The organism is Mycobacteroides sp. H003 (assembly GCF_001440135.1).
Taxonomy (GTDB): domain Bacteria; phylum Actinomycetota; class Actinomycetes; order Mycobacteriales; family Mycobacteriaceae; genus Mycobacterium; species Mycobacterium gwanakae.
This window is the reverse complement of record NZ_LJYL01000024.1, coordinates 57,672-115,342: the sequence shown is the minus strand read 5'-3', so window position 1 is coordinate 115,342 and position 57,671 is coordinate 57,672. Positions and strand designations below refer to the sequence as shown.

Sequence of the window (57,671 nt, the reverse complement as noted above, 5' to 3'; positions counted from 1 at the left end):
CTGGGCTCGTGGACGCGCTGCAGCAGATCGCCCCACTCGGTCCAATCGACGTCACGGAAGGGCAGGTTCAGTCGGCGCACCACATAGGCGTCGAGTTCCTCGCGATGCAGCACCTTCGGGATGTCGTAGATGGACGGGGCGTCCGGTGTGGAGATGACACCGTCGACGTCGACGTCGCACATGAGCGCGATTTTGTTCTTGAGCGGCTCGGGCACCTCCCGGTCGCAGCGCAGGATCAGCGCGTCGGGGGTGATGCCGATGCTGCGCAGCGCGGCAACCGAGTGCTGCGTGGGCTTGGTCTTGAGCTCGCCGGACGGCTTCAAGTACGGCACCAGGGAAACGTGCAGGAAGAAGACGTTGTCGCGGCCGACGTCGTGCCGGATCTGGCGCGCGGCCTCCAGGAACGGCTGCGACTCGATGTCGCCGACCGTGCCGCCGATCTCGGTGATAACGATGTCGGGCCGCTGTCCCTTTTCGTTGGGTTCGGCCATGGCCAGAATCCGGCTCTTGATCTCATCGGTGATGTGCGGGATCACCTGTACGGTGTCGCCGAGGTACTCACCACGTCGCTCTTTGGCGATGACGGACGAATAAACCTGCCCCGTAGTGACATTCGCCGACCCGGACAGGTCGCGGTCCAGGAAGCGCTCGTAGTGCCCGACATCGAGATCGGTCTCAGCACCATCCTCGGTCACGAAAACCTCGCCGTGCTGGAACGGGTTCATGGTGCCCGGATCCACGTTCAGGTACGGGTCGAGCTTCTGCATGGTCACTTGCAAACCACGTGACGTGAGAAGTTGCCCGAGGCTGGAGGCGGTCAGTCCCTTGCCCAGCGAGGAGGCCACACCGCCGCTGACGAAGAGGTGCCTGGTGGCGGATTGAGGATGCTTGCGTAGACCTGCCAACTTGGCTCCCGTGACGACTGCGCAGGGCAATTCTGACTAGCTCGGGGCCCTGCTGACCCACGGAACCTCACCCTAACAAACACGCCGACAACCCGCGCTGAACACGCCGCGCGGTGTGGGCTAGATCCCCTTTTCGGATCTTCTACGGCACCGTGATGGAGGTAGCTCCCGGCCCCAGTCCATACCGGCCCGAGCGGCCCTCGGACTGTTCCCGCAGCGCCAAGACGGTGGTGATACGGCCCGAGGCCATCTCGATGTCGTCGACGGTGCTCGCCGCGGAGGCCATGGAGCTGTCGGCCCGGGTCACGGCAATCGCCGCGATGCCGTCGGCCGACCCGCTGCGTCCGGCGAGCACGGCGCCGGAACCGCGCCGATCCAGCGCGGCGGCGAATCGCGCGACGGTGGAACCCTTGTTTCCGGCGTCGTTGGGCAGCGCTCCCCCGGTCACGATCACCGCGAGGTTCCCCGCCGACACCTGTCCGTCGGTATAGGTGATGAACCCGCTCTGACGCAGTGCCGACAGGGCGATGTCACGCTGCTCATCGGTCACCGGTGGTGCCGGATCTTTCGGGACCTGCAACACGATGCCCACCAGGTCACCCGCCTGCGAGCCCTGATCGACGACATCGGTACGCAGTGCGGTACCGGCGGGCAGGATCGACGAGTTCACGATGGTGCGCAGCCGTTCGCCCTGGTTGGCATCGGTGAATTGATCGGTCAACCCGATCCGGCCCGATACCGATCCGCCCGCGGTGGCGATCAGCTGCGCGATGCCGTCGACATCGGCGCGGTCGGCCTCCGGGGTGGTGATCAGCACGACCTTGCGATCACCCAGGGCGCCAGAGACCATCCGAGGCGCCATGGTGGCATCGAAGTTGCTTGCCGCGTTGAGTTTCTCTTTGAGGGCGTTCTTGTCCTGATTCAGGTCCTCAATCTGCCGCTGCTGGGTGCGCTTGTCGTCGCGCAGACCGGACAGCAGGGTGTCATTAAGCAGACCGGAACCGAGTATGACTCCCACCGCGAGTGCGAGGAAAACCGCAGCGAGGGATATTGCGTGCTGGCGCAGGGTAATCACGGGTAACTCAGCTGACTAGGTTCTGCACCCAGACGGTCAACCGGTTCCAATACGCGAGCAGCCATTCCGCGGCGCTGTCGCCCGCGCTGGTGACCCACAGCATGGTGATCACGGCAACCAGCACCGCGAGGATCAGCAAGGCGATGGCCCCACCGGAGAACCGGTTGCGGTACAGCGTCGCAACGGCTTTGGAGTCGACGAGCTTGGCGCCGACCTTGAGCCGGGTCAGGAATGTCGACGGATTGGATTGCTGCCGTTCGCGATCGAAGAACTCCTCGATGGATGCGGTGTGGCCCACGGTGACGATCAACGATGCTCCGTGATGGTCGGCCAGCAGCAGCGCCAGGTCCGCCGCCGAACCCGCGGCCGGGAAGGTGACCGCGCCGACTCCCAGGTCCTGGATGCGCTCGAGCCCGGCGGCGTGTCCGTCGGCGTCGGCGGGAAGCACCACCTGCGCACCGGATTTCAGGACATCGTTGCTCATCAACAACGGGTCGCCCACCACGATGAGCGGCCGGTACCCGGCCTTGCGCAGGATGTCCGCACCACCTCCGACTCCGATGAGAACCGGCTGGTATTCCTTGATGAAAGGCTTGAGGTTCTTCAGGTCATACACCGCACCCGCGCCGTCGGACACCACGATGACGTGCCGGTTGCGCAGGTCGACATCGACGTCCGGGATGCCGATGCCGTCGATCAACAACGGGCTCTCGCTGCGGATGAATTCGATGGTGTTGCCGGAGAAGGCCTCCAGGTGCGCGACCAATCCAGTCTTCGCCTCGGTCATGAGGTCGTGCACGTCCGCATCGGTGCGTGGAGTTCCCGCGATCAGACGGCGATCGCCGTTGTAGATACCGCCGTTGTGCACCCGAACCGTGGAGCCGTCCTTGACCTTTTTGAAGACCTCGGGTCCGATGCTGTCGATAAGGATGATGCCGTTGGCGACGAGCACCTCGGGTCCCAGATTCGGGTACCGGCCGGAGATCGACGGCGAAGCGTTGACGACGGCGCTCACCCGGGCGTCGACCAAAGCATCGGCCGTGATGCGATCCAGATCGAGGATGTCGATGACGGCGATATCACCCGGATTGAGGCGTTGCAGCAGCTTGTTGATGTCCCTGTCGGTACGCACTGTTCCGACGATGCCGGGCCTGGAGCTGCTGCTTCGCGTGAGCATCGTGGTCAAGTTCATGAAGGTGATCATGACGCGATGGGCCGTCGAGCCTGTGGAGGCGCGCCGTAACACCTGTCACATTAGTCACTCCAGTACCGCTGACTTTCCGCGGGTCGTGCTCTGTGATTGTTTGCGAAGGAGTCTCAGCCCCGCTCGGAGCGGGCCGCGTCGAGCAACTCGCGGGCATGCGCCCGGCCGGTGTCGGAGTCGCCGAGACCGGCGAGCATGCGGGCCAGTTCGGCGACCCGGTCCTCATCATCCAGACGGCGCACACCGCTGCCCTTGCTGTTCACCCGGTCAACCGTGAGGTGGATATCGGCGAAGGCCGCGACCTGCGGCAGGTGCGTCACCACGATCACCTGATGCGTGTGTGCCAGCTTGGCCAACCGTCGACCGATCTGCACGGCCGCACGGCCACCCACCCCAGCATCGACCTCGTCGAACACCATGGTGGTGCCGGCGGTCGAGGCGGCCAGCACCACTTCGAGGGCCAGCATCACGCGCGAGAGCTCACCCCCGGATGCGCTCTTGGCCAGCGGCAGTAGCGGGTTGTCACGATGGGCGGCGAATCCGAATTCGACGGCGTCGGTACCCGCTGATCCCGCGTGCACGGTCTGCCCGGACGGCAGCGCCAACGGCGCCGAGTCATCGGCCCGGGCCGCGATGGGCTCCACGGCGATGGTGAACACCGCACGGTCCATCGCCAGGCCGGCCAGCTCGGCGGTGACGGCCTTACCGAGCGCCTTCGCGGCCTTCGTGCGCGCCTTGCTCAGAGCCGTTGCCGCGACAGCCAGTTCACCGGCGAGCCGATCCACACGGGCAGCGATGGCGTTAAGCGTCTCCTCGGAGGTGTCGACCTCGGCCAGCCTGCCGCGCGCCTCCTGCGCCCAGGCGATCACCCCGCCCAGGTCGGCGGCGTACTTGCGGGTCAACGTACGCAGCAGCCCCTGGCGTGCCAGCTTCTCTTCGAGTGTGCTTGCATCGCTGGGTAATTCGTCGGTGAACGCGGTCAACTCGCGGGCGACATCACTGACCACCGCAAGCGCCTCGGCCAATTGTGGCGCCAGGGCTTGCAGGGCCGCGTCATCGGTGGCCTCCAGCAGAACTTTGGCCTTGGCGATGCGGTCGATCGCCGAATCCGAATCGTCATCGCCGCCATCCGAGTCCGTACCCGCCAACGCACCACGTGCCGAGCCGGCCGCATCGCGCAGCGCATCGAGTTCGGACAGGCGATGGATGTCGGCGGTGAGCTGGTCGTCCTCACCCGGCTTGGGATCGACGGTGTCGATCTCGTTGAGCGCGAACCCGAGTCGATCGGCCTCCTGCGCGAGCTCACGCGCCCGGTTGGTGCGGTCGATCAAGTCGCGCCGCGCGGTGAGCCACTCCTCACGCAGCGTGCGATAGGTGGTGAGCAGCGCCTCGATGCTGCCCGGCCCTTCCGAGGCGAACCTGTCCAGCGCGGCGAGCTGCTGCTCCGGGCGCATCAGCCGCAGCTGGTCGTTCTGCCCGTGCACCGTGAGCAGTCCCGCGGTGAAGCTGGCCAGCGATTTGGCGGGCACACTGCGTCCACCCAGATATGCGCGTGAACGCCCGTCGGAGGTCACCGAACGCGCGGCGATCACGCTACCGTCGTCATCCCGTTGCGCCCCTGAGGAATCCAGGATCTCGGTAACGTCGGCTGGTTCGGCGCCCAGCGGATCGGTTGTGAGAAACCGGCCCTCCACTACGGCGCGGTCGGCGCCCGCCCGCACCCGATTGGCGTCGGCGCGGGCGCCACCGAGCAGATGCAGACTCGTGACCACCATGGTCTTGCCGGCTCCGGTCTCACCGGTCAGCACGGTCAAACCACTGTCGAACTCCGCGGTCGCAGCGGGTATTGCGCCAAGGGACTCGATGCGAATCTCGGTGAGCACGACTACCTTCCCCGCCAGCCCTTGACGGGCAACTGGAACTTGCGGACGATCCGGTCCGCGAAAGGCTTGCTGTCCAGGCGTGCCCACAGCACCGGCTGATGACCGCGCACCACCTCGACGCGTCCTCCCGGTGGCACTCTGATCTCTCGACGTCCATCACAGAACAGGAGCGCGTCATGCCCATCGGCTTCGATCTCGACGGCGACGGTGGACGCAGGACTGATCACCATGGGCCGGGCGAACAAGGCATGAGCGTTGTTGGGCACCACGAGGATTGCGTCCAGATCCGGCCAGACGACCGGTCCGCCCGCCGAGAAGGCGTAAGCCGTTGATCCGGTCGGCGTCGAGACCAGCACTCCGTCGCATCCGAAGGCGGAGACCGGACGGGCATCCACCTCCAGCACCACGCCGAGCACACCCAGCCGGGGGCCCTTTTCGATACTGACCTCGTTAAGCGCCCAGCCACGCTCGACAACCTCGCCGCCAATGCGAACCAGGACGTCCAGCGTCATCCGGGTCTCGACGCGGTAGGTGCCCTCAACCACATGGGTGAGCACGGCATCGAGCGCCTCGGCCTCGACCTCGGCGAGAAACCCGATGCGGCCCAGGTTGACTCCGAGCACCGGCGCGGTCGCACTACGTGCCAGATCCGCGGCCCGCAGAAAAGTGCCGTCCCCGCCCAGTACCAGCACCAGTTCACACCCGGTGGCGGCATTCTCATCCGCGTCGACAACCTCGACATCGACACCGAGGGAGCGGAATTCGGCGGGGTCCAAATGCACGGGGCCACGATCGATGGCCTCAGCGGACAACACCCGCAAGGCGATACCGTTCTCGCCCAGCGTTTTCGCGACTCGCTGGGCAGTCTCGGTAACCTCGTCGCGCCCGGTGTGCGCGACGAGCAGAATCTTGCGTTCGCTCATTACTGGGGTCCCCTCGATACTGCATCGGCGACTGCTGTTTCGATATCCAGGCCGGAATCTGTGTTCCGCAGCCAGAGAAAGTATTCGACGTTTCCGGATGGTCCGGGCAGTGGGCTGGCCGTCACGCCAGCGGTATGCCAACCCTGCGTCCTGGCGCGGTGGGCGACAGAGACCACGGCATCGATGCGTAGTTGCGGGTCACGCACCACGCCTCCCGCGCCGACGAGTTCCTTACCCACCTCGAACTGGGGTTTGACCATGGGCACGATATCGGCATCGTCTGTGGCACAAGCGATCAGCGCATCGAGTACCAGTCCGAGCGATATGAAGGACAGGTCGGCCACGATCAGTTGTGCCGACCCGCCGATCAGTTCGGGTGTCAGGGTGCGCACATTGGTGCGGTCCAGCACGGTGACCCGGTCGTCGGACTGCAGGGCCCAGGCCAGTTGCCCATACCCGACGTCGGCGGCAACAACTTCACGAGCACCCGAGCGCAACAGCACCTCGGTGAAACCGCCCGTCGAGGCACCAGCATCCAGACAGCGCTTGCCCTCGACGGAAAGTCCCTGTGGGCCAAAGACGTCAAGCGCCCCGAGAAGTTTGTGGGCACCACGCGAGACCCACTTGTCCTCGGCCTCCCCCTGCACCACAAGCGAAGCCGTCGCAGGCACGGCTGTTGCGGCTTTCGCGGCGGGTATGCCGTCGATACGCACGCGTCCCGCGTCGATCAGCTCAGCCGCCTGCTGTCGCGACCGCGCGAGCCCGCGGCGCACCAACTCGGCGTCGACCCTGGCGTGCCGGGCCATGACTATCCCTGCTCCGCGGATTCCAGCGCTCGGACCAACACGTCATGTGCCTGTTCCAGGACCTGGGCTTGGGTTTCGAGATCCAGCTCGGCGTCGGTTTCGCCCAGGCCGGCAGGCTGGTCGAGCTGACCCAGCAGCGCCTGCACCTGGGACCTGACCTCATCAGGATCAGGTCCGGCAGCGTGACGGGCGACATCGTTCGGGGTGGTCATCGCGCTCAAGGCTAGTGGATCGCCCCCGAGCGGCAGGGGCGACGACACACTATCCGGCAGAAAGACCCTGCAAGGCCTGTTCCGCCAGGTCATCGGTGGACACGATGGGCCTGATCGCCGGGGCTGAGCCTGTTGCCCACACCGCGGCCGCCAGTGACTGTGCCAGCGACAGGGGTGTTCCGGCGTCGTCGACGGCGCCGACCGACACATGGCCGGTATCCACCGTTACCCGCCATGACGGCTTCGGCTCGATACGTACGTCGGTCTGAGGGAGGTGCAATGCACCCAGATCGGTCCCCAGGAAGGTGGGTCGGTGCGAGGTGTGCGCCCAGATCGCATCGACAGCACTGTTGACGCCGGTGAGCACCATGAGGCTGGGTAAGTCCGCGGCATTGGCTCCGGAGATATCGGTATCGAGACGGTCGCCGACGACAAGCGGCCGTGCGAAGCTTCCGCGTGCCAGTGCGTCCTCGATGAGTGCACGTCCCGGCTTGCCCGCCACGATCGGATCGGCGTCGGTGGCGGTGCGCAGCGCGGCGACCATGGACCCGTTTCCCGGCAGCAGACCACGTTCGGTCGGCAGCGTCGCGTCGACATTGGCCGCCACCCAATACGCGCCTGCCCGGATCGCGAGTGCCGCTTCGGCAAGGGTGGTCCAGCAGGTGTCCGGGGAGTGCCCCTGCACCACGGCACGTGGCGCCGCATCGAAGCTCCGCACCGGGGTGAGGCCAACGGCCGCAACCTCGGCGGCCAGCGCCTCGGTGCCGACCACGAGTACCGCATCGTCACGCTCAAGTGCCTCGGCGAGCAGTCTGGCCGCACTCTGGGCGCTGGTGACAACGTCGCCGGGGGTGGCCATGAAGCCCAGGGAGGTGAGGTGTTCGGCGACCTCGGGTGCGGACCGGCTGGCGTTGTTGGTGACGTATAGCTGCCGCGCATCGCCGGCGGCTGACAACGCGGCAATGGCGTTCGGAGTGGGTTCGGAACCCCGGAATACCGTGCCGTCGAGATCCAGCAGCAGGCAGTCGTGGGCGCCGGCAAGTGTGTCAGGCAAGTTCGGCTGCCCGATCCTCGGCGTCCGTGTGGCCTTCGACATCGGCGTTGGCCGCGTGCAGGAACCATTGCACTGCTTCGGGTTTGCGATCCAGGGCCAGGAGGATGTCGGCGTAGGCGTAGAACAGCCGCGCCGCGACCACACCGACACGCTTCGGATCGGGTGCGGGGGTCGACAGCACCGCCAACGCCTGATCAAGCTGTCCCATGTCGGCGCGCGCTCCGGCGGTCACAATGCGCAGTTCGTCGGCGGCATCGCCGGTGAGTGCCTTGGCCTCATCTCCGCGGGCAAGTTCGAGGGCACGTTCGGGCCGGCCCACTCCCCGTTCGCAATCGGCGATGAGGGCCAGCAGTGGCGAGCGGGTGCCCATGCGCTTGGCCGCGCGCAGTTCGGACAACGCCAGCGCCCAGTCCCCGCAGTGGTAGGCGGCGATACCGAGCGCTTCGCGGACGCCCGCAATGCGGGCCGCACGGCTCTTGGCGGCCTTGGCGTGCTCCAGCGCCGCTTCCGGGTCTTCGTCGAGCAGGTTGCCCGCCACGACCAGATGCCGGGCCACCGTGTCGGCGGTGTTCTTGTCGAGGCTGAGTAGCTCGGCGCGGACATCCGGCGCAAGCTGCTTGGCCTCGACCTCGTCAGGAATGTGTGGGCCGAAGTTTCGTGGCGCCTGGCGCTCATCCGTGCGCCGGGGCCCGGATCCCTGACTGCGCTGGGGGCGATCGCCGCTGCGCTCATCCGACCGGCGCGGACGCGCCGCACCGCCACCGCGGTCATCGCGCCGCGCGCCTGAATCGCGCGCGGGGCGACTCGGGCCTTGTTTTCTGGGCCCCTGCTGCCTGGGTCCTCGCTGGTCCACGGGCACCTCCTTTACAGCGCGAGTATGCCGGTAACAGGCCCTTCGCCGGAAATTCGGTGGCGATCCACGTGACCCATTACGCAGACTGAACGCCATGTCCGCTGGTCTGCGCGCAAGCGGCTCATCCATGGGCCACGTGCAGCTCGATGCCATCGGCTATCACCTCCCGGACGGCCGAGCGCTTCTCCACGATGTCAGCCTCCGGGTAGGCGAAGGCAGTAAAACCGCGCTGATCGGCCCCAATGGGACCGGCAAGACGACGTTGTTGCGCATCATCGCCGGCGACACCGATCCTCATGACGGGGCCGTCACCCGGGGCGGGCAGCTCGGGGTGATGCGGCAATTCATCGGTTCCGTTCGTGACGACTCGACCGTCCGCGATCTGCTGTTGTCGGTGGCGCCGGATCGCATCAGAGGGGCCGCCGAACGTTTGGACCGCGCCGAGCTGGCACTCATGGAACGTGACAGCGAACGAGATCAGCTCACGTACGCCCAGGCGCTGGCCGACTGGGCGGATGTGGGCGGGTATGAATTCGAGACCGAATGTGACGTACACACCACCGCTGCCTTAGGAATTCCGTTCGAACTGGCCAGATTTCGCGGGGTCAACACGCTGTCGGGCGGGCAGCAGAAACGCCTGGTGCTCGAATCGCTGCTGCGCGGTCCGCACCAGGTGCTGCTACTTGACGAGCCCGATAACTATCTGGATGTCCCGGCCAAGCGCTGGCTCGAGGACAGGCTCGTGGAGTCGTCTAAGACCGTGCTGTTTGTCAGTCACGATCGCGAGCTGATCAATCACGCGGCGAGTCAGGTCGCCACCTTGGAACCCACCCGGGCCGGGTCCACACTGTGGGTGCACCCGGGGTCGTTCGCCACGTACCATCAGGCGCGGGCGGACCGTAACGCCAAGCTCGCCGAGTTGCGTCGCCGCTGGGACGAACAGCGTTCGGCGCTACGCGATCTGGTGCTGATGTACCGGCAGAAGGCGGCGTACAACTCCGATATGGCCAGCCGGCTGCAAGCGGCCGAGACCCGGCTGCGCCGCTTCGATGAGGCAGGGCCACCCGAAGCGGTTCCACTGCGCCAGAACGTCCGCATGCGTCTTAGCGGCGGCCGCACCGCCAAGCGTGCCGTGATCGCGGAGAACCTCGAATTAAGCGGTCTGACAAAGCCATTCGACGCCGAATTGTGGTACGGCGATCGGGTCGCGGTCCTGGGCGGTAACGGCACCGGCAAGTCGCATTTCCTGCGCCTGCTGGCGTGCGGGGGCAGTGACCCCGAGCCGGATCAGTTGCCGGTGGGCGACATGATTCCCGAAGCCGTGCGCCACGCCGGACGACTACGGCTGGGCGCGCGGGTACGTCCGGGGTGGTTCGCGCAGACACACCATCACGCGGGCCTGATGGAACGCACGCTGCTCGACATCCTGCATCACGGGGACGAACGGCGGGCCGGTCACGGTCGCGAGCAGGCCTCGCGGATCCTGGACCGCTACGGGCTCGCGCCGTCGGCCGAGCAGACCTTCGGCTCGCTCTCGGGTGGACAACAGGGCCGGTTTCAGATCCTACTGCTGGAGTTAATGGGGTCGACACTGCTGCTGCTCGACGAGCCGACTGACAACCTGGACCTGCATTCGGCGGAGGCGCTCGAAGATGCGTTGGCAGCCTTCGACGGCACGGTCATCGCCGTCACCCACGATCGATGGTTCGCGCGGACCTTCACTCGCTTCCTTGTCTTCGGCGTGGACGGCAGGGTGAAGGAATCCGTTGAACCCCAATGGGTGTAGCGAAATCTACGACCCGCGTACCCGCTGCACCCCGGCGATGTTGCGCTTTCCGCGGCGAAGCACCAGCCACCCACCAGTGAGGTAGTCGCCGTCACTGGGCGTCCACTCTTCGGCGTCCACTCTGGTGTTGTTGACGTAGACGCCACCCTCCTTGATGGTGCGGCGTGCGGCACCCTTGCTTTCCGAGAGTCCGCTGCTCACCAGCAGGTCCACGATGGTGTCGGGTTCCCCGTCGGCGAGCCGCGCAGGCTCACCGTTACCGGCCTCGGTGAGCGCAGCGGTCAATGTGCCCTCGTCGAGCCGGTCCAACTCGCCCCGGCCGAACAATGCCCCACTGGCAAGTTCGACTGCCTGCGTGGCGCTTTCACCATGGACCAGGGTGGTCACCTCGGCGGCCAGACGACGCTGCGCGGCACGCTCATGTGCCCGCTCGTCCGTTGCGGTCTCCAGCTCGGAGACTTCGTCGGCGGTCAGGAAGGTGAACCAGCGCAGGTACCGCACCACGTCGGCATCGGCGGTGTTGATGAAGTACTGGTACCAGGCGTACGGACTCGTCATCTCCGGATCGAGCCAGAGGTTGCCGCCCCCGGTGGACTTACCGAACTTGGTGCCGTCGGCCGCCGTCACCAACGGAACGGTCAGCGCGTGCACGGAGGCACCGTCGAGCTGGCGGGCCAGCCGGACGCCGGCGACGATGTTGCCCCATTGGTCCGAGCCGCCGATCTGCAACGAGCAGCCGTACTTTCGGTACAGCTGCACGTAGTCATTGGCCTGCAACAGCATGTACGAGAATTCGGTGTAGGAGATGCCATCACCCTCCAGGCGCCGCCGGATGGTGTCCCGGTCGAGCATGACATTCACCGAGAAGTGCTTGCCCAGATCGCGCAGGAACTCCAGGGCGGAGAGCTGACCGGTCCAGTCCAGGTTGTTCGCGACGATGGCCCCGGTTGGGCTGTCATTGAACTCGACGAAACGCTCCAATTGCCCGCGAATCCGATCAGCCCACTGTGCCACGGTGTCCGCACCATGCAGGCTGCGCTCGGAGGTGTCGCGCGGGTCGCCGATGAGACCGGTCGCCCCACCGGCCAGCACGATGGGGCGATGCCCGGCCCGCTGGAATCGGCTTAGAGTCAGCAGCGGCACCAGATGCCCGGCGTGCAGACTTGCGGCGGTGGGGTCGAATCCCCCATAGACGCTGATCGGCCCCTTCGCGATATCGGCCGCGAGGGTGTCGCGGTCGGTCGTCTGCGCGATGAGACCGCGCCAGGTCAGCTCGTCGAGAATGTTGGAAACCACGGCAACGATCATCCCTTATCGGGTTCAGCGTGCCGGATACCGCTCATCCGATCGTGGTCCCGCAGGCCTGCGGAGGTCGTCGGCGACGGTCGCGATGACCTCCCGCAGTTCAAGCCGGTCCAGCCAATCCGGTGGCAGGCTCGGTGCGCCCCACATCGCACCGAGGAGGTTAACCGTGATGGACCCGGCGGAATCGGAGTCACCGGAATGGTTCACCGACAACCGGATTCCTTGAAATCATGCGCACCGGCAGCCGCCCAGATACCGATGGCAAGTGCCTCCTCCCCGACCCACCCGCCACCGAGCGCAGAGGCGATCCGTTCCGGAGTCGGCCGCTCGTGCGCGGCGAGTTCGAGACTTCTGCGCAAGGCGCCGGATGTCTCCTCGTGCCCGGAATGTGCGGCGAGCACATCGAGCGCCATGCGCACCGACTCCGCCAGAGTCGCTGCGGCCGCCACTCGGTTCCTCAGACGTCAATCGAGGCATATGGACCAGTATCCGGTTGCGGAGCGCGCGGACTGCGCCGGTACACGGATACCTCCGGATATCCGGGCAGCCAGAATCGCCATGGACGATCCGCCGCCGTGCTCACACCCACGCGCGGCCCCGACTGGGCCTTCTGCTTGCGCCTCAACACGACCCGCACCGGGCTGGAAGCGGAGAAAACGTCGACGCCGTTGTCTTCTGGGGTGATCCCCAGCGCGGCGCCCAAATTTCCGGGGCCGCGAGCCAGACCCGCGTCGTTACGGGCGGTCGGGCGGCGCTGCCAGCCCAGAGGTGTCCCATCCACAATCGCCGCCGCCCGCATCAACACTCCGCCGGCGACCCCGTCCGGACCACACACCACGTTGGCACACAGATGAATTCCGTGACTTCGGTACACGTAGAGGTGACCGGCGGGCCCGAACATCACCCGGTTGCGAGGCGTCGGCCCGCGGAACGAGTGTGAGGCGGGATCGGGCCACGGCCCATCAGGTACACCCCCGTAAGCCTCAACCTCGACGATCACCGCGAGGACCCCACGCGATTCGATGGTGGCGCCGAGCAGGCGCACCGCGGCCTTGGCGGGATGGGTCCTCAGAATCGCGGCACTCACCCCACGATTGTCCTTGACAGCCGTCGCAGACAAGCCCATATTCATCCCATGGTGAGTTCATCCGTCGGTGAGTTAGCTAACGCGGTGGCATCAGGTTGGGCCGCCGTCACGCTGCGCCGCCGGACATCGTGACTCCCAAACGGCCGGGCCGTCGGCCAGGAACGAGCAGCGCCCGCGACGATATTCTCGCGAGCGCGCGAAAGTTGTTCTCAGTTAATGGAATCGATAAGACATCCATGCGATCCATCGCCTCTGATGCCGGTGTCGATCCCGCATTGATCCACCACTACTTCGGCACGAAGCTGGATCTTTTCCGCGAGGTGGTCCAGCTGCCGGTCGATCCGCAGGTGGTGCTGCAACCGCTGTGGGACATTCCCGTCGAGGAACTCGGAATCGCGATTCCGCGGCTCATCATCCCGTTCTGGGACTCGGAATTGGGCGCAAACGTGCTGGCACTGTTCCGGTCGGCACTCAGCGGCGCAGATGACGGCCTGGTTCGAGTCTTCTTCCGCGAGGTCCTGGTCAACATCATCGCCGAACGCGTGGACAGCCCGGCCGGGAGCGGAGCACTACGCGCCGAGTTCGCGATCACGCAGATGGCCGGGATTCTGGTGGCGCGATACATCATGGAGGTTGAGCCGTTGGCCTCGCTGACGGCTGAGGAGATAGCCCTCACCGTGGGACCGAACATTCAGCGGTATCTGACCGGCGAGCTACCGGTCTTCACTCGGTGAAGCGCTGGTGCTCCTCGTCGGTCACCTCGCGGGCCTCGTCGGGCAGGAGCACCGGGATGGAGTTCTCGATCCGGTAGGCCTTGCGCAGACGGGGGTTATAGAGAAGGCCATCCGTCTCACCACCGATGAGCAGGAGTGCCCCGCGATCGATGGGGCAGACCAGGATGTCTAGAAGTGCAGCGTCAAGAGGCATGTCGGTGGTGTCAGCCCAGCGGGATGTTCTCGTTGAAGATCTGCTGGCCGCCGCCACCGCTGACGCCGATACCCGGTCCGGGACTGACGTTCGGCGGTCCACCGTTCGGATTGTTCGACCCGTTGGTGCCGCTGATGCCGATGTGAACGGGCTGCTGCGGCTTCTGCGCGGCCTTGAGGAACTGGGACTGTGTTGCGATGACCGACTTCAGGGTGTTGATCAGCGGCATCTGGCTAGGGCGTTTGTCCAGTGCAGCCTTGAGGGCGTCGTTCTGCGCCGAGCTGACCTGGGCGCCCCTGGCACGCAGCTGCAGTGAGGTGCGGACCAGGTTGGATACCTGCCCACCACTGGTTCCGGTGGAGTACTCGTGCGCGATGTCGTCCAATACGTCGGCGCTGGCCGTGCCAACACCGGGCCCGAACACCAGGGCCGCGGAGAGGCCAGCGGAGGCCAGAGCTGTGCCAGCAAGGGCACGTAGGCGTGTCGGCATGACGAGTTCCTTCCGGTATCGCGGACGTCAGCCTAACAACAACCCGTCATATGAGCAGCGGAAGGCGATGGGACCGGCGCTGGCGCGCCCTGTGCGGGCTACTGGGCGGCGTCCTGAAGCGCGTCGTACGTCGCGGCGGTTAACCGGTGGTACGCGCCGGATTCAGGGTCCAAGTACCAGGTCTGGCGTCCCGGTTTCGGCAACCCCGATTCGCGAAGGTGTGTGGTGGAGGGACGATAGGTCGCGCTGAAGGGCAGATTGGGTACCACCTTGACGATGTCCGGCCGTTCCGAGATCGGCACGGACACGAAGGCCTCCGCGAGATCCGCCGGCGATATCGCCTCGCCGGGGCGAAGCACCACAGCGGTCACCGCGACGCTGGCCTCGCCGGACTCCACGGGGTACGTCGCGACCAGGTCGATTGCACTCACCGAACCCAGTGCGTGACTGGTGGCTTCGGCGTACACAACACCGTGTGCGGTACGGATCGCGGTGTTTCGGCCGTCGAGCATCCAGAAATCGCCGTCCTCATCGCGACGGAAGAGAGATTCCGACGACACCCAGGTATCGCCAGGCGCGAACACGCCGCGCCGAATCGCAGCCGCGGGATCCACATCACCGGGTGGCTTCGCCAAGAGCAGACCGACCTCGCCGGGCTTGGCGATCTGCACGAACCCGTCCTCCCCCTCGATGATGACGTCGTCGACAGGGTCGTATGCGGCCAGCCGAACCTTGCCGCCGCCGGGCAGTGGCCGCCCCTTGCTGCCGATTTTGGTACCGGACACGTTGGCCAACACCGCTTCGCCGTCGGTCGTCGCGAAGAACTCGACGACATGGGCGGGTGCGAATCTCTCGGTGACGCGCCGCCATAGACCCGACGGCATGCCCGAACCGATGAACAACCGCACCGGGTGGTGCGCACCCAACGCCAGCGAAGGATCGTCGATGACCTCATGCATCATCGCCCAGGTGTAGGACACCACGGTCACGCCGTACTGGTGGATCTCCTGGACAAAACGATCCGGATTGAGCCCGCGCGACAGCGCAATTCGCGCGCCACCCGCCACCGCGCCGCCCAGGCTCACCAAGAGGCCGGACTGATGATGCAGTGGCGTGAGGCAGTACACGGTGTCATTGGACGTCAGCGCGGCGGCCGACGCGGTACCGAATGCCGACAACGCCCACCGGTGGTTGGTGATCTGCTTGGGAACCAGCCGGGATCCGTATCCGCTGAACATCACGAAAGCCAGATCGCGGGCCTGCCCGGGGTCTGGCCGGTACCAGCCGGGCAGCTCGACGGCATCGGGGTCGATCTGCTCCATATCGATGATCGAGCCGTCGTCCGGAATGGACAGATCGCGCGACTCACCACCGCCAAGTACCAAGATATGCACGGGAAGGCCCTGTGCGACAGGAAGGTTCGGCGGATCGGTGAGCAGTTCGGAAATCTCCCCCAGCTTCACCGCGACTTCCAGGTCCGCATCGGGCGGCAGCAGCACAGCCACGGCCCCCAGGCGGGACAGCGCGGCGATCGCCACCAGGGCGCTGGGCCGGGTCTCCATCAGGACACCTACCCGGACACCTTGGCGCACACCCACCTGGATGAGGCCCCGGACCACGTTGTTGATGCGGCGGTCCACCGCCTCATAGGTATGCACCCGGCCGTCGAACAAGAAGCTCTCACCATGAGGAGTGCGGCGCGCCTGTTCGGTCATCAACCGGCCCAGCGAGATTCGGGTGTGATCATGGATCTGGCCCAGTCGCGTCAACCGTGGCAGTGTACGAACCGCCTCGACGGCAATGGATTTCACCGACTTGTTGGCAGCCGCGGCAGCCGCTCCCGCGGTGCGGGCGGCGGCGATGGCGACCTCGGTGGTGGTGCTCAAACCGTGGGCGACCCGAGACGTGAGTGGCACACCGCCGCCGTCGAGCTGACCGCTTTCGTGCTCATACATGAGGTCGACCGCCGGGGGTTTGGACGCCTCGCCCTCACGCCATTGCACCCACTGGCTCACCGTCGGCCAGGTCTGCGCCACCGCGGTCGAGCCGACCACCAGACCGAAGTGGCCGGCGCGGATGAGGTATTCGTACACGTCGGCCTTCGGCGCGGCACGCAGGATGCCGCGCACCGAGGCCGGCTGTCCGATGTCGTCGACCTCGCCGACCACAGCCAGCACCGGGCAGGTGATGTCGCTGAGCGTGACCACGCGATCGTTGACGGTGAAGCCGCCGGTGGTCATCCGGTTGTGCACCACGAACTGGCGCAGCAGCTCCGCGATCGCGGGCCCGGACCAGGCGATCCAGCCCTCGTTGGCCAGGAACTTGCGCTGCTGCTCGCGCGGGAGCAGCGCATCGCGGTCGTGTAGCTGCCGTAAGAAGTCAAGACGGCCCTTCACCGTCTTGACCGGGTCCAGCATCTGGAACCCGATGCGCGCCGACCACGCCGGAATGGAGAACCGGCTGAATATGTGGTCGGCCATGAACTCGGCGATATCGGCCGACAGCCCCGCGGGCATGCCCATGGGCATGGCGGCGTTGGCGTCGACCGGCGAACCGAAGGTGATGATGCTCGCGATGGTGCGTGACTTGCGCAGTGCCGCAGTCTGATAGCAGAACATGCCGCCCTGTGAATATCCGGCCAGGTGTACCTGACGGCCGGTGATCCGGTGCACGGTTTCGATGGCGTCGCTGACGGCCACCACGTGATCGGACAAGGTGCGCTCCATGCCCCCGGCCATCCGGTCGGGGCTGCCGAAGTCGATGACCCACGGATCGATGCCCTCACGGTGCAGGATGCCTACGGCGCCACCGTCCTGGGTCACGTCCCACATGTCGGCGGCCATCATCATCGGGTGCACCATCAGGACCACGGGCCCGGCATCTTCGGCGCCGGAGGACCCCGGTGCGAAGTAGCGGCGCAACCGGTACATGGGGACGCTCTCGATGATCTGGTGCGAGGACGCGGTGCTGCCGGTCTCGAGTCCACCGAGACGCAGGACCTCCAGCCCGTTCTGCGCGGTGGCGGCCAGGCGGGCGACGGGCTTGGTCAAGGAGGAGAGATTGAAGGACACAGCTGCTCCTTAGATACCGATCATCCGCAATATTGCCCAGGTGAGGGCCTGCATATCCTGTCACAGCGGGCCCATCGGGCTGACCGAATCCCAGCCACCGGATCGGAAGCGACGCCGTGATACGAGGCTCTACGATGGCGCGGTGGGGAATCTGTTGCTGCGACCGCTGCGTCTCTGGGTGATGTACCTGCCTCAACTGGCCGCTTGCTATCTGCTGGGCCTGTTGGGGCGCAACATCGTCATCGAGCTGGCGGCCAAATATGCGTGGAACAACTATCTCGTGGTCGACCTACTGATGCCCTTCGCGGGTCTGGCCCGGCTGGGGTCGATCATCGCGATGTTCCTGGTCCTGCGCTCGGCGATTCCGGTGTTGGCGGCCATGCCCAGGATCTCCCTGCGCAATGTCGACATATTCGCCAATGTTGTACTGCCGTTCTTTGTTATCTACCTGGCGTGGAAGATGTTCCAGGACGACTGGCTGACCTACGAGCAGAAGGCGATGTGGCACCGCGTGGGCGCCCACATGACGACCGGCACCAAGGTGGTCAACTTGGGGGATGTTCCTGTGACGAATTACGTCTGGGTACTGATCGCCGGTGCATTTGCACTACGGCTCGTGTTGAACCTCAAATTCATCAAGAACAGGCTGCCCGGGTGGTTTGTTTTCATCAGGGTGTACCTGGATGCCTTGTGGGTCTTCCTGGTGTTGTCCTTCTCCGCCAGCAAGGGCGTGAACTTCTTCCTGAGCCCATCGGCCTGGTTCAAGGAACGCCGCATCGTGGTCTGGTTTGACGAAATGCGCAGCGAACTGTTCTCGCATTTTCGCCCTTTGGAGGTTCTCTGGGGCTTTGTTAGTGACGCGTGGCATATCGTCTGGGGAGCAGCGGCCGTACCCCTGATCTGGCTGGCTATCGCTGGCATCATTTATGGCTCGTCCAGTAACGCCAGCTGGCGGGGAGTGCTTCGGCGGCTGGCGGGTATTGACAGCCAGGTGGTGGCCGACAGACTCGCACCCACCCGGGATCAGGTCCAGCGTCGGGTGACTAGCAGGGTGTCCGAGCAGACCAGGGGTAAGGCCAAGGATTGGCTCCTATCGCAGTTCGGCAGCGCTAAACCTATTGTCGATTCGGCGCGCCTGGTGTTGCACGGAGGACTAGTCCTGCTGTCTGGCTATGTACTGGTGTATCTCTGCTTGGCATGGCTGGACATGTCCGACAGTTTCCTCACCACGCAAATGCAGGTTGGCGGATACCTGACCCGTGGTTTTGCCTGGATGTTGGGCCCACATCCGCTGTCGTTCTGGAATGGCGTCGCGCCTGTATTGACGGCGATTTCAGGTGTTCTTGTTTCCTCCCTGAGGGTATGCGTCATCGCATCTGTCTTCGCCCATTGCGTCGAAAAGGCAGAGGCGGAAGCGGCGGCGCTACATGACAACGAGGTTGTCGACTACCCAGCCGACTCGGAAGACGCTCTCTCGGCAAATCCCGTTGTCGCCGATCGGTAGAACTAAGACAGCTCAAATCTGACCAAGATTTGGGCACCGCCGCCTACGGGGTTCACCAGGTCGACAGCGGTCATGGTCACATCGTCGGGCACCAGGAAGCTGAACTGAAGGTTTCCCGGTTTGTCGCAGTGATCGACGACACCGTCTGGGGGCGTCACCGTATACAACAGGAACGGAGCCTCCGGCCACTGATGCTCACCGTCAGTGATTCTTCCGTCACAGAAGAAGTTCTGAGGAACGGGGCCAGAGCGTTCTATCGTGACCACCGCCAGTTCCGCCCCTTTCGGAATGACCCCATTGGCTCCGCGCGGGGCTTTGCCGAGGTGCTTCACTCCGGCGAGGCGCCACGTCTGTCCGTATGCTTCCCCGGACTGCCCGGTCGCAATCACATGGAGTGGGACCACACTCGCTCGATAGTCCCGCCACGAATCACGGAACGAGACAGCCCATACCCCGGAGAACACCGCGATGACAATCACTCCCGCGACGGCATTGCGAAACCACAGGCGCGAACGTAACGGCAGTTGGTCCGAGGCGTGCTCGCGTCGGTGCCGCGGGGCATCGGTGCTGGTTTGCATTTCGCTCATTGCTTGCCCACCACCGTTTTGGGAAGCGCGATAACGGACGCCCGGGGTGCATGCTCGTTGTCGAGCGGAATATCGATCACGAGCCGTGAATCCCATTTGTACTTTCCGGCGGCGTAGAAAATGTACAACTTCGCTGAGCGAGCATCTTCAAGCACACTTGAGCTGACCTCGAAAACAAAAACGCCAGTTTCGGGGATCAGCGGAGTCAGACGTGCACCCAGTAACGTGGATCCCTCAAGTCGGCTGTCAGGTGTGTAGCCCTTATCGCCGAGCGCCAGTATCGCGTCAGCCTGTGAGGCCTCCGTCATTGATGTGATGGTGAGTTTGACGACGACCCATTGACCGGCGGACTTGATGTTTCGCTGACGCGGAGAAAAGCCGGTGTGTTTGACGACTGGCCCGATCCCGACCTTGGTCACCGTAGCCGAGAACAACCGGCCGGTTACCGAACTTCCCATCGTGCCGTGAACATCAAAGGCATTTTGAGTCTCGGCGGCTGAAGGAAGGCGATTCCAGACGTAGACGGAGGCAGAAAGTAAAACAGCCACCACCGCAGCCGTCACGGATACGCGCAGAAGCGGCGAGGAGGCCCGGAAAGGCAAGAGTTTCTTCGGGAAGTTCACGAAGACACCTCCACAGGCACACTGGTTGTTGCGCTCTTGCCGTCATCAACCCAGCCCTCGCCATAGAGCACCAGGCCACGGCTAAATTTCCGGTATGGCACCTGAACCGACACCGTGGATCCGGGTGGTACGGCGGCAGAAGGGACGCTCCACACCACTGCCACCTTCTCGGTGATATCAGGTTGCAGCCCGACCAAAAAGCTGCCGTCTTCGATCCGGAGAGTCACGGCGCGCTGGCCCTGGAACTGAGAAATGTCTTGTACATCGGGCACATTCGGCAGGGAAAACTGGCTGCTGACCACGTCGACGCGATCGGAGTTGTTGGTGACCTCCGCAAGGACCGCAAGATACATGCGTCCCGGCTTCTCTTTTGCGATCACCGCTCCACCGCCGACGATTTCCGATCGCAGAACGGCCTTTTGCACAGTGATGGTGAACTCACCATTGTCGAAAGGCTTGCCAAGATCGAATGTCTGCGGAGTCTTGTCCACGGCGTCCAAGCCACCGAATCCGGCGGTCGTCACAATCGCGAGCACTGTGACCACATGCCACATCTGCACGAACTCAAGGTCGTTCCACCACGTACGGACCCAATCGATGGTCCGACCGATCACACCATGTGGTGCCGACCGCGTTGGGCTCTCCTCGATCGCGACGCCGGCCTGCGGCGGTTCAGTGCCCACCGGGCGGCGCCACGCCGCGTTCGGGTCGTCCGGTATATCTCCCCCCGGACCGGGGCCCGACCAAGTCGGGTCCGGCTCACCGTCCATGCCTGGATGTTAGCGGCTCTGACCGCGCAGCACGTTCAGACGGGCCAGCACCAGTTCGCGCTGCTCAGCAACGCGCTCCGGTGCGGTGCCCCCGCGCGCGTTGCGGGAACCGACCGATCCGGCGGTGGTCAGTACGGCACGCACCTCACCGGTCAACGCGGGGTGAATGGCGGCGAGTTCAGCGTCGGTGAGGTCCTCCAGACCGGCCCCGCGGGCCTCGGCGACACGAACCGCCTCCCCTGCCGCCTCATGCGCGACGCGGAACGGTACGCCCTGACGCACCATCCATTCGGCCAGGTCGGTGGCCAGGGTGAACCCCGCCGGGGCGAGGGCCGCCATGCGCTCGGTGCGGAACCGCAGTGTCGCGACCAGGCCGGCCATCGCGGGCAGCAGGAGTTCCAGCTGCGCCACCGAATCGAAGAGCGGTTCCTTGTCCTCCTGCAGATCACGGTTGTAGGCCAGCGGCTGGGCCTTCAAGGTGGCGAGGAGGCCGGTGAGGTTTCCGATCAGGCGCCCCGATTTACCGCGGGCCAGCTCGGCGATATCAGGATTCTTCTTCTGCGGCATGATTGAGCTACCGGTAGACCAGGAATCGTCGAGTTCGGCATAGCCGAATTCTGTTGTGCTCCAGAGAATGATGTCCTCGGAGAGGCGCGACAGATCGACGGCGATCATGGCGAAGACGAAGGCGGCCTCGGCCGCGAAATCGCGGGCCGATGTCGCATCGATCGAATTATCCGTGGCCGCAGTGAATCCCAGATCCAACGCGATGGTGTCCGGGTCCAGGCCTAGCGAGGATCCCGCCAGTGCGCCAGCCCCGTAGGGTGAGACGGCCGTACGCCGGTCCCAGTCGACGAGTCGGTCCACATCACGCAGCAGTGGCTGTGCGTGCGCGAGCAGATGGTGTGCCAGCAGCACCGGTTGCGCGGCCTGCAGATGAGTCTTGCCCGGCATGATCGCCTCGGGATGTGCACCGGCCTGATCGGCCAGGGCCTGCACCACGTCGAGCACGCCGTCGGACACCCGCCCGGCCGCATCGCGCAGCCACATCCGAAACAGCGTGGCCACCTGATCATTTCGGGAGCGACCGGCGCGCAGACGACCACCCACATCGGCTCCGACACGTTCGATGAGTCCGCGTTCGAGAGCGCCGTGCACATCCTCGTCGGTGTCGGCAGGCACGAACTGTCCCGAAGCGACGTCCCGGTCCAGCTGTTGCAGCCCGTCCACCAAGGCCGACAGTTGCTCATCGGTCAGCAGGTCGGCCTTGCGCAACACCCGGGCATGTGCGATCGATGCCCGAATGTCGTACGGCGCCAGCACCCAATCGAAATGAGTTGACTTGCTCAGTGCTGCCAGCGCGGGCGCGGGCCCGCCGGCGAACCGGCCACCCCACAGCGATCCCTCGTTGGTGCTCACTTGCCCGACAGGTCCCGCTGTGCGGAGATCTTCGACGACAGGCCGTGGATGTGCACGAATCCCTTGGCACTCGACTGATCGAAGCTGTCGCCCTCGTCGTAGGTGGCCAGGTTGAAGTCGTACAGAGACTCGGCGCTGCGGCGGCCGTTCACCGCGATGTTTCCACCATGGAGCACCAGTCGAATGTCACCGGAAACATGCTGCTGGGTGTCCGCGACAAATGCCTCCAGTGAGCGCTTCAGCGGCGAGTACCAGAGGCCGTCGTACACCAGCTCGGCCCATTTCTGGTCGGTGTGCCGCTTGTACCGGCCAAGCTCACGCTCCAGGGTGACGTGCTCGAGCTCCTCGTGCGCGGTGATGAGGACCATCGCGCCTGGCGCTTCGTAGATTTCACGGCTCTTGATGCCGACCAATCGATCCTCGACGACATCGAGACGGCCCACACCCTGCGCCCCGGCACGCCGGTTGAGCTCCACGATGGCTTCCAACACGGTGACCGGGTTGCCGTCGATCGCGGTGGGCACACCCTTGTCGAAGGTGATGATCAGCTCGTCGGGTGCGCCCCAGTTGAGGGTCGGGTCCTCGGTATAGTCGTACACGTCCTTGGTCGGGGCATTCCAAAGGTCTTCCAGGAAACCGGTTTCCACCGCACGGCCCCACACGTTCTGGTCGATGGAGAACGGCGACTTCTTCGTCACGTTGATCGGGATCTCGTTCTCGGCGGCGAACGCAATGGCCTTCTCGCGGGTCCAGGCATAGTCGCGGACCGGAGCGAGCACCTCCAGATCCGGTGCCAGCGAGGCAAATCCGACTTCGAAACGCACCTGATCGTTGCCCTTGCCGGTGCAGCCGTGCGCCACGATCCCGCCGCCATGCTCGCGGGCGGCGGCCACCAGATGCTTGACGATCAACGGACGGCTGATCGCCGACACCAGCGGATAACGATCCATGTACAGCGCGTTGGACTGCACGGTCGGCAAGCAGTACTCGTCGGCGAACTCATCGCGGGCATCGACGACAACCGCCTCGACGGCGCCACAGTCGAGGGCACGCTGACGCACCACCTCCATGTCCTCGCCGCCCTGGCCGAGGTCGATGGCAACCGCCACCACCTCGCGGCCGGTTTCCTTGCCGATCCAGCTGATCGCTACCGAGGTGTCGAGCCCGCCCGAGTAGGCCAGGATTACGCGGTCACTGCTAGTCATGTCTTCTCTCTCTTAAGCAAGCTGTTCGAATTGTGCGGCGAGCTGGGCTCCGGTCAAGGGTTCGCGGGCGATCACCGCAATGGTGTCATCCCCCGCGATGGTCCCGACAACGTCGGGCAATGCGGCGCGATCAATCGCGCTGGCGAGATAGTGCGCGGCACCCGGCGGCGTGCGCAGTACCGCGAGATTACCGCTGGCGTCGGTGGATACCAGCAGCTCCCCCAGCAACCGGGAGAGCCGGTCGGTGCCTCCGGACACTCCACGCACCGGACTGCCGTCCTCGGGCACCACGTACACCCCCACCCCGCCGTCGGCAGCGCGAAGTTTCACGGCGCCGAGCTCGTCGAGATCCCGGGACAAGGTGGCCTGCGTGGTTTCGATGCCCTCGGCCGCCAGCAGCGCGGCCAGCTCACCCTGGCTGCGCACCGACTGGGTCGACAGCAGCGCCACGATGCGCGCCTGCCGGCCCGCCCGGGTATCGGCGGCGTGTGAGGCTGTCATCGTCGCTGCTCCAGCAGCCACACCAGCAACGCCTTCTGGGCATGCAAACGGTTCTCGGCCTCATCCCATACGGCGCTACGGGGGCCGTCGATCACCTCATCGGTGATCTCCTCGCCGCGATGTGCGGGAAGGCAGTGCAGGACAATGGCTTCTGAATCCGCCAGCCCGAGCAGATCCTCGTTCACCTGGAACGACCGGAAAGGCCGCACCCTGTCGAGGCCGTCGTTCTCCTGTCCCATCGAGGTCCACGCATCGGTGACGAGGACGTCGGCACCGGTGGAAGCGGTTCGCGGGTCAGCGGTCACGGTGACGGACGCACCGGTGTGCGCGGCGATCCGCTCGGCTTCGGCGACGTACTTACCATGCGGTGCAAACCCATTGGGCGCCGCAATCGTCACGTGGATGCCTGCCGTGACGCCACCGACCATCAGTGAGTGCGCCATGTTGTTCGCGCCGTCACCCAGGTACGTCAGACGAAGCCCGGTCAGCGAGCCCTTGCGTTCGGCCAGCGTCTGCAGATCGGCGAGGACCTGGCACGGATGAAAATCATCCGACAGGGCGTTCACGATCGGCACTGTGGATCCGGAGGCCATGGCGGTGAGGCGTTCCTGCGCGTAGGTACGCCACACGATGGCTTCCACGTAGCGGGACAGCACCTGCCCGGTGTCTTCGAGGGTCTCCTCGCGCCCCAACTGAGTGGTGCGGCTGTCGACCACCACCGCGTGTCCACCCAGCTGTGCGATACCCATCTCGAAGGAGAAGCGCGTGCGGGTCGAGTTCTTCTCGAAGATTACGGCGACCCCGTGGGGGCCTTCAAGCGGTCGACGCGAGAACGGCGCCTTCTTGAGTTCGGCTGCCAGCGTGAGGACCTCGGCCTGCTCGGCGGGTGAGAGGTCGTCATCCCTCAGAAAGTGACGGATACTCATGCCTGCTCCTGTTCTGCGGCGGTGTCGAGGATTCCCGGTAATGAGGTGACAAACTCCTCGATCTGTTCGTCGGTGATGATCAGTGGTGGCGCCAGGCGTAGCACCTCGGGCGCGGCGGCGTTGAGCAGGAACCCGGCATCGCGTGCCGCCGCTTCCGCGGCCTTGGCACGCTGCTCGTTCAGGACGATGCCCAGGAGCAGACCGGCGCCGCGTACCCGCGCGACCAGCGGATGGTTCAACCCTTCGATGGCATGGCTCAACGACTTCCCGGCCGCGGCAGCGTGATCGACGAGGTTCTGCTCATCGAGAACCCGCAGGACCGCCAGGGCTGCCGCGGCACAGACCGGATTGCCTCCGAACGTGCTGCCGTGCAGTCCCGGAGTGAGCAGCTCTGCGGCAGCTCCGGTCGCGATACAGGCACCGATCGGCAGACCGCCGCCAAGCCCCTTGGCCAGGGTGACCACATCGGGGGTTATTCCCACCTGTTGGTGTGCGAAAAATGTTCCGGTGCGTCCGATTCCGGTTTGTACCTCATCGAGCACCAGCAGCGCGCCGTGGCGCGCGGTGATCTCACGCACCCCGGCGAGATAGCCCTCTGGTGGAACCACCACCCCACCTTCGCCCATGATCGGTTCCAGGAAGACGGCTGCGGTGTCACCGTCGACAACCGACTCGATGGCGGCGAGATCGCCGTACGGTACATGAACAACCCCCGCCGGCAACGGCTCAAACGGCGCCTGCTTGGCCGGCTGGCCGGTGAGCGCCAGCGATCCCATGGTGCGGCCGTGGAAGGCACCTTCGGCCGCTACGACCTTGGTGCGCCCGGTAAGCCGGGTCAGCTTGAACGCGGCCTCGTTGGCTTCGGTGCCGGAATTGCAGAGGAACACCCTGCCCGGAACTCCCAGCCGTGCGACGAGCGCCTCGGAGAGCTCGAGGCCGGGGCCCGTCGCATACAGATTCGAGGTGTGGCCGAGTGTCGAGAGTTGGTGCGTGACGGCATCGATGACGGCCTGGTTGCGGTGACCCAAGACGTTGACGGCGATGCCGCCCAACAGATCCAGGTACCGCTTGCCGTCCACATCGGTGACGACGGCCCCGTCTCCCTCGGCGAGGACGACCGGCGGTGTGCCGTAGTTGTTCATCATGACGTGTTCCCAGCGCTGCTGGGTCTCGCTGGTGTTGCTCATGATTGGCTCCTGACAAGTGTCCCGACGCCCTCGTCGGTGAATAGCTCGACCAATACGCAATGCTCGACGCGCCCGTCGATGATGTGGGCGCTGGGCACCCCGCCGTCCACCGCCCGCAGACATGCCTCGACCTTGGGAATCATGCCCGATTCCAGCCTGGGCAGGAGCCCGCGCAGATCCTCGGCGGCGATAGCGGTCACCAGCGATCCCCGATCCGGCCAGTCGGTGTAAAGGCCCTCGATATCGGTGAGCATCAGGAGACGCTCGGCGCCAAGGGCTTCGGCGAGTGCGCCGGCGGCGGTGTCGGCGTTGAGGTTGTGCACCACGCCATCCGCATCGGGGGCAAGGGTAGATACCACCGGGATACGTCCGGCATCGATCAGGTCAAGGATCGCTTCCGGGTTCACCTGTGCCACATCGCCGACCAACCCGATATCGGTCTCGACGCCATCTACGGTCGCGGTACGGCGCACGGCCGTGAACAGCTGCGCATCCTCGCCCGTGATCCCCACCGCGTACGGCCCGTGGCTGTTGATCAACCCGACAAGCTCACGGCCAACCTGACCGAAGAGCACCATTCGCGCGATGTCCAGCACTTCCGGTGTGGTGACCCGGAAGCCACCCTTGAACTCTCCGGAAACACCAAGCTTTTTCAGCATCGAGGTGATCTGCGGGCCGCCGCCGTGCACGACGACGGGGTGGATGCCGCAGTTGCGCAGGAACACCATGTCTTCGGCGAAGGCGTTCTTGAGCGCATCGTCAGTCATGGCGTTGCCGCCGTACTTGATCACGACGATGGCGCCATGCAGCTTCTTGAGCCATGGCAGCGCCTCGGCGAGCACGCGCGCCTTCTTGGGAGCCTTCATGAGCTGTACGCCGAATTCTCTTCGACGTAGGCATGCGAAAGATCGGTGGTCCGGATGGTCGCCCGCTGATCCCCCGCGCCGAGGTCGATGAGTACCTCGACGTCCGGCCCGGACAGATCGATATCACGAGCGCCCGGAGCGCCGGTGCAGTTGGCGCATACCAGGTTTCCGTTGAATGACACCGTGACGCGATCCGGGTCGAGGTCTATCGGGGCCATTCCGACCGCGGCGAGCACTCGGCCCCAGTTGGGGTCGGAGCCGAACAGCGCGGTCTTGACAAGGCTGTCGCGCGCCACCGTCCGGGCGGCGGCCACCGCGTCGTCCTCGGTGACCGCTCCGGTGACGGTGATCAGGATCCGTTTGGTGACACCCTCGGCATCGGACTGCAGCTGCGCGGCCAGGTCATCGCAGACCCGTGCTACCGCGGCAGCGAATTCCTCTGCGTCAGGAGTGATCTCGCTTGCCCCGGAGGCCAGCAGCAGCACGGTGTCGTTGGTGGAACAGCTGCCGTCGACGTCGAGCCGGTCGAAGGTGCGCGCGGTAGCCGCCCTCAACGCGGAATCCAACTGCGCGGCGGGCACTGCGGCGTCGGTCGTGATGACCACAAGCATGGTGGCCAGGGAGGGCGCCAACATGCCCGCGCCCTTGGCCATGCCGCCCACCGTCCAGCCGCCCTTATGATGCAGCGCAACCTCTTTCGGCACGGTGTCGGTGGTCATGATGGCGTGCGCGGCGTCGGTGCCACCGCCCAGGCCACCCGCCAGCTCGTGCACGATTTCCTGCACCCCGGCCAGCACCTTGTCCATGGGCAACCGGTCGCCGATGAGTCCGGTGGAGCACACAGCCACCTCGACGGCCCCGGTCTCGGTGCCCCAGTCGCTGAGCGTCTTGGCGACCTCCTCCGCGGTGGCGTGGCTGTCCTGGAATCCGACCGGCCCGGTGCATGCATTCGCTCCACCGGAGTTGAGAATGACGGCGCGCAGCCGTCCCGTGGTGAGAACCTGCTGCGACCAGAGCACGGGCGCGGCCTTGACCTTGTTGCGGGTGAACACCCCCGCCGCGGCGTAGTCGGGCCCCTCGTTGAAGACCAGGGCAAGATCCGGCTTGCCTGAGACCTTGATTCCGGCGGCGATTCCGGCCGCTTTGAAGCCGGCGGGCGCGGTGACGCCCTGCGTCCGAACTAACGGCGAGTTGTTCTCGGTCATGGTGCTACCCCCACGATGGATAGGCCGTCGCCCTCGGGCCAGCCGAGTGCGAGGTTCATGGATTGAATCGCGGCTCCTGCGGTGCCCTTCACCAGGTTGTCGATCGCCGCGATCGCCACCAGCACGCCCGCGTCGGGGTCGACGGCCAGCCCGATGTGCGCGGCGTTGCTCCCGGATACCGCCTTGGTGGTGGGCAACTGCCCCTCGGGAAGCACGTGGATGAACGGCTCATCGCGGTATGCCTCCTGATATGCGTCCCGGATCTCGGCCAGGGTCGCACTGGTTGGCGCCGTACACGTGGCGAGGATGCCGCGGGGCATGGGGATGAGTACGGGCGTGAAGGAGACGGTGACCGGCTTGCCCGACGGATGATTCAGCCCCTGAGCGATCTCCGGAGTGTGCCGATGCGCGCCGGCGATGTTGTAGGCGCGAGCCGATCCCATGACCTCGGAGGCCAGCAGGTCGGCCTTGGGGGCGCGTCCGGCGCCCGTGGTGCCACTCACCGCGACCACGGTGACCGTCGGATCCACGAGTCCTGCGGTGACCGCAGGAGATAACGCCAAAAGTGCTGCCGTCGGATAGCAGCCCGGAACCGCTACACGCTTGGTGCCGTGCAGGGCCGCACGTGCACCGGAAAGCTCTGGTAAGCCATACGGCCAGCTCCCCGCATGTTTCGAGCCGTAGTAACGCTGCCATGCGGCGGCATCGGTCAGCCGGAAGTCGGCGCCACAGTCGATGATGAGGGTCTGCGGCCCCAGCTCGTCGGCAATCTTGGCCGAAGACCCGTGCGGCAATGCCAGGAACACCACGTCATGCCCCCGCAACAGCTTGGGATCGGTGGGCTGTAGTTTGTGGTCAGCCAACGGCGTCAGATTCGGGTGATGCTCGATGAGGCTGCTGCCGGCGTTCGAACCAGCCGTCAGCACCCCGATGCGCAAGCGGCCCGCGGCGTATGCCGGATGTGCGAGCAGCAGGCGCAGAATCTCACCGCCGGCATATCCGCTGGCACCGGCGACCGCGACCGAGAACCCAGTAGTCATAGCCGCAATTCTGTATCATTATGCAGTCAAGCGCAAATATATTCGATCGGTCTTTGTGGACACGCGGTCAACCTCAACTTGAGCTAAACGGTGTGATGCCCCGTTCCCACGGTTACGGTGGAGGTAGCTGGCGAAATAGCGCCGGCAGTTGATAACGAGCGAGAACGAGAAGGGAGCCTTCCATGTCGGATCGTGCCGATCGTCAGCGCCAGGAGCAGCACCGCGAGCAGGCTGACCAGCGCCGAGGACAGTAAGACCTGCTAGGTGCGTTGGGTTGCTCCAACGCGCTCGGCCGCAGAGGCCACCGCCGTTATCCGTGCGGCGGTGGCCTCGTCTTCTGTCAGGGTGCGGTCGGTTGCCCGGAAACGCAGCCGGAAGTTCAACGATTTGTTGCCTTCGCCCACCTGCGGCCCGGTGTAAACCTCAACCAGGCGCACCTCTTCGATCAACTCACCCGCCCCGGCGCGCAACGCCTCGGTGACCGCATCGGCGGGCACTGTTTCGGCGACCACCAGCGAAACGTCCTGAAAAACTGCCGGGAACGGCGAGATCTGCGGCGCGGGAAGCGGATTGGTGATGGGAAGCGCATCGAGGCTCAGCTCCAGGGCACATGTGCGTTTGGGCAGCCCGAGCCGTTCGATAACCGCCGGGTGCAATTCGCCGGCATGCCCGACAACCTGGCCATCGGCCACAATCTCCGCGCACCGCCCCGGATGCCACGGCAATTCACTGCCGGCCCGCAGCGACAGGTCCACATAGGCGGCCCGCCCGATTATCCGGGCAGCTTCCAGCACGTCGGTGACATCGGCGGCGCGCCCGCGCCCCCACGGCCCATTCGGCTCGCGCGCCCCCGTCAGCACAAGTGCCACATGGACGGGCTGCGCGGGCAGAGACTCAAACAATGCACTGAGCTCGGCCTCGGAGGGGCGATCCGTCACGTCGAGCAACGGGATCGCCCGGGTCGTCTCGGTTGGCCGGACAACCTGACCGATAGTGAACAACGCGACGTCGACGGTTCCGCGAGAAATATTGCGCGACAACGCCTCAAGCACCCCAGGTAAGAGCGTGCTGGCCAGTTCGGGGCGATCGGATTCCAGCGGGTTGAGAACCTTTGTGGTACGTCGGCGCGGATCGTCCTGATCCAGGCCCCACGCGTCGAACACACCGGCAGGCAGGAAGGGCATCGGCAGGATCTCGGTGTATCCGCTGAGCGCCAAGGACTTCCCCACCGCACGGCGACGGCGTTGCGGCGCGGTGAGGCCACCGCCTTGTGGTGCCGCGGGCAGAATCGACGGGATATCTTCCAGTCCTTCGAGTCGCAGCACCTCCTCCACCAGGTCCGCACCCTCGGTGATGTCCGGACGCCAGCTCGGCGGTGTGACCCGCAGGGTGTCGCCATCCACCGCCACCTCGGCACCGATCTGCCGGAGGCGGTGTTCCACCACCCCGTCGGCGTAGTCGATCCCGGCAATGCGCGCGGGCAGGTCGGTGGCCATGACAATCTCTGATCGAGCCTGGCCGTCGGCCGACCAATCGGTGAGTTCGGCGGGCGTGCTGCCGCCTGCTATGTCACGCAGTAGAGACGCACAACGATCCAGCGCGGCAACGGATATCGCGGGATCCACGGAACGCTCGTAGCGACGTCCCGCCTCGCTGTGCAGGTGTAGCCGACGCTGGGTACGCAGTACTGCGGCCGGATCCCATACCGCGGCTTCGAGGAGCACGTCAGTGGAGTCTTCGCGCATCTCGGTACTTCCGGCGCCCATGACACCGCCGATGGCGGTCACACCGGCATCGTCGGCGATCAGAACGTCGCCGGGTTCAAGCTTGCGTTGCACATCGTCGAGGGTGATAACCGTCTCGCCGGGTGTCGCGAATCGCACCCGGAAATCCCCGCTGATCCGCGCCTTGTCATGCGCGTGCATGGGATGCCCGATCTCGAGCATCACGTAGTTGGTGGCGTCCACCGCAGGCGATATGGCCCGGATTCCACAGAGCATCAGCCGTCGCTGCAGCCACCACGGCGACACCGCCGCCGGATCGATGCCGATCACCGGGCGCAACCCGAAGCGTTTGACCCCAGTACCGGCGTCGATATGTACCGGCAGCGAGGGCTTGTCGGCCGGGAGCGACTCTACCGCAGCTGGATCGGCGAAATCCAGGTCGTACGCACAAGCCAGATCGCGGGCCAGCCCGCGAACGGACAGGCAGTATCCGCGATCCGGAGTGATCGACAGATCGAAGATGACATCGTCCAGCCCGACCACCTCGGCTGCGTCGGCACCGGGATCGGCGGTTCCCGGCGGTAGCACCAGAATGCCCGACGAGTCCGAGCCGAGACCCAGCTCGGTCGTCGAGCAGATCATCCCGTCGGAGGTGTGTCCGTAGGTCTTTCGTGTCGCGATGGTGAAGTCGCCGGGCAGCGTGACGCCCGGGAGTGCCACCACCACGAGGTCGTTGACGGCGAAATTCGATGCACCACAGACAATCTCACGAGGTTCGGCTTCGCCTACGTCCACCAGGCAAAACCGGATCGGCTTTTTGAAGTCGGTGAGTTCGGTGATCTGGGCGACGCGCCCGATCACCAGCGGTCCGGTAACCGGACCGGGAACGATTACCTCTTCCACTTCGTGACCGATGCGGATCAGCGTTTCCTCGATACTCGCCGGGGTGGCGGCGAACTCCGGAGCACCGACACGCAGGACCTCGATAAGCCAGCTGTAGGGAATACGCATCAGGCACTCACCCCGAACGGGAGGCTGAAGCGTACGTCGCCTTCGATCATGTCGCGCATGTCGGGCAGCCCGTTGCGGAACTGCAAGGTTCGTTCCAGCCCCATACCAAACGCGAAGCCGCTGTATTTTTCGGGATCAATACCACTGGCCCGCAGCACATTCGGATTTACCATGCCGCAGCCTCCCCATTCAACCCAGCCGGCCCCGCCCTTCTTGTTCTCGAACCAGACGTCCACCTCGGCGGAGGGTTCGGTGAACGGGAAGAAGTGCGGCCGCATCCGGGTGTGTGCCTGTGCCCCGAACATGGCCCGTGCGAAGGCGTCGAGCGTGCCCTTGAGGTTGGCCAGGGTCAGTCCGCGATCCACGGCGAGCCCCTCCACCTGATGGAAGGCGGGCAGGTGCGTCGCATCGATTTCATCGGTGCGGAAGGCGCGCCCCAGCGAGATCACGTAGACGGGCAGCTCGCGCGCCAACAGGGTACGGACCTGAACCGGTGAGGTGTGCGTGCGCAACACCTGTCGCGACTCCTCGGGGGCGATGTAGAAGGTGTCCTGTGTGCTGCGAGCCGGGTGGTCGGGCAAGAAGTTGAGGGCATCGAAGTTGAAGTGTTCGGTCTCCACCTCGGGGCCGTCCGCCACCTCCCACCCCATCGCTACGAAGGTGTCCGCAATGTGTTCGGACAGGATGGTGATCGGGTGGCGCGCTCCGATCGTCTGGCGCGTCGACGGCAGGGTCACATCGACACGCTCCGCGACCAGTACGGCGGCATCACGTTCGGCGCGCAGTGCCTCCAACCGGATGTCGTACGCCTGTTGCGCCTGGGTGCGTACGGCGTTGACAAGCTTTCCGGCCTCAGCCCGTTGCTCCTTCGGCAGCGCGCCCAGCGACTGTCGCGCGAGCGCCAGCGGCGACTTCTCCCCCAGGTGGTCAACCTTTGCCTGCGCGAGGGCATCCAGGTCACCGGCGCCGTCAAAGGCCGCGCGAGCAGCATCAACGGCGCTCGTCAGAGCTCTCTCTGATGGTTCCACTGAAGGGTCCTGCGAGTGATCGGCCACGGATGCCGATCATAGGGTAAGGCGGGTTAACCACCGTGCGGTCATGCCCGGCGGGCACCACCGCACCGCCTAGTGTTGAGCGGGTGAATGGCGAAGCAGTGCGCCGCTGGATCTTCGAAAGACATTGCCATCCGATCAGTGCGTGGTCCCGTTGGGCAACGACACCGCTGTTGCTCGTTCCGGTATGGACCCGGCGATGGCGTTGGGCGGTCCCCATCGCTGCGTGGCTCGCCATCAACCCGGTGGTGACCCCGCCGCCCCGGGACAACAACTCCTTTGCCACTCGTGCCATACGCGGTGAGGAGATCTGGATGACCAGACCTACGTCGGATACTGCCCTCACCGTGTTGGGCATTGTCGGCGGCACCGCGCTGATCTCGGCATTGATAGCCGCCTGGCGGCGTTCAGGGACCGGGGCGACGGCAGGTACCGCACTGTCGATGACGATCACGCTGCTGGCCTGGCGGCGCTACGCCCACATCTGGGAGGCAAATCAGTCCGGACGATAATGTCCGATTTCCGCTAGCGCTGCGGTGGGACCGCGGGCATGCTCGAAGCATGGAACTTGACGCGGAGGCCTGTTACCGGGCCGTGCAGTCCCGTGACACACGATTCGACGGCCAGTTCTATACGGCCGTTCGCACCACCGGCATCTACTGCCGGCCGTCCTGCCCGGCCATCACCCCGAAGCGCCAGAATGTCTCGTTCCATCCCACCGCCGCCTCGGCGCAGGCCGAGGGCTATCGAGCCTGCCGACGGTGCCTGCCGGACGCGGCACCCGGATCGCCATTGTGGAATATCAAGTCCGACTTAGCTGTTCGAGCGATGCGTCTTATTGGCGACGGCGTGGTCGAGCGCGATGGCGTGGATGGTTTGGCCCGTGCCCTCGGGTACTCGAGCCGTCAGCTCAACAGGGTTCTACTCGCCGAGCTCGGCGCAAGCCCGCTGGCCCTGGCGCGCGCCAATCGCGCCACCACCGCACGTCTGCTCATTCAGCGGACCGAACTGGCCATGTCCGACATTGCCTTTGCGGCCGGGTTTTCCAGTATCCGGCAGTTCAACGACACGATCGCCGCGGTGTTCGCGACGACACCGTCGAAACTACGCGCCGAGCTCCCCCGTGCAGCGAGTCTCGCATCGGCACCGATGCCCGGCGGCGTCAGCCTGAAACTTCCTCTGCGGCAGCCCCATAACGTCGCTTGGTCGATCTGGCTGTTGGAGCATCATTGCGCGCGCGGAGTCGAGGATTTTGCCGAGGGACGGTACACCCGAGCACTGAGGATGCCCCACGGTCCCGTCGTTGCGACGCTGACGGTCGACGTCGATCAGGTGCGCGCGGACCTACAGCTCTCCGATATGCGTGACCTCGCGCCCGCGGTGGCCCGCCTGCGCCACCTTCTTGACCTGGATGCCGACCCTGCGGCAGTGGATGACGCACTGCTGTCTCACCCAGCGCTGGCCCCACTTGTCGCCGAGGCTCCCGGCATCCGGGTGCCGGGGACAGTCGACGGGTCAGAGCTGCTGTTGCGCACCATGATCGGGCAGCAGATCTCGGTATCCGCGGCCAATACCGCTACGGCACACCTCGTTGCCGAACTCGGCGAGGAGGTGGCCGACACGACCGGGCGGGTGACACGTCTGTTTCCCACCCCCGAGGCGGTCGCCGCCGCCGGTACGGAGGTAATGGCGGGACCTGCGGCACGGATCTCCGCGATCGTCGGGGCCGCCGACAGGCTCGCGACCGGCAAGCTGGAGTTGCATCACGGCATGAACGCCGCCGACATGCGCCGGCAACTATTGGAGATCAAGGGAATCGGACCTTGGACCGCTGACTACGTGGTGATGCGTCAACTCGCCGATCCAGACGTTCTCCTCGAGCACGATCTGGTGCTGCGCCGCGGCGCAGCAGCAGAGGGCATAGACCTCGCAGCTGCCCGCGACTGCTCGCCCTGGCGGTCTTATGTATCTATGCACCTGTGGCGCAAGGGAATCACTGCGCTACCCCGTCCGCGCATTCGCGCACAGAAAGGAATCTCGTGAGCGACTACTCGACTCTCACCACCCCGGTGGGGCCGTTCACCGCTATCGTCGACGGATCGGGGACGGTCCTGGCATCGGGATGGACGGACTCCCCCGAGCTACTGCACGCGTTGATACATCCGACGTTGCGCCCGCGGGAACTGAATCGCAAGCGCGATCTCGGCAAGGTGTCCAAGGCTGTCACCGACTACCACGCAGGCGATCTGACCGCCATCGACTCGATCCCCGTCACCCAGCGTTCCGGGGACTTCCTCATGCACGCCTGGGATGTGCTGCGACAGGTCGATCCCTTAGCGCCCATCACCTACAGCGAGTTCGCCGTGCGCGCCGGACGGCCCGCGGCGGTCCGTGCCGCCGCCAGTGCCTGCGCCCGGAATGCGGCGGCGCTGTTCGTGCCGTGCCACCGGGTGTACCGCATCGGCGGCGCACTGGGAGGCTTCCGCTATGGGCTTCCGATCAAGCGGTGGCTACTTGATCACGAGGCTCCCGCCGGGACCTGACCCATTGACTGATGAGCACCGCGGCTATCGCGGCGGGCACCGCCGCCGCAAGAGTCTGGGCGTCCTCGGAGAACATCATCAGGGCGAATAGTCCACCAAATCCTAAGAGCAGCAATCGGAGTACGGACCAATGCGGTGCGTGCAGGGACAGCGTGTGCGCCGCGAGCATCCCGAGGAGAAATGCCGTGAGATGCCCCACCTCGGTGAACGTCTGATTGCACGCGATGGATACGGCGCCGACGGCGATCCAGCCGGACATCCACGAGCCACGCCAGCGCGGCGGAATCGATGCGGTGAGTGCGCCGACAACAGCGGCTGTCCCGTAGCTCATCCCCACATCGCTGGCCCGCGCGATGGTTATCGGGGCCCAGTGCATCCAGATGGCCAGTGCGGTTCCGACTCCCACGATGAGGGTCGCCCCGATATGACCGAGCACGAAGGTCAGCGCCAAACGCCCACTGTGCCACTGCAGTTCAGCCAGGGCAAGGATGCAGATCAGGCCGGGAAGCCACAGGTAGATTGGTCCGGCGTCGGTCACAAAGGCACTGCCGATGAGGGTGCCCAGGCGTCCCTGGTGCAGATTGTGCAGATTGGTGCTCGCATGAGCGATCACCCGGTCTTGCATCCGCGGCCCCTCGACCACCAGCACGGTGGCGACTGCTACCAGCGCAACCGCGTAACCGATGGTGACCCGCAGCCGGACAAGCGCGGCCCAGACTCTCCGCATGATCCATGATCGCACCGTCTAGATGCGACCGTCGTCCCCAGCGGCTGGCAGTTCCCTGCGAGTTTCGAGTAGGTACATCTTCATGTTCTCGGGCACACCGGCCGGCCTGCTGGAGAACAGCGGACGCCGCACGGGCGTGGGCGTGAGTCCCAGGTGATCAAGAAGCACCAGCGGCACCTTGGCCAGAGCCGGTTGCGAGATCGCCAGACCACCCTTCGCGGCGCTCTCCATGACGCGGGCGGCGATGTTCACATCGACTCCGAGCCAGTCCGATCCGATGCGCTGAGGCGTTCCGGTGTGGATCCCAATCCGCATATGCGGCGTATACCCCTGTATTTCAACGTTTTTCAATGCGTCGCGGGCAGGAATGACGGCTTGTAGGGCCGTGATCGGATCATCGAAAACGGCCATGATGCCGTCGCCCATGCGCTTGACCACCTGCCCCCCGGCATTGAGCATGGGAGGTTCGGCGACCGATGCCACGCGACGCAGCAGTTTCAGCGTTGCCTCGTCACCGGCCTCCAGTGCCCACGCGGAGAATCCGACGAGATCGGTGAAGACCAGGGTGACCTCGCGATTCGCCGGCTGCTTGCTGACCTTCTCGGTGAAGGCCTGCCAGATCTGCAGTGCGCCGAACCCGAACTCACGGAATGCGGTGTCTCTGTCGGTCACCAATCGGTCAGCCGCGCGCGCCACCGCACTCGCCCCACCAAAACCGCTGGTGGACAGGGGGTCGCCGAAATACGGGTCACCGGGCAGCGAACGCCGGGCACGGCGCACCGCCGCGACGACCGTGGGATCCCGATCCATCTTGCGGAACCAGCTCCCGGCTCGGGCGATATGGCGAGAGGCCGGCTCGGCGGGATCGGAATTCTGCGCTGCCGCGGCCGCATCGGGCGACTCCGCGGCGAGGTCATGCCGCGCAGACCCACTGGTGCGGCCTCGCCTGCGCTTACGGATTCCCGAGTTGTGCTCACGGTCCGGTTCGGCATCGAGGCCTGACGGCTCGACATCCACGGCATCAGCCTATGTGCTGGGGTGTGCGGCGGCAATCTCGTCGTTGCCAGTGTCGCCGCCTTCGCGCCGGTTCGGGTCCTTCTCCTCAACCGCCTGGTGGATACCGGTCGGCGCTGGTAGCGGCCGCATGGAGCTTCGGACACGGTTGGCAAACGGTTCTCAACACCGCTGAGATGCTCGTGGACAACGCCGGTTGTCACCCATATCGTGCGTGATAGGCGCCACATAGGAGGGTCAACGATGACATCCGCCACTGCTGATCGCCGCGCTCGGCGATCCACTTGCAAAGGCCCGTCGCGCGTGAGGCCCGCGGCCGAACCACGGCATGAAGTCGATCTGGACGGCCCACCGCAACCGTTGGGCCCAGATTCGCTGACATGGAAGTACTTTGCGGATCTGCGGACCGGACTCCTTGGCGTGTGGATCGGATCAATCCAGAACATGTATCCGGAATTGGGCGCCGGAGTCCAGGATCACTCGATCCTGTTGCGTGAGCCCCTGCAGCGCGTGACGCGCTCGGTCTTTCCCATCATGGGCGTGGTCTACGACGGTGATCGCGCCGCGGACACCGGGCGCCAGATTCGGGGCTATCACGACACCATCAAGGGCGTCGACAGCAAGGGGCGTCGCTACCACGCACTGAATCCCGAAACCTTCTACTGGGCCCACGCCACCTTCTTCATGCTCATCATCAACACCGCCGAATACTTCTGCGGAGGCCTCACCGAGGCCGAGAAACGGCAGCTGTTTGCCGAGCATGTCCAGTGGTATCGGATGTACGGCATGAGCATGCGGCCCGTGCCCAACTCCTGGGAGGAGCTCCAGCAGTACTGGACGCGGGTCTGCGACGAAGAACTGGAGATCAATCGCGCGACGATGGACATCTTCCACATTCAGATCCCCAAACCGAAGTACGTACTGCTACCGGACTTCCTCTGGCAGCAGATGTGGGCACCGGCCCGCGCATTTCAGAACTGGGTGGCCGCCGGGGTGTTCAGTTCCTCGGTGCGCGAGAAGGCCGGAATGCGCTGGACTCCTGGCGATGAGGTACTCCTGCGAGTGTTCGGAAAAGCAGTGCAGTTGGCATTCAGTCCATTGCCCGACGACATCCGCCTGCATCCACGCGCCGTGTCGGCGTACAAGCGCGCTCAGGGCCGCCTGCCCGCGGACGCGCCGTTGGTCGAGGCACCCAAGATCACCGCTCCGCCCAGGGATAGACGCGGGCTGCCCATGCATTACGTACCGCCATCGACCGAGACGAGGTCCCTGACCTCCCGTGCTGGCAAGCTACTGCACTCCGCCTTCTCATTGGCGTCGCCGCCGTGGGCGCTACGGGGCCGCCGCGAGGTCGCGTAACAGCTGTTTACGCAGCTTTTACAGGGCGGCACTATGGCGTAGGCCACATTTTTCGGGTTGCAATTCCTGTCGTCTGATAGACGAAACAGGATCGTCCGGACAACGGGTTTACCCTGCGGTGGACGTACCGACACATGGTGTTCACCAGGCGATTAGCCCAGCACACCAACCTATTCGGACAACGTGTCTTTTGTAGGTTGCCAGCATCCAGCAAAACTCCATCAACTCACGGCGAGCAGAAGCCGTTAGTGAGCCGCCTTGTCCCACAAGGCGATTCCTGTGAGCCACCTGTGAGTTTTGATCAGCGGCAGGGTTTGCGCAGGCGTATCTTTCCGTCAGCTCAGATAACGGATTCATCACTCCGACCGGTAATCGACGGCGCCGCAGTAGCTCCCAAACTCAGGTACAGGTTCACCACCATTTACATCCGCAAGGGGAAACGAGGCATTCAGATGGCAGTACGTAAGCGAGTGGGCGCCGTCATGGCGTTGGTCACCGCGATCTGTACCTTGGCAACGGCTCCGGCCCACGCCGATCCCGTCACCATGGCGCCACAGACCTATACCAAGGTGAGCCGCGACGGGTGGACCTTGATGATCCGGATCGACCACGAGACCATCAACTCCGTACCCAACCTGGCCGAGGCCTCCAACTCGCGGGAAGCGTTCGTGACCTTCGATGCGACCGCGATCGCCACCGGCGGATCGGCGCCCATCACGGATAGTTTGTTCATCGCCGGATACCAGTTAGGTTGCCAGACAGACGTTTCCAGCGGTCTGCAGATCGGTGGCACCGGCGGCCTCGCGGGGTCTGTGGGCTACAGCGGCGGGCCGTCCGTCGGCGGTTCCGGCGGCCTCGCCGGGTTTGTGCAGACTATCTTGCAGCCCGGTGTCATCACCGATCTCCCCCTGGCCAATATGGCCCTGAGCGATAGCGGCAAGGCCATGCTGGACGTCGACAACCTCCACATCAAGGCCGATGCGTGCGGCGGCGATGTCACCATTCGCTCCTATGTCTATCTGCGGATCTCGACCGCTTCGGCGCATACTGAGTTCGCCATCTACGGCGACCCGATGAAGATCTAGGGAGGTTCTCGTGCCGAAACGAAAGATCGTTGTCACGGTGGCCGGAGTGGCGGGGGCCCTGGCCCTGGGTGGGCTCGCCGCCCCTACGGCCGCCGCCGACCCGCCGGGTATCCCCTTCGTGCCCGGCGTACCCGCGCCATTGCCCGCAACCCCGGGAAGTTATACGTACATCTACAACAACTTCCCAGCGGTCGCGCCGGCCACGGTCGACGCGCGCGGTGTGAAGATCGCCGCCAATGCCGATCCCGCGGCGGGTGCTGCCGGTCTGCCCGGCAGCAAGCTGGGTAACGCCGCCCACCCGGCCAACGTCTTGACCTCGTCCAGTACCCGGTACGGCATCCAGGGGGGCACGACACCGGCCGCCCCGGCCAGCACCACCGGTGTGCAGTTCGGCGCCGGGAACGAGAACCCCGCACTGGAGGATCCACACGGGGCACCGCCGCAGAGTGCGGCCGCGGTCGAGGCGGCCGCCCCGACCGTGATGCCGGGTGCTCCGACGCCTCCGGTTCTGGAGTCCCCCGATGGTCAACCCCCGAAGCCCGCGGAAGAACCCGCCGGCTGATCTCAGTCCTGCCGCAATACCGAAAATGGGCCCCCTGTCGAACAGGGGGCCCATTTTCGGCGTCGTGTGACGACATGGAGCGAGTGACGGGACTCGAACCCGTGTGAACGGCTTTGCAGGCCGGTGCCTAGCCTCTCAGCCACACCCGCGTCGAGCACCGATGATGCCGAACCACGATGCGCGACACGAGTGTTGGACTCAGGCTGATCCCAGTGCGGGCTAGCCGGCGAGGCCGGAGTAGTCCGCGCCGGTGAGTTCTACCGACTTCTCCCACAACCGGGCGGCCAGCTGCGGATCCCGGGCCTCTCTATTGCGCGGAGCACGTTTCACCGGACCGCGCATACCTTGCAGCTGCGTGGGCCCGAGGTAATCGTCGGGCTGCACATCGGGCATCGTCGCCGCGTACAGCTCGCCCTCGGCGCCCTGACGCTCGTCCTGGAGCACAAGACCCATGCCGAAGTAGAAGGCCTTCTGCAGGCCGGGCAGATTCGGGATCATGGAATCGAACAGGTTGGTGGCGGCCACGCCCGGGTGCACGTTGACCGACAACAGTGGGGATCCGGCTGCTGCCGCCTTGCGGGCCAGCTCCGAGCCGAAGAGCATGCATGCGAGTTTCGAAGCCCGGTAGGCGGTCAGCCGGTTGTACGGGCGCCGAGTGAAGTTCAGGTCGTCGACGTCCAGGTTGTTGCGTCCCTGCGCATGCGCGATGCTGCCCAGCGAGATGACTCGTGGTGCGTCGGCCGCGAGCAAGGCGGGCAAGAGCGCATCGGTCAGCACGAAATGGCCGAGATGGTTGACGCCGATCTGCGTCTCGAACCCTTCGGCGGTGCGCCGCAGTGGGATTGCCATCAGACCCGCATTGTTGAGCAACACGTCGACCTTGGGCGCCTGGGTGCGGATCGCGTCCGCGGCAGAGCGCACGGAGGCCAGGCTGGTGAGGTCGAGCTCCACGAGCGCGTGGTCGGCCTTCGGTCCGAGCGCGCGCACCTTATCCAGCGCCGCCCGTCCGGTCTCCTGGTTGCGGCAGGCCAGCACGACGCGGGCGCCGGCGCGGGCCAGCGCCTCGGCGGCGACGAGACCCAGGCCATTGTTCGCGCCGGTGATGACATGTGTCTTACCGGTCTGGTCGGGAACATCCGACTCACGAAAGTGCCTGATCTGCAGGGGTGCGGGCATTAGGTTCCTCGATCCGTGGAAGTTACTAGTACTCGTCGTTACGGCTTTGTCGGATAGTACTGGAGGCTATCGACCGCGATGCATCCGCGCCGTGGCGTAGAGGCAAATCGACGCGGCGCTGGCCAGGTTGAGGCTCTCGGCTCCCCCACGCATCGGGATGTTGATCCGATGTGTGGCCAGGGCTGCCGTCGCGCTGTCGAGTCCGTGCGCCTCGTTGCCGAAGATCCAGGCACAGGGCCCGGCAAGCACCGGATCGGCGTCATCGAGCGACAGCTCGCCATCAAGGGTGGTGGCCAGCACTGCCCCACCGCGTGCGGTGAAGTTCTCGGCGACCACCGCGGCGTCTCCGGCCGGGACGACCGGGACGTTGAAAACGCTGCCCGCCGAAGCCCGCAGGCTCTTGCCGTTGAAGGGGTCAACACTGTTGCCTGCCAGCACGACGGCATCGGCGCCCATCGCATCGGCAACCCTGATCAGAGTGCCCGCATTGCCTGGCTCCGAAACATCAACGGCGACAACGACAAATCGTGGCGAATCGGCCGCGATCTGAGACCACTGCGCCGCGATCGAACGACATTCGGCCACCAGCCCAACGGGAGTCACAGTGTCGGACAGTGCTTTGGCGGCCCGTTCGGTCACCAGACGGACAGGAGCGTCAACCAACAGGCCGGCGAATCGCTCGGTCGCGGCCTCGGTCGCGAAGACGCGTTCTACCGCGCCGGACCGCAGCGCGGCCTCGACCAGGTTGGGACCTTCTGCCAGAAAAAGACCGGCCCGCCGACGGGCGGCGGGCCGGTGCAGTTTGACCGCGTCGATCACTGTCTGTGACCGCTCAGTCAGAGCCGAGTCGCTCAGGCGGCTTCCCCGGCCGGAGCGTTGACATCCTCAGGCAGCGCGGCCTTGGCGACCTCAACCAGCGCGGTGAACGCGCCAGCATCGCTGACGGCCAGCTCGGCGAGGTTCTTACGGTCAACCTCGACGCCCGCGATCTTCAGACCCTGGATGAAGCGGTTGTAGGTGATGTCGTTGGCGCGAGCCGCAGCGTTGATACGCGCGATCCACAGCTTGCGGAACTCACCCTTGCGAGCGCGACGGTCCCGGTATGCGTAGGTCAGCGAGTGCAGCTGCTGCTCCTTGGCCTTCCGGTACAGGCGCGACCGCTGACCGCGGTAGCCCTTGGAGGCCTTCAGGATTGTCCGGCGCTTCTTCTGGGCGTTGACGGCCCTTTTCACGCGTGCCATAAGTATTCCTTATTAGTGATTTCTAGTGATGCAGTGTGGTGCTGTGTACGGGTGTGATCGTGAACGCGGCCGCTAGCCGGTGAGCATCTTCTTGACGCGCTTGGTGTCGTTCTCCGCTACCACGGCGCGGCCGTCGAGACGGCGGGTGCGGGTGGTGGGCTTGTGCTCCAGCAGGTGGCGACGGTTCGCCTTCTGGCGCACGATCTTTCCGCTTCCGGTGGTGCGGAAGCGCTTCGACGCACCGCTGTGGGTCTTGGCCTTAGGCATCTTGGTAGTCCTTATTCTTCAAGGGTTCTCGGTTGTGTCGGTACTTAGGTATTACGGCTGTTCGGTGGGCGCTTGCTCGGCCGGCGGGGCCGCCTGGGCTGGGGCCGGCCCTGCAGGAGCCTCTGCCTGCTGAGCTGCCTTGGCCCGGGTCTTCGCACCCCGGTGCGGCGCCAGCACCATCGTCATGTTGCGGCCGTCCTGCTTCGCGGAGGTCTCCACGAAGCCGTACTCGGCGACGTCTGCGCCGAGCCGCTGCAACAGTCGGTAACCCAGTTCGGGCCGTGACTGCTCGCGTCCGCGGAACATGATCGTCACCTTGACCTTTGATCCGGCTTCCAGGAAGCGCACAACGTGGCCCTTCTTGGTTTCGTAGTCGTGATCATCGATCTTCGGCCGAAGCTTTTGTTCTTTGACGACGGTCTGCTGCTGGTTCTTGCGAGACTCGCGCTCCTTCAGAGCCGTCTCGTACTTGAACTTGCCGTAGTCCATGATTTTGCAGACCGGAGGCCTGGCATCTGGGGCTACCTCGACAAGGTCGAGATCGGCGTCTGCGGCGACGCGCAGCGCATCTTCGATCCGCACGATGCCGACCTGTTCGCCTTTCGGGCCGATCAAGCGGACTTCGGGTACGCGGATGCGTTCGTTGATGCGGGTCTCAGTGCTGATGTGGCCTCCCTGGCTCGTCCTCTATCTGTCGTGACCGCAACGCGGTTCGACGGGGACAAAAGCGGGTCCATCAGCACTCTGCTCGTTACGAACAGAAAAGCCCTGCACATGGCAGGGCCCGAAGCCGACCGGTCACGACGACACACGCCGTCCTGCATATGCAGAACAACCACCCAGGGGTGGCTGGACCGGACCGCTGTACCTTGTTGGCCAGCGGTGGGAGCGGGACTCCACTTGATGTCCCCGACGGAGCCGGGAACGGTCGCACATGACAGTCTAGCAGCCGTGACCGATGACCTTGACCACGATGATCACGACCAGTCCACGACCGCGGATGTCCGCGAGCTTGCCGACATTCCGGCGATCGAGGTGATCACCAAGGCCATTGTGATGCTGATGAGCTCCAGCGCCGAGAAGCTGGGTCTGTCCTCTCCCGATCCGGACGAAAGCCCGCATCGCGATCTGGACGAGGCGCGCCGGCTCATCACGGCCCTGGCCGGTCTGGTCGCCGCTTCCGTGGAGTACTTGGGTCCACACGCTGCGCCGATCCGCGACGGATTGCAGAGTCTGCAGAAGGCTTTCCGGGAAGCCAGCGCCATTCCGGACGAACCCGGCCAGGGTCCTGGCGAGAAGTACTTGCGCTGAGCATCAGTAAACTGCCAGCTACACGGCCTATCCTCGCTAGGTGACGTTGTCTGATTCTCTTCGCGCAGGCCGCTCATCGTCCGAGGTTCGCGCTTCACCGCCACTAGCCGCCCCGGGAATCGGCAAGACCCCCAAGCCAATTCCCTCATCTACCTCGAAACTGCACTGGGTACCGACCTTCTTCGGATGGCTGGTCGGGGTTTTCGCGGCGATGATCTTCCTGTCGAGCATCTCGCCGATCATCCGGCACCTGACACAGGTTCCTCGTGCCTTTATCGACGAGTATCTGTTCGACTGGCCCGATACCAGCCTCGCGTGGGCCTTCGTGCTGTCGCTGCTGGCGGCGGCCCTGGCAGTGCGCAAGAGCATCGCGTGGTGGATTCTGCTGATCAACCTGACGGTGCTGTCGGCCCTCAATATCGGTGGTCTCATCCAGCACCGCGACGCCGTAGAGATCCTCGGACTGGTGCTCCATGGCGGCACGATCATCCTGCTGACCCTGGCGCGTCACGAGTTCTATGCGAAGGTCCGTCGCGGCGCGACGCTCAAAGCCGTCGCCGTACTCATCGGCGGTTTGGCGCTGGGAACGCTCGTCGCCTGGGCCCTCACCGAGATGTTCCCGGGCTCGCTGGCCCGCTCCGACCGTTTCTGGTGGGCGCTCAACCGCGTGGCCGGTTTCTCGCTTGCCGATCATGAGTACTTCGACGGCCACCCTCATCTCTTCTTGAACTGGCTCTTCGGCCTGTTCGGAGCGCTGGCGCTGATGTCCGCCGCCGTCGTTTTGTTCCGCTCTCAGCGCGCGGTCAACGCGTTGACCGGTGACGACGAATCGCTGATCCGCGGTCTGCTCGAGCGTTATGGGCAGGACGACTCTCTCGGATACTTCGCGACCCGTCGCGACAAGGCCGTCATCTTCGCGCCCAATGGCCGGGCAGCCGTGACCTATCGCGTAGAGGTGGGCGTCTGCCTGGTCAGCGCGGACCCCATCGGGGACAAAACGGCGTGGAGCCAGGCCATTGCCGCATGGCTGCAGGTGTGCCAGGCATACGGCTGGGCACCGGCAGTGATGGGTGCGAGCGCCGAGGGCGCGCTCGCCTACCGGGAGCACGGCCTGAACGCGCTGGAACTCGGCGACGAGGCGATCCTGTACCCGCGGTCGTTCTCGATATCGGGTCCGCACATGGCGGCGGTCCGCCAGGCCGTCAACCGCGCCCGGCGCTCGGGATTGTCGGTGCGTATCCGCCGCCATCGCGAATTGTCGCCGGACGAGGCGAAGCAGATCATCACCAACGCCGACTTGTGGCGTGACGGCAACACCGAACGCGGATTCTCCATGGCCCTGGGGCGGTTGGGTGATTCCACCGACGGCGACTGCCTTCTGGTGGAAGCGGTCGACTCCGACGACAACCCCGTCGCCATGCTGTCGCTGGTGCCCTGGGGCGCCAACGGGGTATCCCTCGAATTGATGCGCCGTTCGCGCCAATCACCCAACGGCACAATAGAATTCATGGTTACCGAGCTGCTCACTCGGGCAGAGGCCATGGGAATCACCCGGGTCTCTCTCAACTTCGTGATGTTCCGCTCGGTCTACGCGGACGGCTCCCGTATCGGGGCGGGCCCGGTGCTCCGGCTGTGGCGCTCGGTGTTGATGTTCGCCTCACGGTTCTGGCAGTTCGAGCAGTTGTACCGCTCGAACGTGAAGTATCAGCCGGAATGGGTGCCACGGTTCGCCTGCTACGAGGATGCCCGGCTCATCCCCCGGATCGGCATCGCCTCGGTGATCGCCGAGGGATTCCTGGTCTTGCCGTTCGGCAATCGGGACAAGCCACGGCACACCGGTCAATACAGTGCGGTGCCACAGTCCATCGTGGCCACCGGACTGCTGCACCACGACGGCACCGCCCCCGATCTGCCACCGCAGTCCACGGCACTGCAGAGAGTGCCGGAGCAAGTCAAGGTGCGGCTCGGCAAGCTTGCGGCCCTGCAGGAGCGGGGAATCGACGCATACCCGGCCGGCTCACCGCCCAGCCACACCGTCGCGGAGGCCCTGGCCGCCACCGACGGTACCGAGGTCGTCATCAGCGGTCGCCTGCTGCGCATCCGCGACTATGGCGGTGTGCTTTTCGCGCAGCTGCGCGACTGGTCGGCAGAGGTGCAGCTGCTCATCGACGATCCCCTGCTGCATGAAGAGTTCACCGCCGCCATCGACCTCGGCGACCTGGTCGAGGCCAGCGGTGTCATGGGTCAGTCGCGCAACGGCACCCGGTCCGTGCTGGTGCGATCGTGGCGAATCATCGGTAAATGCCTGCATCCACTGCCCGATAAGCGCAAGGGTCTCACTGACCCTGAGGCCCGGGTGCGCGCTCGATACCTTGATCTGGCGATCAATCCAGAGGCCCGCGACCAGATCGCGGCGCGCAGCGCCATCATCACCTCGCTGCGTAACACCTTGCTATCACAAGGATTTTTAGAGGTCGAGACGCCGATCTTGCAACAGGTGCACGGCGGAGCCAACGCGCGTCCCTTCCTGACACATATCAACGCGTACAACTTGGACCTCTATCTGCGTATCGCACCCGAGCTTTATCTCAAGCGACTCTGCGTCGGTGGCGTGGAGCGGGTCTTCGAACTCGGCCGGGCCTTCCGCAATGAGGGCGTGGACTTCAGCCACAACCCCGAATTCACGCTGCTGGAGGCGTATCAGGCGCACGCCGATTATCTGACCTGGGCCAAGACGACCCAACGGCTGATCCAAAACGCCGCCAAGGCAGCGCACGGCAGTGAAGTGGTGATGCGGCCCCGCGAGGACGGCGCCGACGGGAAGCTGGCCCCCGTGGACATCAGTGGCGAATGGCCCATCATCCCGCTGCACGAGGCCGTGTCTCGAGCCCTCGGCGAACAGATCGATGCGACAACGGAAGTTCCTACGCTGCAACGATTCTGCCGATCGGCGGAGGTGCAGTTCAATCCGCGATGGGACGCCGGGCATCTGGCGCTGGAGCTCTACGAGCAGCTCGTCGAGAAGCACACCACCACACCCACCTTCTACAGTGACTTCCCGGTCTCGGTGTCGCCCCTGACCCGGCCACACCGGACCACCGTCGGGCTGGCCGAGCGGTGGGATCTGGTGGCCTGGGGTGTCGAGCTCGGCACCGCCTATACCGAGTTGACCGACCCGGTGGAGCAGCGTCGCCGCCTGTACGAGCAGTCACTTCTGGCGGCGGGCGGCGACGCCGAGGCCATGGAACTCGACGAGGACTTCCTGCGCGCGATGGAATACGCCATGGCGCCCACCGGCGGTATGGGCATGGGAGTCGACCGTGTGGTCATGCTCATCACGGGGCGCAGCATCCGCGAGACGCTGCCGTTCCCGCTGGCCAAACCCCGGTAACGCACAGTGAATCTGTTCGGATTCCGTACCCGGATTCGTCTAAAACCTGACAGACAATTCACAGGTATCTAGGCCATCATGGGTGCGTGTCCGGTCATGACATCTCGTTGTTACATGGGAGCTTCCCCGTCTCCATGCAGGTCATTGCCGGTTTTGCGCTCGTCATCGCGATAGGGCTGCGCACCGGTGGGTGGTTTCGGCGCTGGTTGCCCGTTGCCGTGGCCGTCGGTGGCTCCCTCGCCGCGTGGGCCTACTGGTACATCCAGTCCGAGGGCTGGGCAGACAGGGGCAATCCGGCTCCGCTGATGCTGTGGGTATGGATCGCGCTCACCGGTGTGGCCGCCACGGTCCTGGTGGTGGGCTGGCGCACGGCACGCTGGTGGCGTCGCGCGGTCGCGGTCACCGCGGTACCGCTGGCGGTCCTCTCCGGGTCACTGATGCTGAATCAATGGACCGGATATGTGCGCAGCGTCCAGTCCGGGTGGGCGCAGCTGACCGCGGGCCCGCTACCCAACCAGGCCGATATGGCCACGGTGACCGCTGCCCGCGCAGAGCGCCGAGGGCCGACGATGACCAAGGGCAAGCTCGTGCCGGTGGATATCCCGGCCGACGCCAGTGGATTTCGCCATCGCCAGGAGATCGTCTACCTACCTCCGGCATGGTTTGATTCGACCCGCACCCAGTTGCCGACGATCATGATGATCGGCGGCGAGTTCAACACCCCGAGCGACTGGATCCGCAGCGGCAACGCCGTCGAGATGGCGGACGCCTTCGCCAGCCAGCACGGCGGAAACGCTCCCGTCATGGTGTTCGTGGACGCGGGTGGCTCGTTCAACAACGACACCGAATGCGTGAACGGCCCGCGCGGTAACTCCGCCGACCATCTCACGAAGGACGTTGTCCCGTTTATGGTGTCACGCTTTGGCGTGAGCCCACGGCCACAGAACTGGGGTGTGGTCGGCTGGTCGATGGGTGGCACCTGCGCGGTGACGCTCGCGGTCAAACACCCCGAACTGTTCAGCGCCTTCGAGGACATCGCCGGCGATATGTCGCCGAACACCGGGAACAAGGCGCAGACCATTGCTCGTCTTTTCGGCGGTGACGCCGCGGCATGGGAGCAGTTCGACCCGGCGACGGTGATGTCGCGCAATGGGCCGTACACGAACACCTCCGGATGGTTCGACGTCAATGGGATGCACCGCGCCGGATCCGGGGCGATCACCAGCACGGGCGCGGTGCCGGGAGCGGCAGCGACGGTGCCACTCAGCGATCAGGACCGCGCCGCGCATCGGCTATGCGAGCTCGGTGCGGCACAGGGAATCTCGTGCACGGTGCAGCACAAGCCCGGTGAACACAAGTGGCCGTTCGCGCAGACGGCGTTCACGTCGGCGCTGCCCTGGATGGCGGGCCGCATCGGCACGCCCATGGTGCCCGATGTGCCATTGCCGCGCTAACCGCTGTGTGCGGGCGGAGTAGCGTCGGGCGCTATGTCCGATACGCCTGATCCGGGATACACCGACAACGGTGTGCCGACGTTCGAGTCGGTGCGCGAGAAGATCGAAACCCGATCCGGCACCGCCGCCGGGTCCGCCGAGCTGGATGCCGAAAGCGAAGAGGGCCGTGCACTGGAGGAGCAGTTCGAGGCCAGAAGCCGGGCCGCCGCCGATCGGATCGAGGAGATCCGCAGGTCGATGCGCGAGGAAGCTAGCCCGTCGCGGCCCGACGAGCAATAGCCTGCTCGCGGACGAGGCTGCGCCGGACCTTGCCTGAATCCTCACGCAGCGGCTCGGCAACGAACTCGATGGTGCGCGGGACCTTGTAGAGGACGATCTGGTCGAACAGATAGTCGCGCAGCTGATCTTCGGTCACATTCTGCTCGGCATGCACGACCGCGTGCACGGTCTGTCCGAGGTCGTCATCGGGCAGGCCAACGACGACACTGTCGATCACTCCGGGGTAACCGTTCATGACGGACTCGACTTCGGCGGGGAAGACATTGGCCCCACCCGTCACGATCAGGTCGGTACGCCGGTCGCTCATGTAGAGGTAGCCGTCGTCATCGAGCCAGCCGAGATCGCCGATGGATTCCCATGTTCCGAACCGCTTGATCTCGGCGCCAAGGTACTTGTAGGGCTTGGGCATGCCTTCCCACGGGCGCATGAAGATCTCCCCCACCTCGCCCGAGGGCACCGGGTTTCCTTCCTCATCGAGAATCGCCAGCTCACCCAGCGCGGGCTTGCCGACGGAGCCACGATGGGCCAACCACTCCGGGCCGGTGATGATGGTGCCGCCGATGGCCTCGGTGCCCGCGTACAGTTCCCAAATCACCTCGGGGCCCAGCAGGTCGATCCACGCTTGTTTCAGCCACACCGGACACGGGGCAGCCATGTGCCACAGCACCCGGATGCTGGATAGGTCGAATTGGCCGGGATGCTGGCGGACCTCACGCAATATTCGCGACATCATGGTGGGAACCACCTGCAACCAGGTGACCTTGTGCTTGTCGATCAGTTCGAGAGCCTGTAGGGCGTCGAATTTCGGCTGCACGATCAGATGATGCCCGAGTAGCAGCCCGTACGATGAAAACATCAGCGGCGCATTGTGATACAGCGGTCCGGCGACGAGCTGAACATCTCCCGACTGCATGCCCATGATCTCTCCCGCGGCAGGGCCGGTGATGGCCGCGGGGCTGGGGGCCAGGATGATCTTGGGCCGGCCGGTGCTGCCTCCCGACGTGGGCGCCTTCCAGGCCGGCGACACCACCTCAGGTAAGGGGCCTGCGGCGCGGTCTTCGGCCGTGGGCTCGAATCCTGCTGGGACACAGACTCGATCCGGATGATCGGCCGGATCGACTCCGACCACGAGCGCCGAGTCGGCCAGCTCGACGATTGCCCGACGTTCGGCCAGCGGCAGCCGCCAGGACACCGGTTGTGGGGTGGCGCCAAGCTTCCACACTGCGATTTGAGCCGCGAAGAACTCCACCGAGTTCGGCAACCCTATGGTGACGAGGTCACCCTGCTGCACACCCAGCCGCTGATAGGCGTGCGCCAAGGCGATGGCACGCCGCTCCAGTTCGGCCCTGGTGACCACCTCGGTACCGCAGGTGATCGCCGGTGCATCGGGTGCCGATTCCGCGAGGTTGGCGAGGATACGAACGAACGGTTCACCAACTACCTCGTCAGTCATGAATGCCACCCTAGACCGGCGTGACAACCTTCCTGGTCCGCGGTTTGGCGGGCGGCTTTCCGGCACTCTTCGCCGGAGCCTTCGCGGGGGTCTTGCCGTTGCGTTGGGGCTTGGGCAACATGTCCGCGAGGAACTCACCGGTGTGGCTGCCCGTGGTCTGCGCCACCACTTCGGGAGCGCCCTGCGCCACCACGGAACCGCCGCCCGATCCGCCTTCGGGGCCCATGTCGATGATCCAGTCCGATGTCTTGATGACATCGAGGTTGTGCTCGATCACGATCACGGTGTTGCCCTTGTCGACCAAGCCGTTGATCACAGTGAGCAGCTTGCGGATGTCCTCGAAATGCAGCCCTGTGGTGGGCTCGTCGAGGATATAGACGGTCTTGCCCGTTGAGCGCTTCTGCAGCTCGGCAGCCAGCTTGACGCGCTGCGCCTCGCCTCCGGACAGTGTCGGAGCCGGCTGCCCCAGACGCACGTAGCCCAGACCGACCTCCACCAGCGTGTTCAGATACCGGTGGATGGAGGTGATGGGCTCGAAGAACTCGGCGGCCTCCTCGATGGGCATGTCCAGCACCTGCGCGATGGTCTTGCCCTTGTAGTGGACCTCGAGCGTCTCCCGGTTGTAGCGCGCGCCATGACACACCTCGCACGGCACGTATACGTCCGGAAGGAAGTTCATCTCGATCTTGATGGTGCCGTCGCCCGTGCATGCCTCACAGCGCCCGCCCTTGACGTTGAACGAGAAACGGCCGGGTTGATAACCGCGCACCTTGGCCTCGGTGGTGGCCGCGAACAACGTGCGGATCTTGTCGAACACCCCGGTGTAGGTGGCCGGATTGGAGCGCGGTGTGCGCCCGATAGGCGACTGATCCACCCGCACGAGCTTGTCCACCTGATCCAGGCCGGTCACGCGGGTATGCCGGCCGGGAACCTGCCGTGCACCGTTGAGCTTGTTGGCCAACACCGTAGCGAGGATGTCGTTGACCAGTGTCGACTTTCCCGAGCCCGATACTCCGGTGACCGAGGTCAATACCCCGAGCGGGAAGGAGACGTCGATGTCCTTGAGGTTGTGCTCGCGCGCACCGACCACGGTGACCTGACGCTTGGCATCGATCGACCGGCGCATGGGTGGCAGCGGAATGCTCGCAGCCCCAGAAAGATACGAGCCCGTGACGGAGTGCTTGTTTTTCAGCAGCTCGGCGTAGGTGCCGCTGTGCACCACCTGGCCGCCGTGCTCCCCCGCCGCAGGCCCGATGTCGACAACCCAGTCTGCGTGTTTGATGGTGTCCTCGTCGTGCTCGACGACGATCAGCGTATTACCGAGATCCCTTAGCCGCGTAAGTGTCTCGATGAGTCGGCGATTATCGCGCTGATGCAGACCGATAGACGGCTCGTCCAGCACATAGAGCACACCCACCAGACCGGAGCCGATCTGAGTGGCCAGCCGGATGCGCTGAGCCTCACCACCGGAGAGCGTGCCCGCCGCCCGCGACAACGACAGATACTGCAAGCCCACGTCCAGGAGGAACCCGAGCCGGAACTGGACTTCCTTGAGTACCTGTCCCGCGATGGCTTGCTCACGGTGCCCGAGGGTCAGCGTGTTGAGGAACTGAGCGCACTCGGCGATCGACAGGTCACAGACCTGCGCGATCGATTTGGTGCCGTGCTCCCCCGCGGTCAACGTCACGGAGAGGATCTCCGGCTTGAGCCGGGTTCCGTCGCACACGGGACACGGGATGTCCCGCATGAAGCCTTCGTAGCGCTCCTTGGCCCATTCGGACTCGGTCTGCTCCATGCGGCGTTGCAGAAAGGCCAGTACGCCTTCGAACTCGGCGTAGTACGACCGGGTGCGGCCGTACCGGTTCTTGTACCGGACATGCACCTGTTCGGACGAGCCGTCCAGGATCGCCTTCTTCGCGGCGGCGGGAAGCTTCTTCCAGGGGGTGTCCACATCGAACCCGAGGGCATCGCCCAGCCCCGCCATGAGCCGGACGAAGTAGTCGGCGTTCTGGCCCATAGACCAGGGTGCGATGGCGCCCTCGGCGAGTGTCATATCCGGGTCGGGGACCACCAGATCGGGGTCGACTTCCTTCTTGATTCCCAGACCGGTGCACTCGGGGCAGGCGCCGTAGGGCGAGTTGAACGAAAACGACCGCGGTTCAAGATCATCCACTGCCAGCGGGTGACCGTTGGGGCACGCGAGCTTCTCGGAGAACCTGCGTTCACGGTGCGGCGAATCTTCCTCGGCGTCGACGAACTCGAGCACGACGATGCCGTCGGCGAGGCGCAGCGCAGTCTCCACCGAGTCCGTCAGTCGCTGCTTGGAGCTGGCCTTGACGGCGAGACGGTCGATGACCACCTCGATGTCATGCTTCTCCTGCTTCTTGAGCTTGGGCGGGTCGGTGAGCGAATGCACCACGCCGTCAACCCGAATGCGGCTGTAACCCTGCGAGTTCAGCTGCTCGAAGAGGTCGACGAACTCGCCCTTGCGCGTGCGGACCACGGGAGCGAGCACCTGGAACCGCAGGCCCTCCTCCATATCCAGCACCTGATCCACGATCTGCTGCGGGGTTTGCTTGGCGATCTTCTCCCCGCACACCGGGCAGTGTGGGGTCCCGGCCCGCGCATACAACAGACGCAGGTAGTCGTAGACCTCGGTGATGGTGCCCACCGTGGACCGGGGGTTGCGGTTGGTGGATTTCTGGTCGATCGATACCGCAGGCGACAACCCCTCGATGAAATCAACATCGGGCTTGTCCATCTGCCCCAGAAACTGGCGGGCGTACGCGGACAGCGATTCGACGTACCTGCGCTGCCCCTCGGCAAAGATGGTGTCAAAGGCCAGACTGGACTTCCCAGATCCGGAGAGGCCCGTGAAGACGATGAGGCTGTCTCGGGGTAGGTCAAGGTCAATACCGCGCAGGTTGTGCTCACGCGCGCCCCGCACGATCAGACGGTCGGCCACCTGTCTCCTTCCACACTGCCCCATGAGCAGGTGTTTTCGCATAGCTCAGCGGCCGTATCCCCATCTGGAACCGGAGCCGACTGAGTCGTCGACTCCATGCTAGGACGAGGCACCGACAACCTCCCCGCCACTGGGGGCCACTACGGTGAAACCATGACCTCCATCACCATCGACGACGACTACTCCGGCCATCTCGAGCCGGGCACTGGGGTTGCTCGTCGCACCGTGAGCGGCGCGACCATCATCAAGGCCTCGGTGGGGCCGATGGATAACAACGCATACATTGTCACGTGCACCAACACCGGCAAGTCGTTGCTGATCGACGCGGCCAACGATGCCGAGCGGTTAGCCGCCCTGCTGGACGAGAACGCCCCGGATATCGAGCTGATTGTCACCACGCATCAGCATTTCGATCACTGGCAGGCACTCGAGGCGATCGTCCAGAAGACCGAATCTCGCAGTGCCGCGCATGATTTAGATGCCGGACCGCTTCCGGTACCGCCCACGACGCTGCTGGCCGGGGGCGACAGCTTCGACATCGGTGACCTGCATTTCGACGTGATCCACCTGCGCGGACACACTCCGGGCTCGGTGGCCGTGGCCTTCACCGCCGACGGCGTGACGCACCTCTTCACCGGGGATTCACTGTTCCCGGGTGGTGTCGGAAAGACCTTCAGCCCCGAGGACTTCGACCAGCTGCTCGACGATGTCAGCGAGCGCCTCTTCGGCGCCTACCCCGACTCCACGGTCGTATACCCCGGACATGGTGACGACACCACGTTGGGCGCCGAGCGCGGATCGCTCGGCGAATGGCGCGAACGAGGCTGGTGAGCCGGCCCCGTTCGCGCTCGTCGGTCTAGATCTCTAGGTCTAGGTGGTGTGAACGATCAGCACGTCGCACTTGGAGCGGCGTGCGACATCCGAAGGAACCGACCCCAGCAGGCGTCCGGCAATGGTGTTCAGACCGACATTGCCGACGACCAGCAGATCAGCCTTGGAATCCACCACCAGATCCAGCAGCGCATCCACTGGCGCTCCCTCGATAGAGCGCTCTTCGACGCTCGTCGCGCCCGCCGCTGCTGCGCGCTCGCGGGCGGTGCGCAGGATGTCGTAGACGGGTGCCTTGCCGGTGACCTTGTACGCGTCCTCCTTGAGGACATCGGCCGAGTGGGGGTTGTTCTCCGGGAAGTACGCGGTCGCGACGATGAGCTTGGCACCGGCAGCGCCCGCGATGGCTCCAGCGCGGTCGACCGCCCGGTACGACGAATCCGATCCGTCGGTACCGACAACGACAGTGCTGTATGCACTCATGAAAGGTCCTCCAGTTCCGTTTGACCAGGCCAGACGAGATTAGCCGGGAAGGGCCCCGGCCATGCGTCATTTGGCTGATTGTGTCGGGCTATGCGGATGATTTTCTCTCGCGGGCTGCGCGCGCAGGTATGGCCTGCGCCTCAATACCGCTATGAGGACCGTCACGCGCCATTACGCCGCGAGTTCACCGCCGTTCGAGTAAAAGTCACGCACCATTCGAGTAGAGCTTGATGACTTGGTAGAGGAATGCCCGTCCGTCGTACAGGGATTTCACCTGGATTCGTTCGTCCAGGCCATGCGCGTGGGTCTCCCCCGGCTGGGCAAATATGCCGCTGAGTCCATACACCGGGGTCTTCCCGAAGTAGATGGCATCGGTTGCTCCGGTCGACATGGTCGGTACCAGCGGCACTCCGGGCCACATGGATCCGGCCACGGCCTTGATGGGGTCGATGATCTGCGGAGTCAACGGTGGGACGGTGGCGACGTTGGTGCGGAACTCCTTGGCGGGCTTCACGGTGACCTTGGGATCGTTGACCGCCTTGACAATGCTCTCTTGCACCGCGGCGGCGCTCCCGTCGGGCAATATGCGGCAGTTCACATTCGCGGTGGCGCGTTGCGGCAGCGCATTATTGGCGTGTCCCCCTTCAATTTTCGTAGGGACACAGGTGGTGCGCAGCATCGCGTTGTACAGCGGATTCCGGGACAGCACCGACGCCGCCGCCTGATCGTGCGGATTGGCGACGATTGCCGACATCGCCTGACCCACTTCACCCGGCTGCAGCGGAGCCTGCGCCGTGAAATATGCCCGGGTCACATCGTTGAGCTGAACCGGGAATGGCGCGGTGGCCAGCCGGTTCAGACCGGCTCCGAGATCCTGTATCGCGTTGAACGGTCGGGGCTGGCTGCTGTGTCCGCCCTCGTCGGTGACCTCAAGGGTGAAGTCCTGGTAGATCTTCTGACCCGCCTGGATCTCCAGCAGGATGGGTTTGTTCTGTTCGTCGAGGTCGCCGCCGGCGCCCTCGTTGACGACGAATTCAGCGTCGACGAGCTCCGGCCGGTTTTGATGCAGCCACTCAGCACCGTTGACCTGCCCGCCACCTTCTTCACCACAGGTCAAGGCGATCCGGATGGGGCGTTTGGGCACGAAGTTCTCGGCGCGGTATCGAATGAGACTGTCCACGAAGATCGCGGCCATGGCCTTGTCGTCCTCGGCACCGCGGGCGTAGAAGTATCCGTTCTCCTCGGCGAGGGTGAACGGATCACGCTTCCAGTCCTCGCGTTTGGCTTCGACAACGTCGATATGCGCCAGCAGCAGAATGGGCTTGGCATTCGCGTCGGCTCCGGCCAGTGTGGCGATCAATCCACCGTCCTTGGGATGATCCGGCGGACTGAACAGCACCAGGTCCTTGTCGCCGTATCCGGCGGACTTGAGACGATCGGCCATCTTCTGCGCGGCCTCGGTGCAACTCCCCTGCGATGCGGTCGTGTTGGTCTCGATCAACTCCCGGTACAAGTCTCGAAACGCGGCGCGATCCTCGGTGCTGGAAGGAGCGCTCGTTGCCGGCGAGCCCTGGTTCTGTGTCGTCCCGCAGGAAGTGAGTGCGAGCACGGCGGCCACGAGGGCGAAAATCCGATGCATGGTTCCGTTCATACACCCGGGACACCTACGTGGGGGCCCTTACCGCGCTCTCCCGCGCCGTGTTCGTCATGTCGACTCCTCGCCCGGGTCCGGCAGCGGCGCGAAACACTCTGGAGGACACCGCGACACCCGATAGCACGATCGCGGCGAACCCCAGGTACAGCAGGTGGGCCCCGTGCGTGTCCGACCCGCCGAGATTGACGAGCACCCCCGCCAACCCGGCACCGAAGGCTCCGGCTATCAGCTGCACGGTGCTGATGGCGGCTGCGGCCGCTGCGCTTTCACCCGAATCGGACGACATCGACATCGCCGCGGACGCCAAGTGCGGCCACGCCATGCCGATACCGGCTCCCGTCACCGCGAAACCGAGTGCCCACAATACGATCTCCAGGGCTCCGGCACCGTCGCGCTGTAACGCACCGGCCAGGACAAGTCCCGCCGCAACCACGACGGGAGCGATCGTCACCACACGTGCGATGGTCCGCGCCGTGGCCGATGCGCTGATCATTTCGCCAACGGTCCATCCGAATGCCAAGGTGGCCCCCAGGAATCCCGCAGCGACAGGGATCAGGTGCCCGAGGCGCTGACCAAAGAACGGAATGAATGTCTCCACCATGGAGGCCGCCGCCAGCACCGCGATCGTCAGATAGATCCACTTGAGCGGATTGCCGGCGAAGACCGCTTTGGGCAGTA

The 57,671-nt window shown here is 65.0% G+C and carries 52 protein-coding genes, 1 tRNA gene and 2 pseudogenes (2 of these 55 cut by a window edge); 14 read left to right on the top strand and 41 right to left on the bottom strand.

Annotated features, from left to right (window positions below; genetic code table 11):
• The 9 genes and pseudogenes from AOT87_RS17410 to AOT87_RS17370 all read right to left on the bottom strand — a co-directional run.
• Positions 1 to 905 (bottom strand): annotated as a pseudogene (locus AOT87_RS17410) (CTP synthase); its annotated part reaches 775 nt to the left of the window's first position; the annotation flags it as partial.
• Between the two features lie 142 nt (positions 906 to 1,047).
• Positions 1,048 to 1,980 carry a copper transporter gene (locus AOT87_RS17405; protein WP_057968399.1) on the bottom strand — a complete coding sequence of 311 codons (933 nt, stop codon included), beginning with the start codon at positions 1,978 to 1,980 and terminating at the stop codon, positions 1,048 to 1,050.
• A gap of 7 nt (positions 1,981 to 1,987) precedes the next feature.
• The gene (gene steA, locus AOT87_RS17400) at positions 1,988 to 3,172 is read right to left on the bottom strand and encodes a putative cytokinetic ring protein SteA (RefSeq protein ID WP_057968419.1); all 1,185 of its coding nucleotides are present in this window, start codon (positions 3,170 to 3,172) and stop codon (positions 1,988 to 1,990) included.
• Positions 3,173 to 3,297: 125 nt separating this feature from the next.
• Entirely contained in the window at positions 3,298 to 5,067 is a 1,770-nt protein-coding gene (recN, locus tag AOT87_RS17395; protein WP_057968398.1) for a DNA repair protein RecN, read from the bottom strand.
• A 2-nt stretch (positions 5,068 to 5,069) separates the two neighbouring features.
• Positions 5,070 to 5,990: an NAD kinase gene (locus tag AOT87_RS17390; RefSeq protein ID WP_057968397.1), complete on the bottom strand. Its 921-nt coding sequence runs from the start codon at positions 5,988 to 5,990 to the stop codon at positions 5,070 to 5,072.
• Entirely contained in the window at positions 5,990 to 6,796 is an 807-nt protein-coding gene (locus tag AOT87_RS17385) for a TlyA family RNA methyltransferase (RefSeq protein ID WP_030098023.1), read from the bottom strand. Before AOT87_RS17385 ends, AOT87_RS17390 begins: the two co-directional genes overlap by 1 nt.
• Positions 6,797 to 6,798: 2 nt before the next feature.
• Positions 6,799 to 7,008 (bottom strand): hypothetical protein, encoded by a 210-nt coding sequence (locus AOT87_RS17380; RefSeq protein ID WP_057968396.1) that lies wholly within the window; start codon positions 7,006 to 7,008, stop codon positions 6,799 to 6,801.
• A gap of 49 nt (positions 7,009 to 7,057) precedes the next feature.
• Positions 7,058 to 8,062: an HAD-IIA family hydrolase gene (locus tag AOT87_RS17375; RefSeq protein WP_057968418.1), complete on the bottom strand. Its 1,005-nt coding sequence runs from the start codon at positions 8,060 to 8,062 to the stop codon at positions 7,058 to 7,060.
• Positions 8,055 to 8,702 carry a hypothetical protein gene (locus tag AOT87_RS17370; RefSeq protein ID WP_030098026.1) on the bottom strand — a complete coding sequence of 216 codons (648 nt, stop codon included), beginning with the start codon at positions 8,700 to 8,702 and terminating at the stop codon, positions 8,055 to 8,057. The genes AOT87_RS17375 and AOT87_RS17370 overlap by 8 nt, the downstream gene beginning before the upstream one ends.
• A 340-nt stretch (positions 8,703 to 9,042) precedes the next feature.
• Here AOT87_RS17370 and AOT87_RS17365 point away from each other — a divergent pair, with 340 nt between their 5' ends.
• Positions 9,043 to 10,701: an ATP-binding cassette domain-containing protein gene (locus tag AOT87_RS17365; RefSeq protein ID WP_057968417.1), complete on the top strand. Its 1,659-nt coding sequence runs from the start codon at positions 9,043 to 9,045 to the stop codon at positions 10,699 to 10,701.
• Positions 10,702 to 10,707: 6 nt separating this feature from the next.
• On the opposite strand, the gene tyrS is transcribed toward AOT87_RS17365, so the two are convergent.
• The 3 genes and pseudogenes from tyrS to AOT87_RS17345 form a co-directional block, all read right to left on the bottom strand.
• Positions 10,708 to 12,009, bottom strand: coding sequence for a tyrosine--tRNA ligase (gene tyrS, locus AOT87_RS17360; protein WP_057968395.1), 1,302 nt, complete (start codon positions 12,007 to 12,009; stop codon positions 10,708 to 10,710).
• 12 nt (positions 12,010 to 12,021) lie between these two features.
• Positions 12,022 to 12,407 (bottom strand): annotated as a pseudogene (locus tag AOT87_RS28440) (ADP-ribosylglycohydrolase family protein).
• A gap of 56 nt (positions 12,408 to 12,463) precedes the next feature.
• Positions 12,464 to 13,093, bottom strand: a complete 630-nt coding sequence (locus AOT87_RS17345) for a DNA-3-methyladenine glycosylase (protein ID WP_078322690.1) — start codon at positions 13,091 to 13,093, stop codon at positions 12,464 to 12,466.
• Positions 13,094 to 13,221: 128 nt separating this feature from the next.
• Here AOT87_RS17345 and AOT87_RS17340 point away from each other — a divergent pair, with 128 nt between their 5' ends.
• Complete coding sequence (locus tag AOT87_RS17340; RefSeq protein WP_057963944.1) at positions 13,222 to 13,827, top strand: TetR family transcriptional regulator; 606 nt, start codon at positions 13,222 to 13,224, stop codon at positions 13,825 to 13,827.
• Here the strand turns inward: AOT87_RS17340 and AOT87_RS17335 are convergent.
• The 3 genes from AOT87_RS17335 to AOT87_RS17325 form a co-directional block, all read right to left on the bottom strand.
• Positions 13,817 to 14,020 (bottom strand): Trm112 family protein, encoded by a 204-nt coding sequence (locus AOT87_RS17335; RefSeq protein ID WP_057968392.1) that lies wholly within the window; start codon positions 14,018 to 14,020, stop codon positions 13,817 to 13,819. The two genes, AOT87_RS17340 and AOT87_RS17335, sit on opposite strands and share 11 nt — an antisense overlap.
• Before the next feature lie 10 nt (positions 14,021 to 14,030).
• Positions 14,031 to 14,510: a hypothetical protein gene (locus AOT87_RS17330; RefSeq protein WP_030098033.1), complete on the bottom strand. Its 480-nt coding sequence runs from the start codon at positions 14,508 to 14,510 to the stop codon at positions 14,031 to 14,033.
• Positions 14,511 to 14,608: 98 nt separating this feature from the next.
• Positions 14,609 to 17,581 (bottom strand): acyl-CoA synthetase, encoded by a 2,973-nt coding sequence (locus AOT87_RS17325; RefSeq protein WP_057968391.1) that lies wholly within the window; start codon positions 17,579 to 17,581, stop codon positions 14,609 to 14,611.
• 181 nt (positions 17,582 to 17,762) lie between these two features.
• Here AOT87_RS17325 and AOT87_RS17320 point away from each other — a divergent pair, with 181 nt between their 5' ends.
• Positions 17,763 to 19,085, top strand: a complete 1,323-nt coding sequence (locus AOT87_RS17320; protein ID WP_057968415.1) for a hypothetical protein — start codon at positions 17,763 to 17,765, stop codon at positions 19,083 to 19,085.
• A 2-nt stretch (positions 19,086 to 19,087) separates the two neighbouring features.
• Here the strand turns inward: AOT87_RS17320 and AOT87_RS29390 are convergent, their stop codons facing one another.
• From AOT87_RS29390 to pheS, 13 genes are all read right to left on the bottom strand, one after another.
• Positions 19,088 to 19,663 carry a hypothetical protein gene (locus AOT87_RS29390; protein WP_070940596.1) on the bottom strand — a complete coding sequence of 192 codons (576 nt, stop codon included), beginning with the start codon at positions 19,661 to 19,663 and terminating at the stop codon, positions 19,088 to 19,090.
• A gap of 5 nt (positions 19,664 to 19,668) precedes the next feature.
• Complete coding sequence (locus AOT87_RS17310; RefSeq protein WP_057968390.1) at positions 19,669 to 20,295, bottom strand: hypothetical protein; 627 nt, start codon at positions 20,293 to 20,295, stop codon at positions 19,669 to 19,671.
• Entirely contained in the window at positions 20,292 to 21,065 is a 774-nt protein-coding gene (locus AOT87_RS17305; protein WP_057968389.1) for a hypothetical protein, read from the bottom strand. Before AOT87_RS17305 ends, AOT87_RS17310 begins: the two co-directional genes overlap by 4 nt.
• A gap of 9 nt (positions 21,066 to 21,074) precedes the next feature.
• Entirely contained in the window at positions 21,075 to 22,484 is a 1,410-nt protein-coding gene (gene argH, locus AOT87_RS17300; protein ID WP_030098039.1) for an argininosuccinate lyase, read from the bottom strand.
• Entirely contained in the window at positions 22,481 to 23,689 is a 1,209-nt protein-coding gene (locus tag AOT87_RS17295) for an argininosuccinate synthase (protein ID WP_030098040.1), read from the bottom strand. Before AOT87_RS17295 ends, argH begins: the two co-directional genes overlap by 4 nt.
• Positions 23,690 to 23,701: 12 nt before the next feature.
• The gene (locus tag AOT87_RS17290) at positions 23,702 to 24,190 is read right to left on the bottom strand and encodes an arginine repressor (RefSeq protein ID WP_030098041.1); all 489 of its coding nucleotides are present in this window, start codon (positions 24,188 to 24,190) and stop codon (positions 23,702 to 23,704) included.
• Positions 24,187 to 25,116: an ornithine carbamoyltransferase gene (gene argF, locus AOT87_RS17285; RefSeq protein ID WP_030098042.1), complete on the bottom strand. Its 930-nt coding sequence runs from the start codon at positions 25,114 to 25,116 to the stop codon at positions 24,187 to 24,189. Before argF ends, AOT87_RS17290 begins: the two co-directional genes overlap by 4 nt.
• Positions 25,113 to 26,303, bottom strand: coding sequence for an acetylornithine transaminase (locus tag AOT87_RS17280; RefSeq protein ID WP_030098043.1), 1,191 nt, complete (start codon positions 26,301 to 26,303; stop codon positions 25,113 to 25,115). Before AOT87_RS17280 ends, argF begins: the two co-directional genes overlap by 4 nt.
• Entirely contained in the window at positions 26,300 to 27,169 is an 870-nt protein-coding gene (gene argB, locus AOT87_RS17275) for an acetylglutamate kinase (protein ID WP_030098044.1), read from the bottom strand. Before argB ends, AOT87_RS17280 begins: the two co-directional genes overlap by 4 nt.
• The gene (argJ, locus tag AOT87_RS17270) at positions 27,166 to 28,374 is read right to left on the bottom strand and encodes a bifunctional glutamate N-acetyltransferase/amino-acid acetyltransferase ArgJ (RefSeq protein ID WP_030098045.1); all 1,209 of its coding nucleotides are present in this window, start codon (positions 28,372 to 28,374) and stop codon (positions 27,166 to 27,168) included. Before argJ ends, argB begins: the two co-directional genes overlap by 4 nt.
• Positions 28,371 to 29,414, bottom strand: a complete 1,044-nt coding sequence (argC, locus tag AOT87_RS17265; RefSeq protein WP_030098046.1) for an N-acetyl-gamma-glutamyl-phosphate reductase — start codon at positions 29,412 to 29,414, stop codon at positions 28,371 to 28,373. The genes argJ and argC overlap by 4 nt, the downstream gene beginning before the upstream one ends.
• A gap of 260 nt (positions 29,415 to 29,674) precedes the next feature.
• The gene (gene pheT / locus AOT87_RS17260; protein ID WP_057968388.1) at positions 29,675 to 32,149 is read right to left on the bottom strand and encodes a phenylalanine--tRNA ligase subunit beta; all 2,475 of its coding nucleotides are present in this window, start codon (positions 32,147 to 32,149) and stop codon (positions 29,675 to 29,677) included.
• Positions 32,149 to 33,204, bottom strand: coding sequence for a phenylalanine--tRNA ligase subunit alpha (pheS, locus tag AOT87_RS17255; protein WP_101312246.1), 1,056 nt, complete (start codon positions 33,202 to 33,204; stop codon positions 32,149 to 32,151). The genes pheT and pheS overlap by 1 nt, the downstream gene beginning before the upstream one ends.
• A gap of 83 nt (positions 33,205 to 33,287) precedes the next feature.
• On the opposite strand from pheS, the gene AOT87_RS17250 reads away from it, so the two are divergent.
• Genes AOT87_RS17250 through AOT87_RS17240 form a run of 3 tightly spaced genes read left to right on the top strand, consistent with a single transcriptional unit; the run spans position 33,288 to position 35,744 of the window.
• The gene (locus tag AOT87_RS17250) at positions 33,288 to 33,713 is read left to right on the top strand and encodes a DUF6653 family protein (RefSeq protein ID WP_232785720.1); all 426 of its coding nucleotides are present in this window, start codon (positions 33,288 to 33,290) and stop codon (positions 33,711 to 33,713) included.
• Positions 33,714 to 33,762: 49 nt separating this feature from the next.
• Complete coding sequence (locus tag AOT87_RS17245) at positions 33,763 to 35,244, top strand: Ada metal-binding domain-containing protein (protein WP_057968387.1); 1,482 nt, start codon at positions 33,763 to 33,765, stop codon at positions 35,242 to 35,244.
• The gene (locus AOT87_RS17240; RefSeq protein ID WP_057968386.1) at positions 35,241 to 35,744 is read left to right on the top strand and encodes a methylated-DNA--[protein]-cysteine S-methyltransferase; all 504 of its coding nucleotides are present in this window, start codon (positions 35,241 to 35,243) and stop codon (positions 35,742 to 35,744) included. The genes AOT87_RS17245 and AOT87_RS17240 overlap by 4 nt, the downstream gene beginning before the upstream one ends.
• On the opposite strand, the gene AOT87_RS17235 is transcribed toward AOT87_RS17240, so the two are convergent.
• Both AOT87_RS17235 and AOT87_RS17230 read right to left on the bottom strand, forming a co-directional pair.
• A complete protein-coding gene (locus AOT87_RS17235; protein WP_057968385.1) occupies positions 35,701 to 36,471 on the bottom strand; it encodes a rhomboid-like protein in 771 nt (256 codons plus the stop codon). The genes AOT87_RS17240 and AOT87_RS17235 overlap by 44 nt on opposite strands.
• An 18-nt stretch (positions 36,472 to 36,489) precedes the next feature.
• Entirely contained in the window at positions 36,490 to 37,488 is a 999-nt protein-coding gene (locus AOT87_RS17230; protein ID WP_057968384.1) for an adenylate/guanylate cyclase domain-containing protein, read from the bottom strand.
• A gap of 300 nt (positions 37,489 to 37,788) precedes the next feature.
• On the opposite strand from AOT87_RS17230, the gene AOT87_RS17225 reads away from it, so the two are divergent.
• From AOT87_RS17225 to AOT87_RS17215, 3 genes are all read left to right on the top strand, one after another.
• Complete coding sequence (locus AOT87_RS17225; RefSeq protein WP_234796474.1) at positions 37,789 to 38,844, top strand: oxygenase MpaB family protein; 1,056 nt, start codon at positions 37,789 to 37,791, stop codon at positions 38,842 to 38,844.
• Between the two features lie 482 nt (positions 38,845 to 39,326).
• The gene (locus AOT87_RS17220) at positions 39,327 to 39,929 is read left to right on the top strand and encodes an MspA family porin (protein ID WP_044105784.1); all 603 of its coding nucleotides are present in this window, start codon (positions 39,327 to 39,329) and stop codon (positions 39,927 to 39,929) included.
• 10 nt (positions 39,930 to 39,939) lie between these two features.
• Positions 39,940 to 40,491, top strand: a complete 552-nt coding sequence (locus tag AOT87_RS17215; protein WP_057968383.1) for a hypothetical protein — start codon at positions 39,940 to 39,942, stop codon at positions 40,489 to 40,491.
• A gap of 75 nt (positions 40,492 to 40,566) precedes the next feature.
• Here the strand turns inward: AOT87_RS17215 and AOT87_RS17210 are convergent.
• The 6 genes from AOT87_RS17210 to infC form a co-directional block, all read right to left on the bottom strand.
• Positions 40,567 to 40,640: transfer RNA gene (locus AOT87_RS17210), tRNA-Cys, on the bottom strand.
• Positions 40,641 to 40,710: 70 nt separating this feature from the next.
• Positions 40,711 to 41,667, bottom strand: a complete 957-nt coding sequence (locus AOT87_RS17205; RefSeq protein ID WP_057968382.1) for an oxidoreductase — start codon at positions 41,665 to 41,667, stop codon at positions 40,711 to 40,713.
• A gap of 66 nt (positions 41,668 to 41,733) precedes the next feature.
• Entirely contained in the window at positions 41,734 to 42,486 is a 753-nt protein-coding gene (locus tag AOT87_RS17200) for an RNA methyltransferase (RefSeq protein ID WP_057968381.1), read from the bottom strand.
• Between the two features lie 32 nt (positions 42,487 to 42,518).
• Positions 42,519 to 42,908: a 50S ribosomal protein L20 gene (gene rplT / locus AOT87_RS17195; protein ID WP_005088930.1), complete on the bottom strand. Its 390-nt coding sequence runs from the start codon at positions 42,906 to 42,908 to the stop codon at positions 42,519 to 42,521.
• 72 nt (positions 42,909 to 42,980) lie between these two features.
• Positions 42,981 to 43,175 (bottom strand): 50S ribosomal protein L35, encoded by a 195-nt coding sequence (gene rpmI / locus AOT87_RS17190; protein WP_030098059.1) that lies wholly within the window; start codon positions 43,173 to 43,175, stop codon positions 42,981 to 42,983.
• A 51-nt stretch (positions 43,176 to 43,226) separates the two neighbouring features.
• Positions 43,227 to 43,841 (bottom strand): translation initiation factor IF-3, encoded by a 615-nt coding sequence (gene infC, locus AOT87_RS17185; protein WP_075908808.1) that lies wholly within the window; start codon positions 43,839 to 43,841, stop codon positions 43,227 to 43,229.
• A gap of 285 nt (positions 43,842 to 44,126) precedes the next feature.
• Here infC and AOT87_RS17180 point away from each other — a divergent pair, with 285 nt between their 5' ends.
• From AOT87_RS17180 to AOT87_RS17165, 4 genes are all read left to right on the top strand, one after another.
• Entirely contained in the window at positions 44,127 to 44,486 is a 360-nt protein-coding gene (locus tag AOT87_RS17180) for a DUF1844 domain-containing protein (RefSeq protein WP_057968380.1), read from the top strand.
• Positions 44,487 to 44,604: 118 nt separating this feature from the next.
• Positions 44,605 to 47,877 (top strand): bifunctional lysylphosphatidylglycerol synthetase/lysine--tRNA ligase LysX, encoded by a 3,273-nt coding sequence (lysX, locus tag AOT87_RS17175; protein WP_057968411.1) that lies wholly within the window; start codon positions 44,605 to 44,607, stop codon positions 47,875 to 47,877.
• A gap of 134 nt (positions 47,878 to 48,011) precedes the next feature.
• Positions 48,012 to 49,331 carry an alpha/beta hydrolase-fold protein gene (locus AOT87_RS17170; RefSeq protein WP_057968379.1) on the top strand — a complete coding sequence of 440 codons (1,320 nt, stop codon included), beginning with the start codon at positions 48,012 to 48,014 and terminating at the stop codon, positions 49,329 to 49,331.
• A 33-nt stretch (positions 49,332 to 49,364) separates the two neighbouring features.
• Positions 49,365 to 49,610, top strand: coding sequence for a hypothetical protein (locus tag AOT87_RS17165; protein WP_057963962.1), 246 nt, complete (start codon positions 49,365 to 49,367; stop codon positions 49,608 to 49,610).
• Here the strand turns inward: AOT87_RS17165 and AOT87_RS17160 are convergent.
• Both AOT87_RS17160 and uvrA read right to left on the bottom strand, forming a co-directional pair.
• Positions 49,582 to 51,063: an AMP-binding protein gene (locus AOT87_RS17160; RefSeq protein ID WP_057968410.1), complete on the bottom strand. Its 1,482-nt coding sequence runs from the start codon at positions 51,061 to 51,063 to the stop codon at positions 49,582 to 49,584. The genes AOT87_RS17165 and AOT87_RS17160 overlap by 29 nt on opposite strands.
• A gap of 10 nt (positions 51,064 to 51,073) precedes the next feature.
• Positions 51,074 to 54,028, bottom strand: a complete 2,955-nt coding sequence (uvrA, locus tag AOT87_RS17155) for an excinuclease ABC subunit UvrA (protein ID WP_057968378.1) — start codon at positions 54,026 to 54,028, stop codon at positions 51,074 to 51,076.
• Positions 54,029 to 54,181: 153 nt separating this feature from the next.
• Here uvrA and AOT87_RS17150 point away from each other — a divergent pair, with 153 nt between their 5' ends.
• On the top strand, positions 54,182 to 54,859 hold the full coding sequence (locus AOT87_RS17150; RefSeq protein ID WP_057968409.1) for an MBL fold metallo-hydrolase: 678 nt from the start codon (positions 54,182 to 54,184) through the stop codon (positions 54,857 to 54,859).
• Positions 54,860 to 54,898: 39 nt separating this feature from the next.
• Here AOT87_RS17150 and AOT87_RS17145 read toward each other — a convergent pair whose 3' ends face one another.
• The 3 genes from AOT87_RS17145 to AOT87_RS17135 all read right to left on the bottom strand — a co-directional run.
• Positions 54,899 to 55,339, bottom strand: coding sequence for a universal stress protein (locus AOT87_RS17145; protein WP_030098068.1), 441 nt, complete (start codon positions 55,337 to 55,339; stop codon positions 54,899 to 54,901).
• A gap of 205 nt (positions 55,340 to 55,544) precedes the next feature.
• Positions 55,545 to 56,990, bottom strand: coding sequence for a M20/M25/M40 family metallo-hydrolase (locus AOT87_RS17140; RefSeq protein ID WP_057968377.1), 1,446 nt, complete (start codon positions 56,988 to 56,990; stop codon positions 55,545 to 55,547).
• A gap of 13 nt (positions 56,991 to 57,003) precedes the next feature.
• A protein-coding gene (locus AOT87_RS17135; protein ID WP_057968376.1) for an MFS transporter crosses the window boundary here: on the bottom strand, positions 57,004 to 57,671 show its 3' end. Its footprint extends 781 nt past the window's final position; the window shows 668 of its 1,449 coding nt (coding positions 782–1,449); the start codon falls outside the window, past its right edge; it ends in the stop codon at positions 57,004 to 57,006.

Excerpts from the sequence above, each read along its gene's own strand:
- steA (WP_057968419.1), bottom strand. The coding sequence starts at position 3,172 with ATGAACTTGACCACGATGCTCACGCGAAGCAGCAGCTCCAGGCCCGGC.
- AOT87_RS17390 (WP_057968397.1), bottom strand. The coding sequence starts at position 5,990 with ATGAGCGAACGCAAGATTCTGCTCGTCGCGCACACCGGGCGCGACGAG.
- AOT87_RS17385 (WP_030098023.1), bottom strand. The coding sequence starts at position 6,796 with ATGGCCCGGCACGCCAGGGTCGACGCCGAGTTGGTGCGCCGCGGGCTC.
- AOT87_RS17380 (WP_057968396.1), bottom strand. The coding sequence starts at position 7,008 with ATGACCACCCCGAACGATGTCGCCCGTCACGCTGCCGGACCTGATCCT.
- AOT87_RS17365 (WP_057968417.1), top strand. The coding sequence starts at position 9,043 with ATGGGCCACGTGCAGCTCGATGCCATCGGCTATCACCTCCCGGACGGC.
- tyrS (WP_057968395.1), bottom strand. The coding sequence starts at position 12,009 with ATGATCGTTGCCGTGGTTTCCAACATTCTCGACGAGCTGACCTGGCGC.
- AOT87_RS17335 (WP_057968392.1), bottom strand. The coding sequence starts at position 14,020 with ATGCCTCTTGACGCTGCACTTCTAGACATCCTGGTCTGCCCCATCGAT.
- AOT87_RS17330 (WP_030098033.1), bottom strand. The coding sequence starts at position 14,510 with ATGCCGACACGCCTACGTGCCCTTGCTGGCACAGCTCTGGCCTCCGCT.
- AOT87_RS17320 (WP_057968415.1), top strand. The coding sequence starts at position 17,763 with ATGTACCTGCCTCAACTGGCCGCTTGCTATCTGCTGGGCCTGTTGGGG.
- AOT87_RS29390 (WP_070940596.1), bottom strand. The coding sequence starts at position 19,663 with ATGCAAACCAGCACCGATGCCCCGCGGCACCGACGCGAGCACGCCTCG.
- AOT87_RS17305 (WP_057968389.1), bottom strand. The coding sequence starts at position 21,065 with ATGGACGGTGAGCCGGACCCGACTTGGTCGGGCCCCGGTCCGGGGGGA.
- AOT87_RS17295 (WP_030098040.1), bottom strand. The coding sequence starts at position 23,689 with ATGACTAGCAGTGACCGCGTAATCCTGGCCTACTCGGGCGGGCTCGAC.
- AOT87_RS17290 (WP_030098041.1), bottom strand. The coding sequence starts at position 24,190 with ATGACAGCCTCACACGCCGCCGATACCCGGGCGGGCCGGCAGGCGCGC.
- argF (WP_030098042.1), bottom strand. The coding sequence starts at position 25,116 with ATGAGTATCCGTCACTTTCTGAGGGATGACGACCTCTCACCCGCCGAG.
- AOT87_RS17280 (WP_030098043.1), bottom strand. The coding sequence starts at position 26,303 with ATGAGCAACACCAGCGAGACCCAGCAGCGCTGGGAACACGTCATGATG.
- argB (WP_030098044.1), bottom strand. The coding sequence starts at position 27,169 with ATGAAGGCTCCCAAGAAGGCGCGCGTGCTCGCCGAGGCGCTGCCATGG.
- argJ (WP_030098045.1), bottom strand. The coding sequence starts at position 28,374 with ATGACCGAGAACAACTCGCCGTTAGTTCGGACGCAGGGCGTCACCGCG.
- argC (WP_030098046.1), bottom strand. The coding sequence starts at position 29,414 with ATGACTACTGGGTTCTCGGTCGCGGTCGCCGGTGCCAGCGGATATGCC.
- pheT (WP_057968388.1), bottom strand. The coding sequence starts at position 32,149 with ATGCGTATTCCCTACAGCTGGCTTATCGAGGTCCTGCGTGTCGGTGCT.
- AOT87_RS17245 (WP_057968387.1), top strand. The coding sequence starts at position 33,763 with ATGGAACTTGACGCGGAGGCCTGTTACCGGGCCGTGCAGTCCCGTGAC.
- AOT87_RS17235 (WP_057968385.1), bottom strand. The coding sequence starts at position 36,471 with ATGCGGAGAGTCTGGGCCGCGCTTGTCCGGCTGCGGGTCACCATCGGT.
- AOT87_RS17220 (WP_044105784.1), top strand. The coding sequence starts at position 39,327 with ATGGCGTTGGTCACCGCGATCTGTACCTTGGCAACGGCTCCGGCCCAC.
- AOT87_RS17205 (WP_057968382.1), bottom strand. The coding sequence starts at position 41,667 with ATGCCCGCACCCCTGCAGATCAGGCACTTTCGTGAGTCGGATGTTCCC.
- rplT (WP_005088930.1), bottom strand. The coding sequence starts at position 42,908 with ATGGCACGCGTGAAAAGGGCCGTCAACGCCCAGAAGAAGCGCCGGACA.
- rpmI (WP_030098059.1), bottom strand. The coding sequence starts at position 43,175 with ATGCCTAAGGCCAAGACCCACAGCGGTGCGTCGAAGCGCTTCCGCACC.
- AOT87_RS17170 (WP_057968379.1), top strand. The coding sequence starts at position 48,012 with ATGCAGGTCATTGCCGGTTTTGCGCTCGTCATCGCGATAGGGCTGCGC.
- AOT87_RS17165 (WP_057963962.1), top strand. The coding sequence starts at position 49,365 with ATGTCCGATACGCCTGATCCGGGATACACCGACAACGGTGTGCCGACG.
- AOT87_RS17160 (WP_057968410.1), bottom strand. The coding sequence starts at position 51,063 with ATGACTGACGAGGTAGTTGGTGAACCGTTCGTTCGTATCCTCGCCAAC.
- AOT87_RS17150 (WP_057968409.1), top strand. The coding sequence starts at position 54,182 with ATGACCTCCATCACCATCGACGACGACTACTCCGGCCATCTCGAGCCG.
- AOT87_RS17145 (WP_030098068.1), bottom strand. The coding sequence starts at position 55,339 with ATGAGTGCATACAGCACTGTCGTTGTCGGTACCGACGGATCGGATTCG.
- AOT87_RS17140 (WP_057968377.1), bottom strand. The coding sequence starts at position 56,990 with ATGAACGGAACCATGCATCGGATTTTCGCCCTCGTGGCCGCCGTGCTC.